The 57,671-nt window shown below is 60.9% G+C and carries 45 protein-coding genes and 2 pseudogenes (1 of these 47 running past the window's edge); 27 read left to right on the plus strand and 20 right to left on the minus strand.

The features are described 5' to 3' along the window. Positions 1 to 140 precede the first annotated feature (140 nt). Positions 141 to 1,973 (plus strand): sigma-54-dependent Fis family transcriptional regulator, encoded by a 1,833-nt coding sequence (locus tag AB4Z35_RS23730; RefSeq protein WP_442099755.1) that lies wholly within the window; start codon positions 141 to 143, stop codon positions 1,971 to 1,973. A gap of 205 nt (positions 1,974 to 2,178) precedes the next feature. Here AB4Z35_RS23730 and cysS read toward each other — a convergent pair whose 3' ends face one another. Both cysS and AB4Z35_RS23740 read right to left on the minus strand, forming a co-directional pair. Beyond that, positions 2,179 to 3,561 carry a cysteine--tRNA ligase gene (cysS, locus tag AB4Z35_RS23735; protein WP_442099756.1) on the minus strand — a complete coding sequence of 461 codons (1,383 nt, stop codon included), beginning with the start codon at positions 3,559 to 3,561 and terminating at the stop codon, positions 2,179 to 2,181. Between the two features lie 15 nt (positions 3,562 to 3,576). Next, a complete protein-coding gene (locus tag AB4Z35_RS23740; protein ID WP_442099757.1) occupies positions 3,577 to 5,274 on the minus strand; it encodes a glutamine--tRNA ligase/YqeY domain fusion protein in 1,698 nt (565 codons plus the stop codon). A gap of 267 nt (positions 5,275 to 5,541) precedes the next feature. Between AB4Z35_RS23740 and AB4Z35_RS23745 the strand changes: the two genes are divergently transcribed. Both AB4Z35_RS23745 and lpxH read left to right on the plus strand, forming a co-directional pair. Beyond that, positions 5,542 to 6,045, plus strand: coding sequence for a peptidylprolyl isomerase (locus AB4Z35_RS23745; RefSeq protein WP_223453921.1), 504 nt, complete (start codon positions 5,542 to 5,544; stop codon positions 6,043 to 6,045). After that, a complete protein-coding gene (gene lpxH / locus AB4Z35_RS23750) occupies positions 6,042 to 6,794 on the plus strand; it encodes a UDP-2,3-diacylglucosamine diphosphatase (protein ID WP_442099759.1) in 753 nt (250 codons plus the stop codon). Before AB4Z35_RS23745 ends, lpxH begins: the two co-directional genes overlap by 4 nt. A 125-nt stretch (positions 6,795 to 6,919) precedes the next feature. Here lpxH and AB4Z35_RS23755 read toward each other — a convergent pair whose 3' ends face one another. From AB4Z35_RS23755 to AB4Z35_RS23785, 7 genes are all read right to left on the minus strand, one after another. Then, the gene (locus AB4Z35_RS23755; RefSeq protein WP_442099760.1) at positions 6,920 to 8,452 is read right to left on the minus strand and encodes a DHA2 family efflux MFS transporter permease subunit; all 1,533 of its coding nucleotides are present in this window, start codon (positions 8,450 to 8,452) and stop codon (positions 6,920 to 6,922) included. 162 nt (positions 8,453 to 8,614) lie between these two features. Next, the gene (locus AB4Z35_RS23760) at positions 8,615 to 9,817 is read right to left on the minus strand and encodes an HlyD family secretion protein (RefSeq protein WP_442099762.1); all 1,203 of its coding nucleotides are present in this window, start codon (positions 9,815 to 9,817) and stop codon (positions 8,615 to 8,617) included. 15 nt (positions 9,818 to 9,832) lie between these two features. Beyond that, the gene (locus AB4Z35_RS23765) at positions 9,833 to 11,302 is read right to left on the minus strand and encodes an efflux transporter outer membrane subunit (RefSeq protein WP_442099763.1); all 1,470 of its coding nucleotides are present in this window, start codon (positions 11,300 to 11,302) and stop codon (positions 9,833 to 9,835) included. Further along, on the minus strand, positions 11,299 to 11,772 hold the full coding sequence (locus AB4Z35_RS23770) for a MarR family winged helix-turn-helix transcriptional regulator (protein ID WP_007999548.1): 474 nt from the start codon (positions 11,770 to 11,772) through the stop codon (positions 11,299 to 11,301). Before AB4Z35_RS23770 ends, AB4Z35_RS23765 begins: the two co-directional genes overlap by 4 nt. A 239-nt stretch (positions 11,773 to 12,011) precedes the next feature. Next, positions 12,012 to 15,683, minus strand: coding sequence for a translocation/assembly module TamB domain-containing protein (locus AB4Z35_RS23775; protein WP_442099766.1), 3,672 nt, complete (start codon positions 15,681 to 15,683; stop codon positions 12,012 to 12,014). Continuing rightward, positions 15,680 to 17,407 (minus strand): autotransporter assembly complex protein TamA, encoded by a 1,728-nt coding sequence (locus AB4Z35_RS23780; protein ID WP_442099767.1) that lies wholly within the window; start codon positions 17,405 to 17,407, stop codon positions 15,680 to 15,682. Before AB4Z35_RS23780 ends, AB4Z35_RS23775 begins: the two co-directional genes overlap by 4 nt. 65 nt (positions 17,408 to 17,472) lie before the next feature. Then, a complete protein-coding gene (locus AB4Z35_RS23785) occupies positions 17,473 to 18,123 on the minus strand; it encodes a GNAT family N-acetyltransferase (RefSeq protein WP_007999542.1) in 651 nt (216 codons plus the stop codon). Positions 18,124 to 18,433: 310 nt separating this feature from the next. Between AB4Z35_RS23785 and xthA the strand changes: the two genes are divergently transcribed. Continuing rightward, a complete protein-coding gene (gene xthA / locus AB4Z35_RS23790) occupies positions 18,434 to 19,246 on the plus strand; it encodes an exodeoxyribonuclease III (protein WP_442099770.1) in 813 nt (270 codons plus the stop codon). 227 nt (positions 19,247 to 19,473) lie between these two features. Continuing rightward, entirely contained in the window at positions 19,474 to 20,814 is a 1,341-nt protein-coding gene (locus AB4Z35_RS23795; protein WP_442099771.1) for a phosphate ABC transporter substrate-binding/OmpA family protein, read from the plus strand. 129 nt (positions 20,815 to 20,943) lie between these two features. Here the strand turns inward: AB4Z35_RS23795 and AB4Z35_RS23800 are convergent, their stop codons facing one another. Next, the gene (locus AB4Z35_RS23800) at positions 20,944 to 22,173 is read right to left on the minus strand and encodes an acyl-CoA dehydrogenase (RefSeq protein ID WP_442099772.1); all 1,230 of its coding nucleotides are present in this window, start codon (positions 22,171 to 22,173) and stop codon (positions 20,944 to 20,946) included. A 165-nt stretch (positions 22,174 to 22,338) separates the two neighbouring features. On the opposite strand from AB4Z35_RS23800, the gene AB4Z35_RS23805 reads away from it, so the two are divergent. The 3 genes from AB4Z35_RS23805 to AB4Z35_RS23815 all read left to right on the plus strand — a co-directional run bounded on the left by AB4Z35_RS23805 (position 22,339) and on the right by AB4Z35_RS23815 (position 24,922). Beyond that, a complete protein-coding gene (locus AB4Z35_RS23805) occupies positions 22,339 to 23,268 on the plus strand; it encodes a LysR family transcriptional regulator (protein WP_007970503.1) in 930 nt (309 codons plus the stop codon). A 207-nt stretch (positions 23,269 to 23,475) separates the two neighbouring features. After that, positions 23,476 to 23,877, plus strand: coding sequence for a MerR family transcriptional regulator (locus tag AB4Z35_RS23810; RefSeq protein WP_103395451.1), 402 nt, complete (start codon positions 23,476 to 23,478; stop codon positions 23,875 to 23,877). A gap of 145 nt (positions 23,878 to 24,022) precedes the next feature. After that, the gene (locus AB4Z35_RS23815) at positions 24,023 to 24,922 is read left to right on the plus strand and encodes a hydroxymethylglutaryl-CoA lyase (protein ID WP_442099773.1); all 900 of its coding nucleotides are present in this window, start codon (positions 24,023 to 24,025) and stop codon (positions 24,920 to 24,922) included. Between the two features lie 682 nt (positions 24,923 to 25,604). On the opposite strand, the gene AB4Z35_RS23820 is transcribed toward AB4Z35_RS23815, so the two are convergent. Further along, positions 25,605 to 27,302: an AMP-binding protein gene (locus AB4Z35_RS23820; RefSeq protein ID WP_442099774.1), complete on the minus strand. Its 1,698-nt coding sequence runs from the start codon at positions 27,300 to 27,302 to the stop codon at positions 25,605 to 25,607. Between the two features lie 247 nt (positions 27,303 to 27,549). Here AB4Z35_RS23820 and AB4Z35_RS23825 point away from each other — a divergent pair, with 247 nt between their 5' ends. The 4 genes and pseudogenes from AB4Z35_RS23825 (at position 27,550) to AB4Z35_RS23840 (ending at position 33,185) form a co-directional block, all read left to right on the plus strand. Then, positions 27,550 to 28,713: an isovaleryl-CoA dehydrogenase gene (locus AB4Z35_RS23825; RefSeq protein WP_008031893.1), complete on the plus strand. Its 1,164-nt coding sequence runs from the start codon at positions 27,550 to 27,552 to the stop codon at positions 28,711 to 28,713. Between the two features lie 12 nt (positions 28,714 to 28,725). Then, complete coding sequence (locus AB4Z35_RS23830) at positions 28,726 to 30,333, plus strand: carboxyl transferase domain-containing protein (RefSeq protein ID WP_108230165.1); 1,608 nt, start codon at positions 28,726 to 28,728, stop codon at positions 30,331 to 30,333. 87 nt (positions 30,334 to 30,420) lie between these two features. Next, positions 30,421 to 31,230, plus strand: a pseudogene (locus AB4Z35_RS23835) (gamma-carboxygeranoyl-CoA hydratase); the annotation flags it as partial. After that, a complete protein-coding gene (locus AB4Z35_RS23840; RefSeq protein WP_442099776.1) occupies positions 31,230 to 33,185 on the plus strand; it encodes an acetyl/propionyl/methylcrotonyl-CoA carboxylase subunit alpha in 1,956 nt (651 codons plus the stop codon). The pseudogene AB4Z35_RS23835 and the gene AB4Z35_RS23840, both read left to right, overlap by 1 nt. A 39-nt stretch (positions 33,186 to 33,224) precedes the next feature. Here the strand turns inward: AB4Z35_RS23840 and AB4Z35_RS23845 are convergent, their stop codons facing one another. Then, positions 33,225 to 33,872, minus strand: coding sequence for an XRE family transcriptional regulator (locus AB4Z35_RS23845; RefSeq protein WP_108230168.1), 648 nt, complete (start codon positions 33,870 to 33,872; stop codon positions 33,225 to 33,227). Positions 33,873 to 34,001: 129 nt separating this feature from the next. Here AB4Z35_RS23845 and AB4Z35_RS23850 point away from each other — a divergent pair, with 129 nt between their 5' ends. Together AB4Z35_RS23850 and AB4Z35_RS23855 are read left to right on the plus strand one after the other, a co-directional pair. Beyond that, complete coding sequence (locus tag AB4Z35_RS23850; RefSeq protein ID WP_007999522.1) at positions 34,002 to 34,343, plus strand: DUF6124 family protein; 342 nt, start codon at positions 34,002 to 34,004, stop codon at positions 34,341 to 34,343. 485 nt (positions 34,344 to 34,828) lie between these two features. Beyond that, positions 34,829 to 35,980: a M14 family metallopeptidase gene (locus tag AB4Z35_RS23855; protein ID WP_442099777.1), complete on the plus strand. Its 1,152-nt coding sequence runs from the start codon at positions 34,829 to 34,831 to the stop codon at positions 35,978 to 35,980. 54 nt (positions 35,981 to 36,034) lie between these two features. Here AB4Z35_RS23855 and AB4Z35_RS23860 read toward each other — a convergent pair whose 3' ends face one another. From AB4Z35_RS23860 to AB4Z35_RS23870, 3 genes are all read right to left on the minus strand, one after another. Next, a complete protein-coding gene (locus AB4Z35_RS23860) occupies positions 36,035 to 37,387 on the minus strand; it encodes a hypothetical protein (RefSeq protein WP_442099779.1) in 1,353 nt (450 codons plus the stop codon). Positions 37,388 to 37,555: 168 nt separating this feature from the next. Continuing rightward, positions 37,556 to 38,101 carry a cytochrome b gene (locus AB4Z35_RS23865; protein ID WP_442099781.1) on the minus strand — a complete coding sequence of 182 codons (546 nt, stop codon included), beginning with the start codon at positions 38,099 to 38,101 and terminating at the stop codon, positions 37,556 to 37,558. Then, positions 38,098 to 39,183 carry a catalase family peroxidase gene (locus AB4Z35_RS23870; protein ID WP_442099783.1) on the minus strand — a complete coding sequence of 362 codons (1,086 nt, stop codon included), beginning with the start codon at positions 39,181 to 39,183 and terminating at the stop codon, positions 38,098 to 38,100. The genes AB4Z35_RS23865 and AB4Z35_RS23870 overlap by 4 nt, the downstream gene beginning before the upstream one ends. 161 nt (positions 39,184 to 39,344) lie before the next feature. Between AB4Z35_RS23870 and AB4Z35_RS23875 the strand changes: the two genes are divergently transcribed. Next, positions 39,345 to 39,851, plus strand: coding sequence for a sigma-70 family RNA polymerase sigma factor (locus AB4Z35_RS23875; protein ID WP_442099824.1), 507 nt, complete (start codon positions 39,345 to 39,347; stop codon positions 39,849 to 39,851). Beyond that, positions 39,848 to 40,600: an anti-sigma factor family protein gene (locus AB4Z35_RS23880; protein WP_007999515.1), complete on the plus strand. Its 753-nt coding sequence runs from the start codon at positions 39,848 to 39,850 to the stop codon at positions 40,598 to 40,600. Before AB4Z35_RS23875 ends, AB4Z35_RS23880 begins: the two co-directional genes overlap by 4 nt. An 86-nt stretch (positions 40,601 to 40,686) precedes the next feature. Here the strand turns inward: AB4Z35_RS23880 and AB4Z35_RS23885 are convergent. Beyond that, a pseudogene (locus AB4Z35_RS23885) lies at positions 40,687 to 41,307 on the minus strand (IclR family transcriptional regulator); the annotation flags it as partial. Positions 41,308 to 41,553: 246 nt separating this feature from the next. Here AB4Z35_RS23885 and AB4Z35_RS23890 point away from each other — a divergent pair. The 9 genes from AB4Z35_RS23890 to AB4Z35_RS23930 all read left to right on the plus strand — a co-directional run bounded on the left by AB4Z35_RS23890 (position 41,554) and on the right by AB4Z35_RS23930 (position 51,019). Beyond that, positions 41,554 to 42,579 carry an ABC transporter ATP-binding protein gene (locus AB4Z35_RS23890; RefSeq protein WP_007999513.1) on the plus strand — a complete coding sequence of 342 codons (1,026 nt, stop codon included), beginning with the start codon at positions 41,554 to 41,556 and terminating at the stop codon, positions 42,577 to 42,579. After that, positions 42,576 to 43,445, plus strand: a complete 870-nt coding sequence (locus tag AB4Z35_RS23895) for an ABC transporter permease (RefSeq protein WP_442099785.1) — start codon at positions 42,576 to 42,578, stop codon at positions 43,443 to 43,445. Before AB4Z35_RS23890 ends, AB4Z35_RS23895 begins: the two co-directional genes overlap by 4 nt. Positions 43,446 to 43,451: 6 nt before the next feature. Then, on the plus strand, positions 43,452 to 44,246 hold the full coding sequence (locus tag AB4Z35_RS23900) for an ABC transporter permease (protein ID WP_095966537.1): 795 nt from the start codon (positions 43,452 to 43,454) through the stop codon (positions 44,244 to 44,246). Positions 44,247 to 44,253: 7 nt separating this feature from the next. Beyond that, complete coding sequence (locus AB4Z35_RS23905; protein WP_095966538.1) at positions 44,254 to 44,544, plus strand: (2Fe-2S)-binding protein; 291 nt, start codon at positions 44,254 to 44,256, stop codon at positions 44,542 to 44,544. Positions 44,545 to 44,704: 160 nt separating this feature from the next. Then, positions 44,705 to 46,060, plus strand: a complete 1,356-nt coding sequence (locus AB4Z35_RS23910) for an FAD-dependent oxidoreductase (RefSeq protein ID WP_442099787.1) — start codon at positions 44,705 to 44,707, stop codon at positions 46,058 to 46,060. Next, the gene (locus tag AB4Z35_RS23915; RefSeq protein ID WP_442099788.1) at positions 46,057 to 47,172 is read left to right on the plus strand and encodes an NAD(P)/FAD-dependent oxidoreductase; all 1,116 of its coding nucleotides are present in this window, start codon (positions 46,057 to 46,059) and stop codon (positions 47,170 to 47,172) included. Before AB4Z35_RS23910 ends, AB4Z35_RS23915 begins: the two co-directional genes overlap by 4 nt. Positions 47,173 to 47,190: 18 nt before the next feature. Beyond that, the gene (locus tag AB4Z35_RS23920) at positions 47,191 to 48,237 is read left to right on the plus strand and encodes an ABC transporter substrate-binding protein (RefSeq protein WP_442099790.1); all 1,047 of its coding nucleotides are present in this window, start codon (positions 47,191 to 47,193) and stop codon (positions 48,235 to 48,237) included. A gap of 262 nt (positions 48,238 to 48,499) precedes the next feature. Then, the gene (gene zapE, locus AB4Z35_RS23925) at positions 48,500 to 49,624 is read left to right on the plus strand and encodes a cell division protein ZapE (protein ID WP_442099792.1); all 1,125 of its coding nucleotides are present in this window, start codon (positions 48,500 to 48,502) and stop codon (positions 49,622 to 49,624) included. Between the two features lie 81 nt (positions 49,625 to 49,705). Further along, complete coding sequence (locus tag AB4Z35_RS23930; protein ID WP_442099794.1) at positions 49,706 to 51,019, plus strand: leucine-rich repeat-containing protein kinase family protein; 1,314 nt, start codon at positions 49,706 to 49,708, stop codon at positions 51,017 to 51,019. A 118-nt stretch (positions 51,020 to 51,137) separates the two neighbouring features. Here AB4Z35_RS23930 and AB4Z35_RS23935 read toward each other — a convergent pair whose 3' ends face one another. Continuing rightward, positions 51,138 to 51,842, minus strand: coding sequence for a YebC/PmpR family DNA-binding transcriptional regulator (locus tag AB4Z35_RS23935; RefSeq protein ID WP_008051121.1), 705 nt, complete (start codon positions 51,840 to 51,842; stop codon positions 51,138 to 51,140). Positions 51,843 to 52,067: 225 nt separating this feature from the next. Between AB4Z35_RS23935 and AB4Z35_RS23940 the strand changes: the two genes are divergently transcribed. Continuing rightward, the gene (locus AB4Z35_RS23940; protein ID WP_442099796.1) at positions 52,068 to 53,489 is read left to right on the plus strand and encodes a type VI secretion system Vgr family protein; all 1,422 of its coding nucleotides are present in this window, start codon (positions 52,068 to 52,070) and stop codon (positions 53,487 to 53,489) included. A gap of 3 nt (positions 53,490 to 53,492) precedes the next feature. On the opposite strand, the gene AB4Z35_RS23945 is transcribed toward AB4Z35_RS23940, so the two are convergent. Next, positions 53,493 to 54,884, minus strand: a complete 1,392-nt coding sequence (locus tag AB4Z35_RS23945) for an FAD-dependent oxidoreductase (RefSeq protein WP_442099798.1) — start codon at positions 54,882 to 54,884, stop codon at positions 53,493 to 53,495. A gap of 69 nt (positions 54,885 to 54,953) precedes the next feature. Then, positions 54,954 to 56,279, minus strand: a complete 1,326-nt coding sequence (locus tag AB4Z35_RS23950) for an MFS transporter (RefSeq protein WP_442099800.1) — start codon at positions 56,277 to 56,279, stop codon at positions 54,954 to 54,956. Positions 56,280 to 56,547: 268 nt separating this feature from the next. Here AB4Z35_RS23950 and AB4Z35_RS23955 point away from each other — a divergent pair, with 268 nt between their 5' ends. After that, positions 56,548 to 57,420, plus strand: a complete 873-nt coding sequence (locus AB4Z35_RS23955) for a LysR family transcriptional regulator (protein ID WP_442099802.1) — start codon at positions 56,548 to 56,550, stop codon at positions 57,418 to 57,420. 118 nt (positions 57,421 to 57,538) lie between these two features. Here the strand turns inward: AB4Z35_RS23955 and AB4Z35_RS23960 are convergent, their stop codons facing one another. Then, positions 57,539 to 57,671, minus strand: partial view of a LysR substrate-binding domain-containing protein gene (locus tag AB4Z35_RS23960; protein ID WP_442099804.1) — the 3' end only. Its footprint extends 731 nt past the window's final position; 133 of the gene's 864 nt are visible here — the last part of the coding sequence; its start codon lies off the right edge, out of view — the gene reads right to left on this strand; it ends in the stop codon at positions 57,539 to 57,541.

The following is a 57,671-nucleotide window of genomic DNA, read 5'->3' on the forward strand; positions in this document are numbered from 1 at the left end:
GTGTGTCAGGGTGTGTCAGGATGACCGCGAATACAGGTTCTACGACGGCTGCGCCGCCGAACGCAGGCTGCGCCAGCTGCTACAGAGATCCTGTGTACCCATAACAAAAACAATAAAAGCTTGTTCAGAGATCGACTGCCATGGCCGCACCCGCATTGCCGCTGTCCCACGACGCCATCATCCAGGATTCCTGGTCCCGTTGCCGCGCGTTCGGCCTCAGTCATCAGAGCACGCCGGCATTCGATCAGTTGCCGGCCGCGGGCATCGCGCAATTGCTGGAGAGCCAGCATTCGCTGGTGCAAACCACCCATCAGGAAGTGCTGCCCTACTACGAGAACATCCTGAGCAATTCCAATTGCCTGATCATGCTCGCCGACCATCAGGGCCAGGTGCTCACGTCATGGGGCACCCAGCGCTTTATCGAACCCAAACTGGCCCGGGGTTTCAGCGCCGGCGCCAGCTGGATGGAACGTTGCACCGGCACCAACGCCATCGGCACCGCCCTGGCCTGCGAGCAAGCGGTGCACATCGAGCACGACGAACATTTCCTCAAGGCCAACCGCTTCATGACCGGTTCCGCCGCGCCGATTTTCGATGCCGAGCGCAAGGTGATCGCGGTACTGGACGTTTCCAGTGACAGTTACCTCCCGCCATCCCACACCCTGGGCATGGTCAAGATGATGAGCCAGACCGTGGAAAACCGGCTGATCCTCAATCTGTTCCATGGTCAGCATTTCCAACTCACATTCAACACCGGGCTGAACAACCTCGACAGCCAATGGGCCGGTTTGTTGATATTCGATGAGAGCGGCCAAGTGCTGTCGGCCAATCGGCGGGCCGACAATCTGCTGGGCATCAGCCTGTCGCGGGTCAGTGTCGATAGCCTGTTCAAGGTCTCGCTGCTGGAATTGCTCAATCAGCCCGAAGGCCTGCCCTTCGCCTTGCAAACCTCCGGGCGCAACCGCTTCCAGTGCCTGTTGAAGCGGCCGAAACAGGCATCAATTCAACCCCGAGTGTTCACCGAGCCGGTTGTAGCTACACCCGCGGCCATCAGCCTCAACTCCCTGCATTTCGGCGACAGCCGCGTGGAAAAAGCTGTGCGTCAGGCCGAGCGATTGCTGGAAAAAGACATTCCACTGCTGATCCACGGTGAAACCGGGGTCGGCAAGGAAGTATTCGTCAAAGCCCTGCATCAGGCCAGTTCGCGCAGCAAACAAGCGTTCATCGCCGTCAACTGTGCAGCGATTCCCGCCGAACTGGTGGAGTCTGAGTTATTCGGTTATGAGAAAGGCGCGTTCACCGGCGCCAACCAGAAAGGCAGCATCGGGCTGATCCGCAAGGCGGACAAAGGCACGCTGTTCCTCGATGAAATCGGCGACATGCCACTGCCAACACAGGCTCGACTGTTGCGGGTGTTGCAGGAGCGTTGCGTTCAGCCAGTGGGCAGCAGCGAGTTGTTCCCTGTGGACCTGCGCATCATTTCAGCGACCAATCGCTCGCTACGGGAACAAGTACAACTGGGGCGGTTTCGTGAAGACCTGTATTACCGCATCGGCGGCCTGACCCTGGAGTTGCCGCCCCTGCGCGAACGCAGCGATAAGGATGCACTGTTCAAACGCCTGTGGGAGCAACACCGCGAACCATCGCAATGGGCCGGTTTAAGCCAGGAAGTGATGGCGTTATTCGGCCGCCACCCGTGGCCGGGCAACCTGCGCCAGGTCAGCAGCGTGATTCAGGTGGCCCTGGCCATGGCCGAGGAACAGCCGGTGCGACCTGAGCATTTGCCGGATGATTTTTTTGTCGATCTGGAGATGGAGCCGGTGGAGACGCCGGAACCATTGGCCGTTGACCTCAATGATGTCGAGGACTTGAACCGGCAGTTGCAGGCAGTCGGGGGGAATATTTCGTATCTGGCCCGGCGGTTGGGGGTTAGTCGCAATACCCTGTACAAGCGGTTGCGTCAGGCCGAATGACAAGTTGGCCGAATGGGCCTCTTCGCGAGCAAGCCCGCTCCCACATTGGATTTGCGTCGTACACAAAGCTCAAACACACTAAAGATCAACTGTGGGAGCGGGCTTGCCCGCGAAGGCGTCAGTCCTGTAGCCAAAGAACGAACAGCCAACCCCGAAAAACAAAAACCCGCACAAGGCGGGTTTTGTTTTACAGCAGATCAGGCAATCAGTCAGCCAGACGCCAGGTCGTGCCGCCCTTGCCGTCTTCCAGCACCACGCCCATGGCGGTGAGCTGGTCGCGGATGCGGTCGGATTCGGCCCAGTCCTTGCCGGCACGTGCCGCCAGGCGCGCTGCAATCAGCGCCTCGACTTCAGCTGCATCCACGCGCCCTTCGGCACCGGCCTGCAGGAAGTCATCGGCTTCGAGCTGCAACACACCCAGCACGCTGGCCAGTTCTTTCAGACGCGCCGCCAGGCCGGCCGCTGCATTGAGATCGCTCTCGCGCAGACGGTTGATCTCGCGGACCATCTCGAACAGCACCGCGCAGGCTTCCGGCGTGCCGAAGTCATCGTTCATCACCTGGGTGAACCGCTCGACGAAGGCTTCGCCACCCGCCGGCGCCACGTTCGGCAGGCCTTTCAACGCGTGGTAGAAACGCTCCAGTGCGCCTTTGGCGTCCTTGAGGTTGTCTTCCGAGTAGTTGATGGCGCTGCGGTAGTGGCTCGACACCAGCAGGTAACGCACGACTTCCGGGTGGTACTTGTCGAGCACGTCGCGAATGGTGAAGAAGTTGTTCAAGGACTTGGACATCTTCTCGCCATTGATACGGATCATGCCGCAATGCATCCACGCGTTGGCGTAGGTCTTGCCGGTGGCCGCTTCGCTCTGGGCGATTTCGTTTTCGTGGTGCGGGAACTCAAGATCGCTGCCGCCGCCATGAATGTCGAAGGTTTCGCCCAGGCAGCAGGTCGACATCACCGAGCATTCGATGTGCCAGCCCGGACGCCCGGCGCCCCACGGCGATTCCCAGCTCGGCTCGCCCGGCTTGGTGGCTTTCCACAGCACGAAGTCCAGCGGGTCCTGCTTGGACTCGTCGACTTCGATGCGCGCGCCGATTCGCAGGTCTTCGATCTTCTTGCGCGACAGCTTGCCGTAGCCCATGAACTTGCCAACGCGGTAGTACACGTCGCCATTGCCCGGAGCGTAGGCGTAGCCCTTGTCGATCAAGGTCTGGATCATCGCGTGCATGCCCGGAATGTGATCCGTGGCGCGCGGTTCCATGTCCGGCTTCTTGATGTTCAGGCGCGCTTCATCTTCGTGCATCGCGGCAATCATGCGCTCGGTCAATGCGTCGAACGACTCGCCGTTCTCGTTGGCCCGGTTGATGATCTTGTCGTCAATGTCGGTGATGTTGCGCACATAAGTCAGATCGTAGCCGCTGAAGCGCAGCCAGCGCGTCACCAGGTCAAAGGCGACCATGCTGCGACCGTGGCCCAGGTGGCAGTAGTCGTACACGGTCATGCCGCACACGTACATGCGCACCTTGTTGCCATCGAGCGGCTTGAAGACTTCTTTGCTCTTGGTGAGCGTGTTGTAAATCGTAAGCACGTTAACTTCCTTGAATCACTGGCCCCACGAATCACGCAGGGTCACGGTACGGTTGAATACCGGCTGACCTGGTTTCGAGTCCTTCAAATCGGCAACGAAGTAACCTTCGCGCTCGAACTGGAAACGGTCTTCCGGCTGTGCATTGCCAAGCGAAGGCTCAGCACGACAACCAGTGAGTACCTGCAGCGAATCAGGGTTGATGTTGTCCAGGAAACTGGCGCTGTCTTCGGCCTTCTCCGGGTTCGGAGAACGGAACAGACGATCGTAYAGGCGCACTTCGCATTCGACGCTGGCAGCGGCCGGCACCCAGTGGATCACGCCTTTGACCTTACGGCCTTCCGGGTTCTTGCCCAGGGTGTCCGGATCGTAGGAGCAGCGCAGTTCGACGATGTTGCCATCGGCGTCCTTGATCGCTTCGTCGGCACGGATCACGTAGCTGCCGCGTAGACGCACTTCACCGGCCGGTTCCAGGCGCTTGTAGCCCTTCGGCGGCTCTTCCATGAAGTCTTCACGGTCGATGTAGATTTCACGGGCGAACGGCAAAGCGCGCACGCCCATGTCTTCCTTCGGATGACGCGGCAGTTCGAGGTTCTCGACCTGGCCTTCCGGGTAGTTGGTGATCACGACTTTCAGCGGACGCAGTACGCACATGGCACGCGGCGCGCTGTGGTCGAGGTCGTCACGGATGCTGAACTCGAGCATGCCGAAGTCGACCACGCCGTCGGAACGGTTGGTGCCGATCATTTCGCAGAAGTTGCGGATCGATTTCGGCGTGTAGCCACGGCGACGGAAACCCGACAGCGTGGACATGCGCGGGTCGTCCCAGCCGTTGACGTGCTTTTCATCGACCAGCTGCTTGAGCTTGCGCTTGCTGGTGATGGTGTAGTTCAGGTTCAGGCGGCTGAACTCGTACTGGCGCGGGTTGGCCGGCACCGGCAGGTTGTCGAGGAACCACTCGTACAGCGGGCGGTGGCTTTCGAACTCCAGGGTGCAGATCGAATGGGTGATGCCTTCGATGGCGTCCGACTGACCGTGGGTGAAGTCGTAGTTCGGGTAGATGCACCACTTGTCGCCGGTCTGGTGGTGGTGAGCGTGACGGATGCGATACATGATCGGATCGCGCAGGTTCATGTTCGGCGAGGCCATGTCGATCTTGGCCCGCAGCACCCGTGCGCCGTCCTTGAACTCGCCGGCTTTCATGCGCGCGAACAGGTCCAGGTTCTCTTCGACGCTGCGGTCGCGGAACGGGCTGTTCTTGCCCGGTTCGGTCAAGGTGCCACGGTATTCCTTGGCCTGCTCGGGGGTCAGGTCATCGACGTAGGCCTTGCCGGACTTGATCAGTTCAACGGCCCAGTCGTGCAACTGGTCGAAATACTGCGAGGCGTAGCGCACTTCACCGGACCACTCGAAGCCCAGCCATTTGACGTCGCTTTCGATCGCGTCGATGTATTCCTGGTCTTCCTTGGCCGGGTTGGTGTCGTCGAAACGCAGGTGCGTGACGCCGCCGAACTCCTGGGCCAGGCCGAAGTTCACGCAGATCGACTTGGCGTGACCGATGTGCAGGTAGCCGTTGGGTTCAGGCGGGAAACGGGTGACGATTTGCGTGTGCTTGCCCGAGTCCAGGTCTGCCTGGATGATCGGCCGCAGGAAGTTGACCGGCACGGCAGGGCCGGTCTTGGCATTCGAGGTAGGGTCGACAGTGGGCTTGCTCATAGGATCCTTGAACGTACAAGTGCGTGGCCGTAATGAAGGCCGGACAAAACAAAGCCGCTATCATAGCCGATGCCGTCAAGTACCTGACAGAGCGCACCCTGTAAACCGTCGTATTTAATAGGCCGCAAATGAAAAAACAGCCTCGAAATTCGCGTCTGGCACGCTAAACTGCGCACCTTGGCCGAGACAGGCTGAACCGGTTGCGGGATGGAGTGTCCCAAAACCACGAATTCCTTAGATATGCTTCATCTCAAAAGAGTACCGATCATGACCCAAGTCAAACTGACGACCAACCATGGCGACATCGTCCTCGAACTGAACGCCGACAAAGCCCCGATCACCGTGGCCAACTTCGTCGAGTACGTTAAAGCCGGTCACTACGAAAACACTGTTTTCCACCGTGTCATCGGTAACTTCATGATCCAGGGCGGCGGTTTCGAGCCAGGCATGAAAGAAAAGAAAGACAAGCGTCCAAGCATCCAGAACGAAGCTGACAACGGTCTTTCCAACGACAAGTACACCGTCGCCATGGCCCGCACCATGGAGCCGCATTCGGCTTCCGCACAGTTCTTCATCAACGTGGCGGACAACAGCTTCCTGAACCACAGCGGCAAGAACGTACAAGGCTGGGGCTACGCGGTATTCGGTAAAGTGACCGCAGGCACCGACGTTGTCGACAAGATCAAAGGCGTGGCCACCACTTCCAAGGCCGGCCACCAGGACGTACCGGCAGACGACGTGATCATCGAGAAAGCCGAGATCATTGAGTGATATTGCTGATTTCAGACTTGCATCTGGAAGAGGAGCGCCCGGACATCACCCGGGCGTTTCTGGATTTGCTCGCCGGACGCGCCCGCTCGGCGAGTGCGTTGTACATTCTGGGCGACTTCTTCGAGGTGTGGATTGGCGACGACGCCATGACGCCCTTCCAGCGTTCCATCTGCCAGGCCCTGCGCGATCTCAGCGACAGCGGCACGGCCATTTTCCTGATGCACGGCAATCGCGACTTCATGCTCGGCCAGGCCTTTTGCAAACAGGCCGGCTGCACCTTGCTTAAAGACCCGAGTGTCGTGCAACTCAACGGCGAGCCGGTGCTGCTGATGCACGGCGACAGCCTGTGTACCCGCGACGAAGCCTATATGAAGCTGCGTCGTTACCTGCGCAACCCGATCACCCTGTTCATCCTGCGGCATCTACCGCTGCGCACCCGGCACAAGCTGGCGCGCAAATTGCGCAGTGAAAGCCGTGCGCAAACGCGGATGAAAGCCAACGACATCGTCGACGTCACGCCCGAAGAGATTCCGCGGATCATGCAGGAGTACGGCGTGAAGACCTTGATTCACGGGCATACCCACCGTCCCGCGATTCACAAGTTGCAGCTTGGCGAGCAAGCAGCCCGGCGCATTGTGCTGGGGGACTGGGATCGTCAAGGGTGGGCATTGCAGGTCGACGAACAAGGGTTTGCGCTGGCGCCCTTTGATTTCACTCCGCCACCGCAACTCGCCGCACCCGCGAACTGAAGGCTGTAGGAGATCCCTGTGGGAGCGAGCTTGCTCGCGATAGCGGATTAACATTCAACATCTCTGTTGACTGATCCACCGCCATCGCGAGCAAGCTCGCTCCCACAGGGGTTCCACGGTGATTGTCAGTGCCCCGCAGAGGCCGCAGGCCCGGCCTTGGCGGTAAACGGTGGCTTCGCCAGCCACACAATCAGGATCAGCCCCATGAACATCCAGCCCAGCAAGGTGAAGTAATCCACCGTGGACATGATGTACGCCTGGCTGATCACCATCTGATCCAGTTGCGTGTAAGCCTTGGCCCCTGCCCCGCCCAGATGGGTAATCGCCTCGCGGGTCGCCGGATCGAACGGCGTAATGCTTTCAGTCAGGTACGCATGATGCTGATCGGCCCGACGAATCCAGATCCAGGTCGTCAGTGACGCCGCAAAACTGCCGCCCAAGGTCCGCAGAAACGTGGCCAGCCCCGAACCGTCGGCGATCTGGCTCGGCGGCAGGTCCGAGAGCAGGATGGTCAGGGTCGGCATGAAGAACAGCGCCACGCCGATCCCCATGAACAACTGCACCATCGCGATGTGCTGGAAGTCCACTTCATTGGTGAACCCGGCGCGCATGAAACAGCTCAGGCCGATGGCCAGGAATGCCCCGCCCGCCAGCACCCGCATGTCGAACCGTGGTGCGTACTTGCCGACGAACGGCGACAGCAGCACCGGCAGGATCCCCAGCGGTGCCACGGCAAAACCGGCCCAGGTCGCGGTGTAGCCCAAGCGCGTCTGCAGCCACTGTGGCAGGATCAGGTTGATCCCGAAGAACCCGGCATACCCCAGAATCAGCACGATGGTGCCGTAACGAAAGTTACGATGGGCAAACAGGCGCAGGTTGACCACCGGGTGCTCGTCGGTCATTTCCCAGATGATGAAAAAGGCCAGGGCTACCACCGAAATCACGCTGCCAATCACGATGAAGCTCGATTCAAACCAGTCGGCATCGTTGCCCTTGTCGAGCACGATCTGCAGGGCCCCGACGCCGATGATCAGCGCGATCAACCCGACGTAATCCATCGGTTGGCGGCTGGTGACCACCGGGCGCTTTTTCATCTGCCGGGTCACCACCCATGCCGCGAACAAGCCGATCGGCACGTTGATGAAGAAAATCCACGGCCAGCTGTAGCTGTCGGTGATCCAGCCGCCTAGGATCGGCCCGGCAATCGGCGCGACCACCGTGACCATCGCCAGCAACGCCAGGGCCATCCCCCGCTTCGCCGGGGGGTAAACCGCAATCAGCAGGGTCTGGGTCATTGGGTACAGCGGACCGGCTACAACCCCTTGCAGCACCCGGAAGCCCACCAGCTCGGGCATGGACGTGGAAATCCCGCACAAAAACGAGGCCAGCACGAACAGCAATGTCGCCCATACAAACAGCTTCACCTCGCCAAAACGCCGACTGAGCCAACCGGTCAGCGGCAAGGCGATGGCATTGCTCACCGCAAACGAGGTGATCACCCAGGTGCCCTGTTCCGAACTCACGCCCAGGTTGCCGGAAATCGTCGGCAACGCCACGTTGGCGATGGTGGTGTCGAGCACTTGCATGAAGGTCGCCAGCGACAGGCCGATGGTGCTGAGCAGCAAGCTGGGCGGTGTGAAAGACGCGTTATTGCTCATCGCGAATCCTTTGAAACTGGTCTGGCGCTGCGCCTCACAGACGCAGCTATCCCGGTGGGAGCGAGCTTGCTCGCGATGGCGTCGGTTCAGTCGACATTGATGTTGAATGTCAGTCCGCTATCGCGAGCAGGCTCGCTCCCACAGGGGCGGTGTAGTGGCGAATCAGCGTTGCACGGTCTTGCTGACCGCTGCGCTGTTGTCGTGGATTAACTGAGTGATCATCGCGTCCGCCTCGGCCAACTGACGGTCGTAGACGTTGGTACTGAACGAGGCCTTTTGCGGCGGCTGTTGTGCCAGCACCGGGCCGCTCTGGTCGCGCAGGTTCACATCAACCATGGTCGACAGGCCGACCCGCAACGGGTGTTTGGCCAGTTCTTCGGCGTTGACGTGGATCCGCACCGGCACGCGCTGCACGATCTTGATCCAGTTACCAGTGGCGTTCTGTGCCGGCAACAAGGCAAAGGCGCTGCCGGTGCCGGCGCCAAGGCTGTCGATGGTGCCGCTGTATTTGACGTCGCTGCCGTAGAGGTCGGTTTCGATCTCGACCGGTTGGCCAATGCGCATGTCACGCAGCTGGGTTTCCTTGAAGTTGGCGTCGATCCACAGCTGATCCAGCGGAATCACCGCCATCAGCGCAGTACCCGGCTGCACACGCTGACCAAGCTGTACAGAACGCTTGGCCACGTAACCGGTGACCGGGGCAATCAGCACGCTGCGCGAGTTGTTCAAGTAAGCCTGACGCAGTTGCGCGGCGGCGGCCATCACGTCCGGGTGCGATGAAACCACGGTGTCATCGACCAGCGCGCTGGTGGTTTTGAGCTTTTGTTCGGCGTTGGCCAAGGCGTTTTGCGCCGAGGTCAGGTCGTCGCGGGCGTGGGACAGTTCTTCCTGGGAAATCGCCCCGCCAGCGGCGAGATTCTTGCGCCGGCTGAAGTTGTCCTGGGCCTTTTGCACTTCGGCTTTCTGGGCGTTGACCTGGGCTTTCATGCCATCCACATCGCTGTACAAGCCGCGCACCTGACGCACGGTACGCGCCAGATTGGCCTGGGCATTTTGCAGGCCAATTTCGGCGTCGTTCGGGTCGAAGTTCACCAGCACCTGGCCTTCATGCACCAGATCGCCATCGTCGGCGCCGATGCTGACCACGGTGCCGGTGACCAGCGGCGTGATTTCCACCACGTTGCCGTTCACATAGGCGTCGTCGGTGCTTTCGCTCCAGCGCCCGTAAAACTCGTGGTAGGCCCAGACGCCCGCGCCACTCAGTACGACAGCGGCAGCCAGGACCAGCAACATGAACTTGCGCTTGCCCGAATTGGGGTTGCCTTGAGTGTTTTCAGGAGGTTGGGTTGTATCGGCAGTGGCCATGACAGGTACCTTGAATTAGTGGGTCAGCGTGGCTGGCGTGGCGTTGGCCGAGGCGATGACCTCAGGCTGGAAACCGCCCCCCAGCGCCTGCATCAGTTGGATCGACAGGTCGATCTGCTCGGCATTCAGGTTGGCCAGCTGACGCTGGGCCTGGAGCAATTGCTGCTCGATGCTGAGCACGTCCAGGTAGTTGCCGATGCCGGAACCGTAACGCTGGACCACGGTGTTGTAGGAATCCTGGGCGATGTCGGTGGCGTGCTGCTGGGCCGCGATCTGCCGGCCGATATCGCGTAACTGGTTGATGCTGTCGCTGACGTCACCCAGCGCCTTCACCAGGCTTTTGTTGTACTGCGCCACCGCGAGGTCGTAGTCGGCGTCGCGCGAATCGAGGTCGGCGCGCAGGCGGCCACCGTCGAAAATCGGCACAGAGATCGTCGGTGCAATGTTGAAGAAGCGACTGGCCGAACCAAACATTGCATCGCCCAACAGGGACTCGGCGCCGGCAGCGGCGCTGAGGTTCAAGTTGGGATAGAACCGGGTCTTGCCGGCGTCGATACTTTTGCTCGCCGCCTCGACCCGCCAGCGCGCGGCCACCAGGTCCGGACGACGCCCGAGCAGTTCGGCCGGCAATACCGAAGGTAGCGCTACCGCGCTCGGCTGAAGAATGTTCGGGCGGGCAATTTCATTGCCGCGGTCCGGACCTTTGCCGAGCAGTACCGCGAGGGCGATTTTCGCGCTGTTCAGGCGCTTTTGCGCATCGATCAGGTTGGCTTGGGATGTGGCTTCCAGGCTTTCGGTCTGCTGGAACTGGTACTGGCTGTCGATCCCGGCGGTCAGGCGCCGCTGGCTCAGGTCGAGCATTTGCCGGGTGCGTTTGAGGTCTTCGCTGGACAGGTCATAGACGATATGCGCCTGCCCCAGATCGCTGTAGGCACGGGCGACGTCGGCGGCCAGTGTCAGCTGCGCGGCCTGCTGGTCGACTTCGGCAGCACGGGCCTGGCCCAGGGCGGCCTCCCAGGCATCGCGCTGACCGCCCCACAGGTCGAAGTTGTAATTGAAGCTGGTGCTGATGTTGCGAATGGTGGCGTAAGCATCGCCCTGCCCGCGCGGGTCCTGGTCCCGGGCCAGGCGCGAGCGGCTGACACCGGCGCTGGCATCCAGGGTCGGCATCCGCTCGGCGTCGGCGGCGTAGGCCGTAGCGCTGGCCTGATGGGCACGGGCGTCGGCGATTTGCATGTCCGGGCTATCACGCAGGGCCTCGCGGATCAGACCGTCGAGTTGCGGGTCGCCGAGGCTTTTCCACCAGTCGCTTTTCGGCCAGGCGGCCGGCGACAACGTCACGCTGCCGAGGGATTGCCCGGCCTTGAGGTTTTTCGCGTCGAGGCTGACACCTTCAGTTTTCAGACCGCTGTAGCTGGCGCAACCGGCCAGGCTCATGGCCAACAGCACCAGGCTCAGGCCGGTACGCAAGGGTTTACTGCTCATTTGTCACCTACCCGCAGCAGGGTGATCGAGTCACCGGCTGCTACCAGAATTTTCTTCAGAATCATCTCCAGGGTTTTCAGCTCATCTGGAGTGATGGCACCGGCCAGTTCATTCATGGCTTCGGCACCGATGTGCGGCAACAGCCCGGCAAGCTTCTGCCCTTCTTCCGTGAGTACCAGCTGCACCTGACGGCGATCCGCCTCGGAGCGCTGGCGGGCGAGGAAACCTTTCTGTTCCAGGCGATCGAGCATGCGGGTCATCGAACCGCTGTCCAGGGACAGGTGGCGGCACAGTTCGCCCGGCGAGTCGACGCCGTACTGGGCCATGATGATCAACACCTTGAACTGCGCGGCGGTGATGCCGTGGGGTTCCATGTGGGTGTCGATGATCCGGTCCTTGAGCAGCGCGGCACGCCCGAGCAACAGGCCGAGATGGCAATTGTGGAAATCGTCTGGAGAGAAATGTTTCAACTGACCACCAATTAGCTGCCTAGGCAGTGAATGTATGTCGAGATGTTACTGCCTAGGCAGCCAATGTCAACGTAATAGTTAGCACGCTTGGTAAATAGTTGATAAATGGTGTCGGGTTTTGTGCTGCCCACACGGACGCCTTCGCGAGCAAGCCCGCTCCCACAGGGATCGCACTGGACCTTGTGGGAGCGGGCTTGCTCGCGAATGGGGCGACTCGGTCTTTTGTAGGAAATGCGGGCCTAGAAATCCCGCTTGTAGAAGATGTCCAGCGAACTGGCCACGCCGCCAGCGGCTTCGAGGTAGACCTTTTTGCTCAGCTTGTAGCGCAGGGCAATGGTGTTGGCCGGTTCGAACACGCCAACGCCATAGCGCAGGCTGAGCTTCTCGGAGAGGTTGCCGCTGGCCACCACACTGGTGGCAGTCCCGCTGCCCTGGGTGTCGAGCTGGAAGTCCTGAATGCCCAGGTTCTTGGCCAGACCGCTGGTGACCCCGGAGCTGCCCATCAAGCCCAGACCGAGGGCCGCCTGGGCGAGCATGTTGTTGTCTTCGCCATTGCTGCTCAACGGACGCCCAAGCACCAGATAGGACAGGGCCTGCTCCTGGCTCATGGCCGGTTCGGAGAAGATCTGCGTGGTCGGCTGCTCGGCGCTGCCACTCAGGCGGATGCCGGCGATGATGTCGTCGGTCTTGCGAATGGCTTCGATGTCCAGGTACGGCTGATCGATGGGGCCGGCAAACAGCAAGCGAGCCCGGCGCACCGAAAGCCGCTGGCCGTAGGCGCGATAACGCCCGTCGTTGAGCCATAGTTCACCACGGGTGTCCATGTTGTCGCCGATGTGCACATGCCCCTGCACATTCGCGGTCAGGCCGAAGCCGGCGAAACTCAGCTTGTCCTCGCCGACCACCACTTCGATGTCCATCTTCATCGCCAGCGGTGGCTTGCCCTCCTCGGTCTGCTGACCGACGATCACCGTGTCATCGGAGACCTTGACCGTCGACGGCGGCAACTCACGAATTGTGATTTCGCCCTTGGGCACCAGCACTTTACCGGCGATGGCCAACTCGTCGCCCTGCACCGAGATCTTCAGGTCCGGTGCCACTTCAAGCTTGGCGTAAGGCTCGACGGTGACCGGCAACTGTGAGCCTTTGAGCGCCAGGTCCACCACCAGCGCCTGGCCCCAGGCGATGTTGCCGTTCAAGCTGCCCTGCCCGGCCTTGCCACTATTCCAGCCGCCGTTCAGTTGTACGCTTTCACCGGCGATGAGCGCCTGTACGTGCAGGTTTTGCAGCTCCATTGGCAATTCAGGTCCGGCCACTATGCCGTCACTCAGTTGCAGACTGCCATTGACCTGCGGCGCCAATAGCCCGCCGGAAATCGTGCCGCTGCCATTCAAGCGCCCGGCCAGCTTCTCGACCATCGGCACGAATGGCCGCGCCACCGACAGGTCCAGCCCGCTCAAACGGAACGAGCCGCTCAACGGTTTGTTCTTCGGCAAGGGATTGAGCTGCGCCTGGACCATCAGTTCGCCGAGTTTGCCACCGACGAAGTTGAGCTCGGTGTCGATGCGTTTGGGCGTGAGTTTGCTGGTGAGTTTCAGGGTCTGGTACGGGAAATCCAGCCACTGGTCCTTTTCCTTGATGCGCAACGTGCCGCCGCCGGCATCGACGCTGATCTGGCCGTTCGGGCCATTGGCCGGCAGGTCCAGTTGCAGGTCGGCATTGAGCCGGCCCTGCCAGGCGAAATCCTTCGGCAACCACTGGGCGAGGCTGTCGATCGGGAATTGCTTGAGGTGATAACGCAGCTTCGGCTCGGGCATCAGGCGCGAGTCCTCACCGCACAGGCTGGCCTGGCCGGAGGCCCAGCAGTGGGCGCCGAAGTTGATTTTGCCGTCCGCCAGGCGTTCGAGTTTCGCCGGCCCTTGCAGTTTCCAGTCCTGGCCACCGGCCTGGATATCACCGCTGGCCAGGCGGCCACGCCAATTGCCTTGGTCCAGCGCACCGTCCAGGCCAAGCGCCAGTTTCAGCTTCGGTCCTTGCAGGTCGAGGCTCAGTTTCTGGTTTTTTATGTCGCCCTGGCCGCTGGCGGTCAGCGCGCCCAGTGAAGTGTCGCCCGCCCGGATGCCGCTGCCCTTGAGGTCGATTTTCGCCCGTTGCGCACTGTCCAGCGTGGCGTCCAGGTTCAGGCTCTGCAGGCGATTGTCCTGGAATGCCAGTTGCGAGCCTTGCAGGTCAAGCTTGCCTTGCGGTGCCTTGAGCGTGCCGGCGACATCCACGCGACCATTGAGTTGGCCGCGTAGTTGTGGCCAGAGCTGGGCCAGGTGCGGCAGCTTGAGATCGATCTGCCCAACGAGTTTCTGTTGCAGGCTGCCTTTGCCGCTGATGCTGTTGTCGCCCAGGCGAACTTGCAGGGCGTTGAGGTTCCATTGCTCGCCACGCCCATCGGCCTTGGCCTGGATCACCGCCGGTTGACCGCGCAGCTTGCCTTTGAGGTCCAGGTCGGCATTGAGGCTGAGCGTTTCATTCTTCATCTCGCCCTGGCTGCGCAACGGCCCGGCCAGCGTGCCCGGCAGCTCCGCGACCCAGTACGCCGGGTTGATCGCCGACAGGCCCAGCGCGGTGTCCCAGGCAATGCCGTCGGCGAATTGCAGGTTCAGGTGCCCTTCGGCCTTGCCTTGCCCGGCCTGGAGTTGAATCTGTTGCAGGTAAATTTTCGTCAGATCGCCCGCGAACGGACTGGCCAGGGTGAAGGCCCCGGCCGGACCATCCAGTGCGGCGTCGAAATGACCTAGGTACTTGCCGTCGGTATAGGACACCTCACCGTTGAAGCGGCGCAACGCCACTTCCGGCTCGTCGATCAATGGATAGAGGCGGTGCCAGGGGAAATCCAGCCAGTCGATTTTCGCCTCGGCGCTCAGGCCTTTGCTCCAGTCCACCTGCCCGGTGAGCTTGAGGCTTTGCTGGTCGTTGGCGGTCAAGTCCAGTGCGGCGATCTGCGCGCCCTTGGCGTCGACCTTGCCTTGCAGCGCCAGTGCGACCGGCCCTTGTTCTGCGGGCAACGTGGCTTTGCCTTGTAGCGCATAGCCGTTTTTCAGGTCACCCGTACCGGTGAGTTCCAGTTGATTGAGTTGCAGGGTGTCCGGCAGATCGGCACCGGGTTTGAAGCCGTCGGCGGTGATCCGCAGCTTGGCCGGCAGGTTTTCCACCAGCGGTTGCAGTTCGCCGGTCAGTTGCCCGTTGAGGTAGCCGCTGCTGTCGGCCTTCAGATTCAGGGTTTTCAGCAGGTCGCCGTCGATCTTCAACGCCAGCGCCAAGGGTTCAGGCGTCGACAATAGAGTCAGCTTACCTTCGGCGTTGAGCGGCCAATTACCGCTTGGTTGCAACAGGCCGGACAGGTTCAGGCTCAGGTCATCGCGCTGTAACGATATCGCGTCGATTTTCAAACCGGCCGCCGTCCAGTGCGCCGCCAGTTGCAGCCCCTTGAGTTCTTCGCTGCCGTTGAACAGCAGGCGGCCGACCTTGATTTCTCCCAGCTCGATGGCCACCGGTAGCTTGAGCTCCGGGAGCGTGATCGGGCCGCTGCCTGGTTCCTCGGCACCCGGCGGGAACGTCAGGCTGACCTGATCGGCCTGCAATTGCTCGATGCACAAGGTCATGCGGGTCAGGCACATCGGCGACCAGGCAAAAATCACCTTGTTCAGTTCAACCCGGCTGGTGTCCTGCTGCCACAGCACCCGATCGGCACTCCACTGCCCGCCCAGCCGGCCCTGGAAGTTTTCCAGGGTCAAACCCGGCACAAACCCCAACGCCCAGCGGCTGCCCGTCGCCGTGCCCAACACTGTGGCCAGCGTCAGGACAACCAGCATCAACAGCGCCAGAATCGCCAACAGCGTTACTTTCAAACCACGCTTCACAGCTCGGGCCCCATGGAAAAGTGCAGTCGAATGCCGCCATCGTCGTCCAGCGCATGGGCCAGGTCGAGGCGGATCGGCCCCACCGGCGACACCCAGCGCACGCCGATACCGACCCCGGTCTTGAGGTTCGGCAGTTCGAGTGTATTGAAAGAGTTGCCCTGATCGACAAAGGTCGCGACCCGCCATTTTTCGGCGATCGAATACTGGTACTCCGCGCTGGCGGCGACCATGTAGCGACCACCGATGCGGTCACCGTCGGAATTTTCCGGGGACAGGCTCTGATAGTCGTAACCGCGCACGCTCTGATCGCCACCGGCGAAGAAGCGCAACGATGGCGGCACCGATTTGAAGCCGTTGGTGGCACTGCCGCCGACCTGCACGCGCCCGAGGAAGCGGTGGTTGTCGAACACCGTGGTCAGGCCTTTGACCAATGCCGTGCCGTAGAGCAGGTTGCTGTCGGACCCCAAACCTTCCTTGGCCACTTTGGATTCGAATTGCAGCCGATAGCCGTTATGCGGGTCGATGCGGTTGTCACTTTTCAGGTACGAGTAGTTCACACCGGGCATCAGCAGATTACTGAGTCCCGAGTCGTCGCCGAGCTGATAATCCTCGCGCTGCCACTTGAGCGACACCACCCGCTGCCAGCCACTGGGCAACTTGCTGTGCCATTCGGGGCCGAGGGTCAGCAACTTGCTGTGGGTGTCGGTGCCGGCGATGTCTTCATTCTGATAGCCGCCGGCAAAACGCAGTTTGTCGGTCAGCGGTGGGTCCAGCGGAATGTCGTAGAACAGCCCGACGTTTTGCCGAGGCGCCGAGACTTCGGTCTCCCAGCCGTAACTGTGCCCCTGCGCGTTGACCCAGTGCCGGGTCCAGTTGGCCTTGGCCCGTGGGCCGACGTCGGTGGAGAAACCCAGGCCCAGGCCCATGGTCCGCGGCTTGCGGGTGTCGAGTTTGACGTCCACCGGAATCGCATCGTCCCTGGATGCCGTCGGTGCCGCGTCCACCCGCACACCTTCGAAGTAGCCGCTCGATTGCAGGTTCTGATTGAGTTCGGCGATCAGTTCCGAGTCATATGGCGCACCGGCCTTGAACGGCACCATGCGTTGCAGCAGCTCATCGTCGAACGGCGTATCGCCCTCGAAACTGACTTTGCCCAAGGTGTAACGCGGACCACTTTCATAGATCAGTTCGATATCGGCGACGCCGGCACGCGGGTCGACCGACAATTTTGAACGAGTGAAGTGGCCGCTGAAAAAGCCATAACGCGAAGCCTGATTCTGGATCAGGCGCTTCGCATCCTCGTAATGCCCATGATTGAGCACCGCGCCGGGCTTGAGCGCGTCGCTTTTGGGAACTCGAAAGGATTTGAGGGAGGCTGCCGGGCCTTCGACACGCACCGTGACGTTGCGTAAATGCACCGGCTCACCGGGGTCGACCGTCAGCACCAGGCGCGGGTCCTTGCCGCCCTTCACCTCGCTATCGATGTGCGGCTGGTAATAACCCAAGGCCTGGGCGGCCTTGCGCGCCTGTTCTTCGGCGCCACGGCTGAAGCGCAGCAAGGCTTCTTCGTCACGATCGCCGAGGCTGCCGATATAGCCTTCTATATTGGCCTTCAGCTCATCATTGGACGGTTTGATCCGTACATCCAATTCACTTTGTGCCAGCGCTGTGCAGCTGGTCATCAGCATCAGCACACCGCTGGTAATTCTTCCTGGAAACTTCATAGGCGCGGATGCTATCACGAGCTTGAGAGCGTGATAGAGCCTGGCACGCAAGGAAAGTTCGCCATTCAGGCCGTTGCGGTGTGCAACACCTGGGGATTGGGGTGAAAAAACACGTGCTCGCGAATCGGTCCTACGGCAACTTCACCGATTTCCTCATAGCCCTGACGCTTATAGAACTCCAGATAGCGAGGATTCCCGGTATCGAGGATCACACCCTGTGAGTTTTCATCCACGGCGCACCAGTTGTGCACGGCTTGCAACAGTTGTTCGCCGAAATGTTTGCCCTGGAACTGCGGATGAACCCCCAGCAACGGCAGGACGTGCACCGAGTCGTTCGGCACGCAGGCCTCCACGGCAGCGTGATATTCAAGGTAGCGACGGGTGCAGCGAAATCCCGTACTGAGCACCATGCGCAGGCGCCAGGCCCAACTTTCGGTGATGCCAAGACGACGTTGCGGCGGCGCGATCAGGGCGATGCCGATCAGGCGGTCGTTGACCAGCAGGCCGATGGCAGGCAGGTCCTGGAGAAAATGCTGGGTCACCAGTTCGCGCACAGTGGCGCGAACCCGTTGTTCGTAACCGGGACGCTCGGCTTCGAACAAATAGCCGAAGGTCGGCTCGTGTCGATAAGCCTGATACAGCAGTGAGCGCGCCTCAAGGGCGTAGCCGCTGTCGAGCATGTGAATATCGGCGATGGCGGTCGAGGTTTCGGGCATGACGGTTGATCTCCCCGGCACAGCTCGGGTGGCTGCGCTCTTGTTGTTGCGAGCTGATCGGCACTGACACAGTTCCTTACAGATTCGCAATCAGTGTAGGCAATGAAATCGCCTTCGCGAGCAAGCTCGCTCCCACAGGTTATGCGCCTGCCTTTGCTTTTGTGGGAGCGAGCTTGCTCCGGGCGGCGTTCCGACGATAAGGCCATCACTGCCCACACAAGACTGACTGGCAAAACCGAATCATCTCACCCCACACTGGCCCGATTCCCACATGTCAGCTAGCATCGCCCTTTTGCCAGGACTGCCGACCATGAAGATCGTCTCCTTCAACATCAACGGGCTGCGCGCCCGTCCCCATCAGCTGGCGGCGCTGATCGAAAAGCACCAACCCGATGTGATCGGCTTGCAGGAAACCAAGGTCCACGACGACCAGTTTCCTCTCGATGAAGTCAGAGCACTGGGCTACCACGTGTATTACCACGGGCAAAAAGGTCACTACGGCGTCGCCCTGCTCTCGCGCCAGGAGCCGCTGGCCCTGCATAAAGGTTTCGCCACCGACGAAGAAGATGCCCAGCGTCGCTTCATCTGGGGCACCTTCGCCGACGCCAACGGCGTGCCGGTGACCATCATGAACGGCTATTTCCCCCAGGGCGAAAGCCGCGACCACCCGACCAAATTCCCGGCCAAGGAACGCTTCTACAGCGATTTGCAGCAACTGCTGGAAAGCCAGTTCAAGAACGACCAGCCACTGGTGGTGATGGGCGATGTGAACATTTCCCCGGAAGACTGCGATATCGGCATCGGTCCGGACAACATGAAGCGCTGGCTGAAAACCGGCAAATGCAGCTTCCTGCCGGAAGAGCGCGAGTGGATGGCCCGCTTGAAGAACTGGGGCCTGGTGGACAGTTTCCGTCACCTGAACCCGGACGTGACCGACACCTTCAGCTGGTTCGACTACCGCAGTCGTGGTTTCGAAGACGAACCCAAACGTGGCCTGCGCATCGACCTGATCCTCGCCTCCCACGGCTTGCTGCCGCGGGTGAAGGCCGCGGGGGTGGACTACGAACTGCGCGGCATGGAAAAACCTTCGGACCATGCGCCGATCTGGCTTGAGTTGAGCTGATCCCTCCCGGCCACCTCAATACCCTGTGGGAGCGAGCTTGCTCCGGGCGGCGTTCCGACGATAGCGGTGGTTCAGTGACAATGATGTCGACTGACACTCCCTCATCGTCGGAACGCCGCCCGGAGCAAGCTCGCTCCCACAGGGGACCACCACTGCAACTTGTCATTTTTCGGAAACCTTACTGACTTAATCTCCCGACACCTCCTTTGGCTATGTAAGGTGCCGGCATGATGCTGCGCGTGCTGTTCCTGTTGATGCTGTGCATGGGCTTGCCGCAGGTGGCTTCTGCCGGTGGATTACCGACACCCGAACACGGCCCGGTGCTGCGCATTCAGGGTTCCAACACCATCGGCGCGGCATTGGGGCCGGCGCTGGTCGAGGGCCTGCTGAGCGAACAGGGCCTGCGCAAGATTCACCGCGAAACACCAGACACTGCCAACGAACTGCGCATTGTCGGCGAAACCGTTCAGGGCCGTCGGGTCGTGGTGGAGGTGACAGCCCATGGTTCCAGCACCGGTTTCAATGCGCTCAAAGCCGCCAGCGCCGATCTTGCCGCCTCGTCGCGCCCGATCAAGGACAGCGAACTGGCCAGCCTCCAATCCCTAGGTGACCTGAAAAGCCCAGGCGCCGAACAGGTCATTGCCATCGATGGCCTGGCGATCATCCTTCATCCGGACAATCCGCTGAACCAACTCGACACCGTGCAACTGGCGCGCATCTTCAGTGGCGAGGTGAAAAACTGGGAAGACGTCGGTGGCCGCGGCGGGCCGATTCATCTGTATGCGCGGGATGATCAGTCCGGGACCTACGATACTTTCAAGGAACTGGTCCTCAGTGGCCGAGGGAAAACCATCGGCAGCGCGGCGAAACGCTTCGAGTCAAGTGAACAACTGTCCGATGCGGTCAGCGCAGACCCGCAAGGCGTCGGTTTTATCGGTTTGCCCTACGTACGCCAGGCCAAGGCCGTGGCCATTGTCGACGGTCAATCGCAAGCCATGCTGCCGCTAAACAGCCTGATTGCCACAGAAGACTATCCGCTGTCCCGTCGATTGTTCTTCTACCTGCCACCCAACGGAAAAAATCCCTGGGCCGATGCGCTGGTAGCCTTTGCCCAAAGCGCTAACGGTCAGGCCATTGTGGCCGCCAATGGTTTTATTGCCCAAACCGTCCAGGCCATGGCCGTTACCCCCAATGCGTTGATGCCCGAGGGTTATCAGGCGCTGAGCCGACATGCTCAACGGCTGTCGGTGAACTTCCGCTTCGAGGAAGGCAGCGCCAGCCTGGACAACAAGGCCCGACAAGACCTGTGGCGGGTGCTCGACTATATAAAGCAGCACGGTAAAACCGAAGGACAGGTCACGCTGGTGGGGTTTGGCGACGACAAGAGCGACCCGGCGCGCGCCGATCTGTTGTCGAAACTGCGGGCCATGGCGGTGCGGCGGGAGTTGGTGAAGAGCGGCGTAGTGTTTCGCGAAATTCGCGGATTCGGTGCCGAAATGCCGGTGGCGGCCAATAGCGCCGATGAAGGGCGGATCAAGAATCGGCGGGTTGAGGTTTGGGTGTATTGAGTCTGAAGTTGACAGGTTGAATCGGCTGACGCCATCGCGAGCAAGCTCGCTCCCACAGGGATCACACTGAGCCTGTGGGAGCGGCGGTGCGGCGATCCGACTTGCTCGCGAATGGCAGGCGCCGCGGTCTTACTGCCCGCTACGCATCATCTCTTTCGGCACATATTTGCCGATCTCGAATTTACCGATCGCCGCGCGGTGCACTTCGTCCGGGCCGTCGGCCAGGCGCAGGGTGCGCTGCATCGCGTACATGTAGGCCAGCGGGAAATCATTGGAAACCCCTGCCCCGCCATGGATCTGGATCGCCCGGTCAATCACCCGCAACGCAACGTTTGGCGCGACGACCTTGATCTGCGCGATCTCGCTGCGGGCCACTTTGTTGCCGACCGTGTCCATCATGTACGCCGCCTTCAGTGTCAGCAGGCGTGCCATGTCGATCTCCATCCGCGAGTCGGCGATCTTGTCGACGTTGCCGCCCAGGCGTGCCAGGGGCTTGCCGAATGCCGTACGGCTCACCGAGCGCTTGCACATCAGTTCCAGCGCACGCTCGGCCATGCCGATCGAACGCATGCAGTGGTGAATCCGGCCCGGGCCAAGGCGACCTTGAGCGATTTCGAAGCCGCGTCCTTCGCCCAGCAGGACGTTTTCGTACGGTACCCGGACGTTTTCGAACAACACTTCGGCGTGACCGTGGGGAGCGTCGTCGTAGCCGAACACCGGCAGCGGACGCAGGATTTTTACCCCGGGGGTGTCCACCGGCACCAGAATCATCGAGTGCTGGGCGTGACGTGGCCCGTCCGGATCGCTCAGCCCCATGAAAACCAGGATTTTGCAGCGCGGGTCACAAGCGCCCGAGGTCCACCACTTCTTGCCGTTGATCACCCACTCATCACCATCGCGCACTGCACGGGCGGCCATGTTGGTGGCGTCGGAGGACGCGACATCCGGTTCGGTCATGGCGAATGCCGAGCGGATCTCACCGCGCAGCAATGGCTCGAGCCAGCGTTGTTTCTGCTCTTCGTTGGCGTAACGCACCAGCACCTCCATGTTGCCGGTGTCCGGTGCCGAGCAGTTGAAAGGTTCCGGCCCCAGCAGCGAGCGGCCCATGATTTCCGCCAGCGGCGCGTATTCGAGGTTGGTCAGACCGGCACCGAGCTCAGACTCAGGCAGAAACAAATTCCACAGACCTTCAGCCTTGGCCTTGAGTTTGAGTTCTTCCATGATCGCGGTCGGCTGCCAGCGGTCGCCCTCGGCGACCTGACGCTCGAACACGGCTTCGGCGGGATAAACGTAAGTATCCATGAACGCTGTTACGCGCTCACGCAGTTCCTGAACCTTGGGCGAATAAGCGAAATCCATGAGCGAGATACCTTCTTGGGGGAGGTTGTTTAGATCATGCAATCGATGCTAGAACAGCCATGAAAATTTACCTAGCCTATTCTCGGCGTGTATAAACATTCATCACCGATATATGATCGGCTGATCATCAGGATCAGCCCGCCCACACAATAAGAGAGCCGCGTAATGAATCTGAGCAAGGTCGATCTCAACCTTTTCATCGTCTTCGACGCGATCTACACCGAAGCCAACCTGACCCGCGCCGGGCAGATTGTCGGCATCACCCAACCGGCGGTGTCGAACGCCCTGGCCCGCCTGCGCGAGACCTTCAACGACCCGCTGTTCGTACGCACCGCCCAGGGCATGGTGCCGACGCCCATGGCGCAGAACATCATCGGCCCGGTGCGCAATGCGCTCTCACTGCTGCGCGTGTCGGTGCAGGAAAGCCGCATTTTCAACCCGCAGCAAGCGGTCAAGACCTATCGCATCAGCATGACCGACCTCACCGAAGCGGTGATCCTGCCGCCGCTGTTCCAGCGCCTGCGCCGCCTGGCGCCGACGGTGATCATCGAGAGTTTTCTGTCCAAACGCCGCGAGACCACCAAGGAACTGGCAGCCGGCCGCCTGGACTTTGCGGTGGATGCGCCGCTCAACACCGACCCGCAGGTGCGTCACGTCAAGTTGATGGAAGACCGCTACGTGTGCGCCATGCGCAAGGGACATCCGCTGGCGGGCAAAGAGAAACTCACACTGGATGATTACCTGAGCCTGACCCACATCCATATTTCCAGCCGCCGCAGCGGCCTCGGCTATGTCGACCTGGCACTGGGCAAGATGGGCATCCAGCGCAAGATCGCCCTGCGTTCCCAGCATTACCTGATGGCCTCGCAGGTGTTGCAGCAGACGGACATGGTCATGACCGTGCCGGAACGTTTCGCCCGCCGTAACGACCTGCACGCCTTTTATCTGCCGGTCAACGATGTTCCGCCGGTGGAAACCCACCTTTACTGGCACGAAAGCACTGACCAGGACCCGGCGAATCGCTGGATGCGCGAGCAGATGATCGAGTTGTGCCAGCAGGTGACGGCGCAGGAGAAAAAGCTCGAGAAGGTGTAAGGCCTTATACCGAGTTATCGTTCATCGCGAGCAGGCTCGCTCCCACATTGGATCTGCCGTGAACACGAAATCTGTGTACTACGAAGATCCCCTGTAGGAGCGAGCCTGCTCGCGATGGGGCCAGCAAGAACAGCAGAAATCGCTGCCCCTTGACGTAAACGTCAACCTGCCATTAGCTTAGCGCCATGACCTTTTGCGAGCGCTTCCATGAGCAGCCAGACCTACAGCATTTCCGATCTCGCCCGCGAGCTCGACATCACCACCCGCGCCATTCGCTTTTATGAGGAGCAAGGCCTGCTCAGCCCCGAGCGCCGTGGCCAGGAACGCATTTACTCGCCCCGCGACAAAGTCAGCCTGAAGCTGATCCTGCGGGGCAAACGCATCGGTTTCTCGCTGGCTGAATGCCGCGAGCTGATCGAGCTCTACGACCCGTCCAGCGGTAACACCAAACAGTTGCACAGCATGCTGGCGAAAATCAGCGAGCGCCGTGAGCAGCTTGAACAGCAGCTGCTGGACATCGAACAGATGAAACTGGAGCTGGATACTGCCGAAGAGCGTTGCGTGCAGGCGCTGGAGCAGACCCTCAAGAGTCAGGAAGTCATTCAGTAAAACCCGCCCCTTGTAGGAGCGAGCCTGCTCGCGATGGTCGTTAACGATAACGCGTGTTTGCCGGATAAACGCGGTGCCTGAGAACCCAWCGCGAGCAGGCTCGCTCCTACAGGGTTCTCCGAACAATCAGCACAGGTCGAAGCCCATGTCCCTCCCCTCTCACGTACGCATTGTCGAAGTCGGCCCACGCGACGGCCTGCAAAACGAAGCCCGACCCATCAGTGTTACCGACAAGGTGCAGCTGGTCGATGCACTGACCGCAGCCGGGCTCGGCTATATAGAAGTCGGCAGCTTCGTGTCACCCAAGTGGGTGCCGCAGATGGCCGGTTCCGCCGAGGTCTTCGCGCAGATACAGCGCAAACCGGGTGTGGTCTATGGCGCGCTCGCTCCCAACCTGCGCGGATTCGAAGATGCCCTCGCCGCCGGGGTCAAGGAAGTGGCCGTGTTCGCGGCGGCGTCCGAAGCATTTTCCCGGCGCAACATCAATTGCTCGATCAGCGAAAGCCTGGACCGTTTCGCGCCGATCATGGAGGCCGCCAGACAACATGGGGTTACCGTGCGCGGTTACGTGTCGTGTGTGCTGGGATGCCCCTATGAAGGTAACGTCGCCCCGGAGCAAGTCGCCATGGTCGCCCGCGAGCTCTACGCCATGGGCTGCTACGAGGTCTCGCTGGGGGACACCATCGGTACCGGCACCGCCGGCGCCACTCGGAAAATGTTCGAAGTGGTATCAAAGGATGTACCCCGTGAAAAACTCGCCGGGCACTTCCACGACACCTACGGTCAGGCTGTGGCCAACATCTACGCCAGCCTGCTGGAAGGTATCTCGGTGTTCGACAGCTCCATCGCAGGTCTCGGCGGCTGCCCCTATGCCAAGGGCGCCAGCGGTAACGTCGCGACCGAAGACGTGGTTTACCTGCTAAACGGCCTGGGCATCGACACCGGAATCGATCTCGACGCCCTGATGCTCGCCGGTCAGCAGATTTGCACCGTATTGGGTCGCCCTACCGGTTCCCGCGTGGCCAAGGCCCGCAGCGCACAGTGAGTGCGCTGAGTGTGTCCGGGTGTTACCGCTGTGTCTGAAACGTGGGCGCAAGCGAGTAACACGGAAACAAAATGTAGGGTTTTGCCTGAGGCGAAAAACCCCTCAAAACTACAAAGCATTGATTTTAAAGGCTTTTAAAAAACTGGCACGGCTCCTGCTATATCTATCGCACAACAAGAATAAAAAAATTGCGGCAAACCTAATAAAAACAAGACGTAACGACTCTGACATAACAAAAACAACACGGCAGAGACGCAGCTAACAGATTTTTTTGGAGAAGATGTGCTTTTCAGGGTGCTTTTCGAAGTGACCCGCAACCGGGCAGAGAACAATAAAACTACCTTCAGGTAGCTCCCGAACTGGTTGGATCGCTCAGCGAGAAAGTAGATCAGCGCTCAAAAAAATACGTTTGCTCTTGATCCCGGATGGGGATCGCCAAAAACAGCGGTAAAGGGCAACGGTTGCCAAAAACAACAACAGACCGACCCTCAATAATAAAAAAAGAGCACGCGCAACGAAAATTAAAGGGGAGCTTCGGCTCCCCTTTGTGCTGTCCGGGATTCTGAAAACTCTGCAAGATACTGTGGGAGCGAGCTTGCTCGCGATGGCGGTGGTTCAGTCGACATATCTTCTGAATGTACTTCCGCTATCGCGAGCAAGCTCGCTCCCACAGGTTTCCTCTTCAATCCTGCTTTTCGCGCAACTCCTCGATACTGATCTCGCGCATCCGGAATTTCTGGATCTTGCCGGTCACGGTCATCGGAAACTCCTCGACGAACTTGAAGTAGCGCGGCGTCTTGAAGTGCGCGATGCGCTCCTTGCACCAGGCTTGCAGCTCCTGCTCAGTGGCGCTATGGCCAGGATGGAACTTGATCCAGGCAACAATCTCTTCGCCGTAGCGCGAGCAGGGAATCCCTATCACCTGCACATCGGCGATGGCTGGATGGGTGAAGAAGAATTCCTCCAGCTCCCGCGGGTAAATATTCTCGCCGCCCCGGATAATCATGTCCTTGTTGCGCCCGGCAATGCACACATAACCCTCGTCATTCATGCTCGCCAGGTCGCCGGTGTGCATCCAGCCTGCCTGATCGATGGCTTCTGCGGTGCCTTCGGGGTTGTTCCAGTAACCCAGCATCACGCTGTAACCACGAGTGCACAGCTCACCGATGGTGCCCCGCGGCACCAGGTTGCCCGCTTCGTCGATGATCTTGCTTTCAAGCTGCGGCTGGGTACGGCCGACGGTGGTCACGCGCAGTTCCAGGTCGTCTGACGGACCGGTCTGCAACGACACCGGACTGGTTTCCGTCATGCCGTAGGCAATCTGCACTTCGCTCATGTGCATTTCGCTGATGACCCGGCGCATCACTTCGATAGGACAGGTCGCGCCCGCCATGATCCCGGTGCGCAGGCTCGACAGATCGAATTCGGCACGTTGTGGTTGATCGAGCATGGCGATGAACATGGTCGGCACGCCGTACAGCGCCGTGGCTTTTTCGTCAGCCACAGTGCTGAGGGTCAGCAACGGATCGAACGCGTCGTTTGGATAAATCATCGTGCTGCCATGGGTGATGCAACCGAGGTTGCCCATGACCATGCCGAAGCAGTGATACAACGGTACCGGGATCACCAGGCGATCGGCAGCCGTCAGCCCCAGGCTTTCGCCGACCATGTATCCGTTGTTGAGAATGTTGTAGTGACTGAGGGTCGCGCCCTTGGGGAACCCGGTGGTGCCGGAGGTGTACTGGATATTCACCGGCTGATCGAAATGCAGGCTGTCCTGGCGCTCATGCAACTGCTCGACCGTGACGCTGCCAGCCAGATCGGCCAGTTGCGACCATGGCAGGAAGCCCGATGGTGGCTGCGCATCCAGGCTGATGACGCCACGCAACTCCGGCAACCGCTCGCTGTGCAACTTGCCGATGGATTGCTCGGCCAACTCCGGCACCAGCCCTTGCAGCATGGAGTGATAGTTCGAGGACTTGAAAGCCCCGGCACACACCAGCCATTGGCAGCCGGACTGCTTCAACACGTATTCAAGTTCGGAACTGCGATACGCGGGATTGATGTTGACCAGGATCACGCCGATTTTCGCGGTGGCAATCTGGCTGATGCACCACTGCGCGCAGTTCGGCGCCCAGATGCCGAGGCGGTCCCCGGCTTGCAGCCCCAGCGCCAGCAGTGCTCTGGCGTGCAGGTCCGCGGCCTCGGCCAACTGCCGCCAGGTGTAACGCAGCTGTTGATGGCGCACCACCAACGCCTCCCCGTCCGGGTATTGCGCGACCGTGTTGTCGAACGCCTGGCCGATGGTCATCGCCAGCAAGGCTTTGTCCTGGGAACCACGGGTGTAACTGCGTTGCGGGCTTGCACTGGGTTGATCCATGACGACCCCTATTGTCTTTATTTATGGGCTACCAGCGGTCTCTTGTGGGAGCGGGCTTGCTCGCGAAAGCGGTGTATCAGTCACATTGATGCTCTACCGCGTTCTATCTTGAACTGGCTCTACTCTCGCTCAAGTTGACGTTAACGTAAAGGGTGATTGACAGCCATTCGTCACAGGCTTACGTTAACGTAAAGGTGAGAACCCATTGACAGTCTCACCAACCGACAAAAAAGCCAAAAGGTGACCCATGAGCTATCCATCCCTGAACTTTGCCCTCGGTGAAACCATCGACATGCTGCGCGATCAGGTCCAGTCCTTCGTCGCCAAGGAGATCGCCCCGCGCGCCGCTCAGATCGACATCGACAACCTGTTCCCCGCCGACCTGTGGCGCAAATTCGGCGACATGGGCCTGCTGGGCATCACCGTACCGGAAGAATACGGCGGCGCTGGCCTGGGTTACCTGGCCCACGTGGTGGCGATGGAAGAAATCAGCCGTGGCTCGGCCTCGGTGGCCCTGTCCTACGGCGCGCACTCCAACCTGTGCGTGAACCAGATCAACCGCAACGGCAACCACGAACAGAAATCCAAATACCTGCCAAAACTGATCAGCGGCGAGCACATCGGCGCGCTGGCCATGAGTGAGCCGAATGCCGGTTCCGACGTCGTCTCGATGAAACTGCGCGCCGACAAGCGCGGCGATCACTACGTGCTCAACGGCAGCAAAACCTGGATCACTAACGGCCCGGACGCCAACACCTACGTGATCTACGCCAAGACCGACCTGGAAAAAGGCCCCCACGGCATCACCGCCTTCATCGTCGAGCGCGACTGGAAAGGCTTCAGCCGCAGCAACAAGTTCGACAAGCTCGGCATGCGTGGTTCGAACACCTGCGAGCTGTTTTTCGATGACGTCGAAGTGCCGGAAGAAAACATCCTCGGCGTGCTCAACGGCGGCGTGAAAGTGCTGATGAGCGGCCTCGACTACGAGCGTGTTGTCCTTTCAGGTGGCCCGACCGGGATCATGCAGGCGTGCATGGACCTGATCGTGCCGTACATCCACGACCGCAAGCAGTTCGGCCAAAGCATCGGCGAATTCCAGCTGATCCAGGGCAAGGTCGCCGACATGTACACCCAACTCAACGCCAGCCGCGCCTACCTGTACGCCGTGGCCCAGGCCTGCGAGCGCGGCGAAACCACACGCAAGGACGCCGCCGGGGTAATCCTCTACAGCGCCGAACGCGCCACGCAAATGGCCCTCGACGCGATCCAGATTCTCGGTGGCAACGGCTACATCAATGAATTCCCGGCCGGTCGCCTGCTGCGTGACGCCAAGCTGTACGAAATCGGCGCGGGCACCAGTGAGATCCGTCGCATGCTGATCGGTCGCGAACTGTTCAACGAAACCCGCTAAACGGAGCTGTCCATGGCTACCCTGCATACCCAGCTCAACCCCCGTTCAGCGGAGTTCGCCACCAACAGCGCGGCGATGCTCAAACAGGTCGACGCCCTGCACACCCTGCTCGCCCAAGTGGCGCAGGGTGGCGGGCCGAAGGCGCAAGAACGCCACACCTCGCGGGGTAAATTGCTGCCTCGCGAGCGCATCAACCGTTTGCTGGATCCGGGCTCACCGTTTCTGGAAATCAGCCAACTGGCGGCTTACGCGGTGTATGGCGAGGATGTTCCGGCGGCGGGCGTGATTGCCGGGATCGGCCGTGTGGAAGGCGTCGAATGCATGATCGTCGCCAACGATGCCACCGTAAAAGGCGGCTCGTACTACCCGCTGACGGTGAAAAAACACCTGCGCGCGCAGACCATCGCCCAGCAGAATCGCCTGCCGTGCATCTATCTGGTGGATTCAGGCGGTGCCAACCTGCCGCGTCAGGATGAAGTGTTTCCGGACCGCGAACACTTCGGCCGGATCTTTTTCAACCAGGCCAACATGAGCGCCCTGGGCATTCCGCAGATTGCCGTGGTCATGGGTTCCTGCACCGCTGGCGGCGCGTATGTACCGGCGATGGCCGACGAAGCGATCATGGTCCGCGAGCAGGCGACGATCTTCCTCGCCGGCCCGCCGCTGGTGAAGGCCGCGACCGGTGAAGTGGTCAGCGCCGAAGACCTCGGCGGGGCCGATGTGCACTGCAAGATTTCCGGTGTAGCTGACCATTACGCCGAGAGCGACGAACACGCCCTGGCCCTGGCACGCCGCAGTGTCGCCAACCTCAACTGGCGCAAGCTGGGTGAGGTTCAGCAACGCGCTCCGGTCGCCCCGCTCTACAGCAGCGACGAGCTGTACGGCGTGGTCCCGGCCGACGCCAAGCAACCGTTTGACGTGCGCGAAGTCATTGCGCGGCTGGTGGACGGTTCGGTGTTCGACGAGTTCAAGGCGCTGTTTGGCACCACACTGGTGTGCGGTTTTGCCCACCTGCACGGTTACCCGATCGCGATCCTTGCCAACAACGGCATCCTCTTCGCTGAAGCGGCGCAGAAAGGCGCGCACTTCATCGAACTGGCTTGCCAGCGCGGCATCCCGCTGCTGTTCCTGCAGAACATCACCGGCTTCATGGTCGGCCAGAAGTACGAGGCTGGCGGCATCGCCAAGCACGGCGCAAAGCTGGTGACCGCCGTGGCCTGCGCCAAGGTGCCGAAATTCACCGTGATCATTGGCGGCAGTTTCGGTGCCGGTAACTACGGCATGTGCGGCCGCGCCTACGATCCGCGATTCCTGTGGATGTGGCCGAACGCACGCATCGGCGTGATGGGCGCCGAACAGGCGGCCGGCGTTCTGGTGCAGGTCAAACGCGAACAGGCCGAACGCAGCGGCCAGGGTTTCAGTGCCGAGCAGGAAGCCGAGATCAAGCAACCGATCCTTGACCAGTACGAGGAACAGGGTCACCCCTACTATTCCAGCGCGCGCCTGTGGGACGACGGTGTCATCGACCCGGCCCAGACCCGCGACGTACTGGCACTGGCCTTGTCCGCGTCGTTGAACGCGCCAATCGAACCGAGCCGCTTCGGCGTGTTCCGGATGTGATTTTCTGTGGGAGCGGGCTTGCTCGCGAAGGATCCGCCGCGGTTCATCTGATGCACCGCGTTATCGTTCTTCGCGAGCAAGCCCGCTAGCGACTTCAACACCCTCGAACTGCTGAGCGATCCAAGGGGTTTTGCGACTCTGTGGCTCAGCCGTGAAGAAAAGAACAACGCCTTCAATGCCGAAATGATCCGCGAGCTGATCCTCGCCCTCGACAAAGTCGCGAGCGATACCAGCCTGCGATTTTTGATCGTGCGCGGCCGCGGCAAGCATTTCAGCGCCGGCGCCGACCTGGCCTGGATGCAGCAATCGGCCGAACTCGATTACGCCACCAACCTCGATGACGCCCGGGAACTGGCGGAGTTGATGTACAACCTGGCCAAACTGAAAATTCCAACCCTGGCAGTGGTGCAAGGCGCAGCCTTTGGTGGCGCATTGGGCCTGATCAGTTGCTGCGACATGGCCATCGGTGCCGATGACGCACAGTTCTGCCTGTCGGAAGTGCGCATCGGCCTGGCGCCGGCGGTGATCAGCCCGTTCGTGGTGCAAGCCATTGGCGAGCGCGCGACACGTCGCTATGCCTTGACCGCTGAGCGCTTCGGCGGGCAACGGGCACGGGAAATCGGCTTGTTGTCGGAGAGCTATGCAAGTGCCGAGCTGGAGCAGAAAGTCGGGCAGTGGATCGACAATCTGCTACTCAATAGTCCGGCAGCGATGCGCGCCAGCAAGGATCTGTTGCGCGAAGTCGGTGACGGCTCACTGACCCCGGCATTGCGCCGCTACACCGAAAACGCCATCGCCCGCATCCGCGTCAGCCCCGAAGGCCAGGAAGGCTTGCGCGCCTTCCTGCAAAAACGTCCACCGAGCTGGCAAGCCGAAACCACCAAGGAGCCCCGCTGATGAGCGCACCTGTCCTCACCACCCTGCTGGTGGCCAACCGTGGCGAAATCGCTTGCCGGGTGATGCGTACCGCCAAGGCGCTGGGCCTGACCACCGTGGCCGTGCACAGCGCCACCGACCGTGACGCCCGGCACAGCCGCGAAGCCGACATTCGCGTTGACCTGGGTGGCAGCAAAGCCGCCGACAGCTACCTGCAGATCGACAAACTGATCGCCGCCGCCAAGGCCAGTGGCGCCCAGGCGATTCACCCCGGCTATGGCTTTCTGTCGGAGAACGCCGGATTCGCCCGCGCCATCGAAAACGCCGGCCTGATATTCCTTGGCCCGCCCGCCTCGGCCATCGACGCCATGGGCAGCAAGTCCGCCGCCAAAGCCTTGATGGAAACCGCTGGCGTGCCGCTGGTGCCCGGTTATCACGGCGAAGCCCAGGACCTCGAAACCTTCCGCGACGCCTGCGAACGCATCGGCTACCCGGTACTGCTCAAGGCCACCGCGGGTGGCGGCGGCAAAGGCATGAAAGTGGTCGAGGACGTCAGCCAACTGGCCGAAGCCCTGGCCTCGGCCCAGCGTGAAGCGCAATCGTCGTTCGGCGATTCGCGGATGCTGGTGGAGAAATACCTGCTCAAGCCACGTCACGTGGAAATCCAGGTGTTCGCCGACCAACACGGCAATTGCCTGTACCTCAACGAACGCGACTGCTCGATTCAGCGGCGGCACCAGAAAGTCGTCGAAGAAGCGCCGGCACCCGGCCTGAGCCCGGAGCTGCGGCGTGCCATGGGTGAGGCCGCCGTGCGTTCGGCGCAGGCCATCGGTTATGTCGGTGCCGGCACCGTGGAGTTTCTGCTGGATGCGCGGGGCGAGTTCTTCTTCATGGAGATGAACACCCGCCTGCAAGTCGAACACCCGGTCACCGAAGCCATTACCGGCCTCGACCTGGTGGCCTGGCAGATTCGCGTGGCCCGCGGCGAAGCATTGCCGATGACGCAGGATCAGGTGCCGCTGGTGGGTCATGCAATCGAAGTGCGGCTGTATGCCGAAGACCCGGGCAATGATTTCCTGCCGGCGACCGGTCGACTGGAGTTGTATCGCGAATCCACGCAGGGGCCAGGGCGTCGGGTGGACAGCGGTGTTGAAGAAGGCGACGAGATCTCGCCGTTCTACGACCCGATGCTCGGCAAGTTGATTGCCTGGGGCGAGGACCGTGAACAGGCGCGTTTGCGCCTGCTGAGCATGCTCGACGAATTCGCCATCGGCGGGTTGAAGACCAACATCAGTTTCCTGCGGCGCATCATCGGTCACCCGGCATTTGCCGCTGCTGAACTGGATACCGGCTTCATTCCGCGTTACCAGGAACAGTTGCTGCCGGCCCCCTCGGAGCTCAGCGATGGTTTCTGGCAAGCCGCCGCCCAGGCGTTTGCCCAGAGCCAGCCGCCTGCAACCCGTGCCGATGACCCGAGTTCGCCGTGGGCGGTGCCTAATGGGCTGCGTGCTGGCTTGCCGAGAGAAATCACCCTTCACCTGAGTTGTGAAGGCCAGGACCGGGCGCTGACGCTGGGTGACAGCAATACCCACAGCGCCCGGCTCAAGGGCGAGCAGCTGCTGACCGAGCAGGCTGGCGTGGCCCGTCAGCACCGCGCAATACGCCGTGGCGAACATGTGTATTTACAGTGGGATGGCGAGTTGCGTCGCATCGAGTCTTACGACCCGATCAGCGCCGTCGAGGCCAGCCACAGCCATCATGGCGGGCTGACCGCCCCCATGAACGGCAGCATCGTCCGCGTGCTGGTGGAGGCCGGGCAATCGGTCGAAGCCGGAGCGCAATTGGTGGTGCTGGAAGCGATGAAGATGGAGCACAGCATTCGCGCGCCCCATGCCGGGGTGATCAAGGCGCTGTATTGCCAGGAAGGCGAGATGGTCAGCGAAGGCAGTGCGCTCGTCGAACTGGAAGAAGCGTGAAATGAAGATCGGTCCTACGCATCGCGAGGACCGATCTGATCAGAACCTGGCTGTTGCCTGAACCACTACGCCGATGATTCGACATTCTTCGGCGTACAAGGCTTTCGGATACGTCGGATTGAGCGGGACCAGATAACGCTGCCCGCCCTCTTCGATGAGCTTGCGGAACGTGGCTTCGGCGCTGTCCGGCCACTGGGCAATGACCAGTTTGCCAGGCACCGCTTCCACTGCCGGGTCCACCAGGATCAACATGCCTTCCGGAATGCTGATGCCATTGGGTGCGGTCATCGCATCGCCTGCCACCCTCAACCAGAATGCCGGCCCCCGGGCGTGGTAATCGGACAGTTCATAGCGCTCCTTGCCATACACCGGGACCTCGCCGTCGCGCACTTCGGCAGGTTCGCGCCAGCCACTGACCGGGTAGCGGAAGTACGGGTTGTACTTCTGTGTCAGAGGGATTTCGTCGTCGGTTGACGCCTGGGGTTCCCGGATCACCAGCGCCACTTCGAGAAACTCAAGGCCCAGTGCCCGCAAGACACGGTTCATGTCTTCGATGCCGGGTTCACGACGTTTGTTGAGCCAGTGGCCAATGCCGCCCTGGGACATCCCGAGGCGCTCGGCGAGTATCTCTTGAGTGATTTTGAGTTCACTCATCTTGGCCTTGACCAATTCAATCCATTTATCCATGTGCGGCACGATACGTGGGCGACTCCGGCCATCAAAACACAAATTGTAGTATTTAAATACTCGTCACAAATACAGTTCGTATTAGGATCAATTCACGGATCTGAATCTAACACGGAGCTTGCTATCGCCATGAGCCAACCCACCAATGACCTGCCGGACATGCACATCGACACCACCCTCACCTCGCCCCTGGACTCAGCGGCGGCACAACGCGCGCTGGACTATTACTTGAAACCAGCTGTTTCAGAGGAAGTGGTCGAGCCGCGTTTTTTTGATGTGAACCGCAATATCAGCGGCGAAGAGGCACTGGTCCATGCCTTGGACCTGTTGCGCTGTGCTGCCGCCACCGCTTACGAGTCAGCCAGTCACCTGCAAGGCGCAAGCCGCGACCTGGCGTTTTCGACGGTGCACATGATCGACATGGCCAAGGCGATGGTCGATCGATCGCTGGAGAAGTATGAAAACGGTTGAGGCGAGAACGCAGATCGAGAAGACAGGAAAGAACTTTCCTGTCGCAAAGGTAAAAACGTTTGACTTGCAAACGAGAATGATTATTATTGCATCAACTGGTCGCGAGATCAGTCGATGGACCAGGTGACCTTAGGTCGGTCTCCTGGACTATCTCCTCATCAGGCTAATCACGGTTTTTGACCCGGCTTTTTGCCGGGTCTTTTTTTTGCCAGTTTTTCTGGCTTTGGCTTCAGGCTAATGAAGTCTTTGGGTGCTGCAAATTCGAAGGCGCGGATGATATCAAAAGAATGTCGGTTGGCAAGAGAAGCCCGGCATCATGGGTTGAAACCAGCGACAGATAGCACTTGAGAATCAATCGCACAGTCTCTAAGCTGCGGCAGCGTCAAGGAGGACGCCCCCACCTCTGCACCCCGCAATTTCCCTCGGTTTCACCCCACTCTTGCGTGTAAAGTAGCCGCCATAAAAATCATATTCAGGACCCGATTATGAGCGTGGCTAAATCCTCTTTCGACATCAGTGCCAACTTCGACAGCGGCAACATCCAGGTCATCGACATCAGCGATCCGCTCAAACCGCTTCTGGCCATTCGCCCGGACACACGCAGCGCCCATTTCCAGTGGTTCCACTTCAAGGCCAGCGGCCTGCACGTCGGCCAGGAGCATTGGTTTCGCCTGAACAATGCAAGCCAATCCTCCTACAACAAGGCCTGGACCGGCTATCAGGCGGTGGCGTCCTACGATCACGTCAACTGGTTCCGCGTACCCACCATTTTCGAAGGCGACTGCCTGCGTTTCAGCCTCGAAGCCGAGCAGACCCATGCCTGGTTCGCCTACTTCGAACCCTACAGCCGTGGCCGTCACGACTGGCTGATCGAGCAGGCGCTGACCAAGACCGGCACCGAACTGCTGGCCACCGGCAAGAGCGCCGAAGGGCGCGACATCCAGTTGTTGCGCAAAGGCACCGGGGCCGAAGGTCGACGCAAGGTGTGGATGATTGCCCAGCAACAYCCSGGCGAGCACATGGCTGARTGGTTCATGGAAGGCGTGATCGAGCGCCTGGAAAAACACGACGACCCTGTGCTGAACAAACTTCTGGCCAGCGCCGACCTGTACCTGGTGCCGAACATGAACCCGGATGGTGCTTTCCACGGCCACCTGCGCACCAACGCCATGGGCCAGGACCTCAATCGCGCCTGGCAGAGCGCCAGCCAGGAAATCAGTCCGGAAGTCCTGTTCGTACAGCAGCAGATGGAAAAGTACGGCGTCGATATGTTCCTCGACGCTCACGGCGATGAGGAAATCCCTCACGTGTTCACCGCCGGTTGCGAAGGCAATCCGGGTTACACGCCACGGATCGAAAAGCTCGAAGAACACTTCCGCAGCCATCTGAAACATACCACCAAAGACTTCCAGACCAAGCACGGCTACACCCGCGACGAACCGGGCCAGGCCAACATGACGCTGGCCTGCAACAGCGTTGGGCAGAAGTACGACTGCCTGTCGCTGACCCTGGAAATGCCGTTCAAGGACCACGACGACCACCCGAACGCGGAAACCGGTTGGTCGGGCAAACGTTCGAAACAGTTGGGCAAGGATGTGCTGACTACGCTTGCCGATATGGTCGACATCTTGCGCTAATTCGACTACATAGTGACGTGGCCTGACAACAGGCCACGTCACTCACTTGAGCATTTATGGCGTTGTAACAACGGATTTGCTCGGCAGTGAAACCAGTTCGGTAAAGCTGACAGCCTTAACGAAGTACAGGGCCTCACCATAGATATTGGTTGCGGTAAAGGTTAACCCCGTACTGTCTCCAATTTTTTCTGGCAAAGGGCCCAGCCCCTCAGAAACTTTCACACCGTATATTTCATATCGAACAGCTTTAGGTGATGCGTTCCAGCTAAAAGTAATTGTGTTAGCGGTTGAACCCGCTTTGGCAAAGTTTCCTGGTGCTGCTGGTGGGGATTGGGGTGGAGCGTAAGAGGATAGCCGCACAGCATTTTCGCGCCATACACGTGCTGTATCGGCGGTTACAACATTCCCTAACGGCAAACCATACTGATCCATGACGGCCGGTGTCGAGTAATAAATTGAATTTGGACCGCTACATAAGATACTTCGCGACTTTCCATTGAAATATCCAAAACGATAGTTATTCACCCCGTTGACATTGCAATGATTACTGCCCGCATTGTGGCCAATCTCGTGAGCGAATGTCGAAGCGCTGTTAGATACGCCTATCGCAGATCCACCTGGCATCCAACCCACGCCGATTGGTCCCCCGGGCACAATATAAGCAAAATTACCGTACGTAACATCTGGCTGGAACCTGGCCATACCCTCGGCAAAAATTGTACGTAATTTCCTAAGTGTTTCACTTGAAATAGGATAGTCGTCTTCAACTACCTCAATACCTACCAGTCTCAATGAAACATTGTCCACCAGCGAATTTCGCAACATCATGTTGACTAACTCTATCTTGGCCAATGCATCGGCATGCGCATCGCCACCCGCTCTAACAACCCCCGCCTTGGAGTATCCCATCAGTACATCTACAACAAAGTGTTCTGCTTGAGTTGAATCCACAGATGCAGTAGCGACCTGTTCACTCGGATTGGGGACAGCGTCTTCAATATCGGTATTAACCTCAGGCTCCGGAATAAAATGACTTACCCCCTTACTATCAACATGTAAAGAACCGAATTGTCCCGGCTTATTGATTAATGCTGTCAAACTTCCGTCAGCCGAACGAACCGTGACCAATGAACCCTCAGACTTATCCGGCATACGCAGCTTGCCACTCTCGACGGTATAACCATCAATAACCTTTGAACTTGAGCGCTCGAAAACCGCCGGCACAATCAAATCCGCATACAACTCAGCTGTCGACTTACTGGCAACATTCTCGACAACCCGGCTTTTCAATTCCCTGGAATCAGTCGTCGGCGGATGCGTACAGGCACCGAGTATCACAGCCAAACACACTAACGACAGCCCGGAAAAGGCGCGTCGTTTGGAACGCATACCTGCAATCTTGAACATGGCTCGTCTCCCTGAATGGCACGATCAGTGCTGTTTGACTGACACCCCTTTGGGACCACTGCCGTCTTCGAGCATTGAACGTGCTTTTTCAGGTCAGCGAAACTGTCAGTGTTGACAGGTAGGCAGACAATCACTGTGTGACAAAAGCCAAATCACAGCCCAGCGAGATCACCCTCGATCCTTACCCCGCAACATGCTGTCCAGCACTTCATCTCGCCGCACCCAGCCATGAAACAGCGCTGCCGCCAAATGCAGCAACACGGTCAGAAACAGCAGATACGCCAGATACCCATGTGCTTTGCGCAAAAACGCAAACACCTGCGCGTTCGCCGGCACAATCGACGGCAATTGCAGCGAACTGCTGAGCATCACCGGTTCACCCGATGCCGAAATCATCGCCCAACCCAGCAGCGGCAAGACCAGCATCAAGGCGTACAGCAACACATGCGACGCCTTGGCCGTCAGCGCTTGCCAACCCGGCAGGTCCGCCGGCAGCGGTGGCTGGGTGGTGGAAAAGCGCACCACCAGCCGCACGATCACCAACAGCAAAATCGCGATGCCCAAGGGTTTGTGCAAATGAATCAGCCATTCATGACGCTCGGACACCGAGGCAACCATGCCGGCGCCGATAAACAGCATGGCGATGATCATCAGCGCCATCAGCCAGTGCAGCAGGCGCGCCAGCGGGGCGAAGTGGTTCGGTTGGGTGCTCATTGCCGGGTCTCCTGTTTGGCGGCGGGCAACTGGCTGACTTCGCTGGTGCGACGCAGGTAGGAATTGGCGTAACCGGCTGAACGAGCGGCGAGCAGCGGGTCGTCGGAACCTTCGATCCCGGCAGGCAACACCAGCGGGTCGTAGTTGATGTCACGGCATTCGCCGTTGAGTTGAGGCTGAGCCTTTTCAAGCACCAGAGTGCCAGCGTTCAACACCTTGCGCCCTTCGGGCCAGGCCTTGCTGGCGTCGTTGACCGGATCGCCAGGGTTGGCCAGGGTGATGTTCAACTGCCAGCGCAACGGGCCTGCGGCGATTCGCTGAACCAGGTCTTTCTCCAGGAAATCACTGCCCTCCGGTGCTGTGGCCCCCGGTGCGTCCTGGTCCAGTGGCACCATGTTCCAGCGCACGGCCTGGCGTTGGCCGGCCGCGTTGACCAGGTAGAACGCATTGACGCTGTTGTAGTTTTCGGTCACGTAACTGGCCGACGGTTTGGCGGTTTTGATCCAGGCCAGGAACGGTGCGGCTTCCGGGTGTGAAGCAAAAAACGCTGGCACGGCCTTTGGGTCCGGTTTGCCGGTGGCCGGATCTGGCGACTGGGCTTTTTGCAGTTGATAGAACGCCTCGGGCGTGCCCACCGGGAACACCGGCATGCTGTTCATTCCCGTGCGCCACTGCTGGCCGTTGGCCTGAGTGAAACGCAAGGCCATGCTGCGGATCGGCACGGCACTGTCCGGTGCGTAGGGATTGCCGGCGGGCAAGGCGAAACGCCCGACCACCGGCGTCCGCGCTTCGTTGAACACCTGAGCGGTAGAATAGCTGCGTGCATCAAAGCTGCTTTCAAAATGCCCGATCACGCACACGCCTTTGGAATGGTTGCGACGGAAACCCGGATGCACGCCGTTGTTGGTTTCCAGCACATTGATGAGTTTCTTCGGGGTCAGGCGCTGTGGGTCGAAGGTGCCGTTGACGTAGGCAAACGCCCCGGCCACTGCGGCAACGACCACGGCAATGCCAGCCAGACGCAACGTCAGGCTCGCCGCACTCAAGGGTGGCCGGGGTGGCGGTGATGATCGATCTACCATGAAAGACTCCAGGGCCATCGGCCACAAGTGAGAAGAATCAAGCAGACGAACCGCACGCAGGTTTATTCCAGCGCGCGGTATTTATTTTTTCAGGCGTGGAATAACCTCGGGTGCCGGGCGTCTTCCTAGTCCCAAGCGTAGTGATGACTAGCCTGAACTTCATGAACGATATCGACGAACAACTGAGAGAAATTATTCCCGGATTGCGGCGATTTGCTGTGTCGTTGACGCGCAACTCCAGCAGCGCCGACGATCTGGTGCAGGCCAGTCTGGAGCGTGCGCTGTCGAGTTGGGGCGACAAACGTGCCGACGGTGATTTGCGCGCCTGGCTGTTCTCGATTCTCTATCGGCAGTTTCTCGATGCGCACCGCCGCACACGGCGCTATGCGCGCATGCTCGAATTCTTCACCGGCCGTGATGATGCACAGCCCTCGGTGGAGCGCTCCGTGATTGCACAATCCACCCTCAACGCCTTCGATCAACTGCCCACCGAACAACGCGCGCTTCTGCTCTGGGTGTCGGTGGAAGGCTTGAGCTACAAAGAGGTCGCCGAGATTCTCGACGTACCCATCGGCACCGTGATGTCCCGCCTGTCCCGGGCCCGCCAGGCCCTGCGCCAACTCAGTGAAGGCGAAATCACCCGCCCTGCCCTGCGGAGACTCAAATGATCAGCATGCCCCCAAGCGAGCGTGACTTGCACGCCTACGTCGACCACCAACTCAGCGAGGACGACCGACGTCTGGTGGAGACTTTTCTCACAAGTAATCCGGAGGTTGCCGACCAAGTGCGGGCCTGGCAGCAAGATGCCCAGCAACTGCGCGCGGCCCTGAGTGGCGTGTTGCAACAACCGGCCAATCCGGAACTCGATCCGGCCATGATTCGCCAACGCCTGAAACGCCAATCGCGGCGACATCTGGCCAGCGCGGCCGTGCTGCTGATCGCGGTCAGCATCGGCGGCTTCAGTGGCTGGCAGGCCCGTGAGATGACTTTCACAGGTGCCCAGCTGCCGATGACCGATGCGCTGCAGGCCTATCGTCTGATTGCCCAGCAAGGGATCCTGCCAGCCGACTACAAGGCCAGCGACGACGGCGACATGCAGGGCTGGCTCGACCGTTATTTCACCCAGGCCAATCGCTTGCCTGACCTGTCGGGGGCAGGCTTCAAACCGGCCAGCGGGCGCTTGCTCAGTACCGAACAAGGGCCGGCGGCAATGGTGGTCTACGAGAATCAGGGCGGGCAGAAAATCAGCTTCTACGTGCGCCCACCGGGACCGAAAAACTTCATGTTGCCAAGAGGCAGTCGCAGTGATGGCGACTTGCAGGCCGAGTATTGGTCGGGGGGCGGTTACAACTATGCGATGGTCAGCCCCGCGGATACGCCGGCGGCGCAGATGCTGAGGCAGACCGTGCAGTTCTAATCACACCCACAGAACATGAATGGAACACTGTTCTATTGTGGGAGCGGGCTTGCTCGCGAAAGCGGAGTGTCAGTCGACATTCATTGCACACCGGTGTTGCGCCCGGCGTAACCGAGCTTGCGCACGTTCTCGACTTCCGAGCGCAGGAACACCTCGTCATACAGATGGAAGTCCTTCAGCCGCGGCAAGTTGTAGTGGATCACCGTGTCGCGCTCTTCCGGCGGCAGAAACGCCAGGATCGCCAGGCTGCCCTGCCCCACGCCCAGAGCCACGCGTCCGCCGATATCGCCGGTGAAGGTACGAATCGGAAACGGCCCTTCGCTGCGGTCCAGGCAGATCGCGTCGAAGCCGCTGCGCGCCAGCAGAAACAAGGAATCGCCCAGCGACGCCGATAGCCGCAGCAGCGCCGGGCGCACCAGTTCGCGCAGGTTGCCGCTGTTGCCCGCGCGGGCGGCCAGGGCGAAAAAGTCCAGGCTCAGGCGGTAGCGCTTGCTACGCGCATCCTGCTCGACCATGCCCTCGTCCATCAGGTTGCGCAGCAAGCGGTGGGTGGTCGGTTGCGACAAACCGATGTGTTGCGCCAGTTGCGTCACGCGCTCCCCGCCCTCGACGGTATCGCCCAACGCACGCAGCACCGCAAACAGTCGTGAGACGGCGCCGACACCGACGTCATTTTTATTTTCATTCCGCTCAGTGGAATCAGACATGGATTTTCTCGACGATTAATTTACTCACCGAATGAAACTGAAAATAGTCATCGCTTCAGTGAAATAGGCCATTGAGCCCATCCTAGTCTTCGTCCTAATCTGCGTCCAGACAGGGGCGATTCGAACAACAGCGGCAGCCGACTCAAGTCGAGCGCCAACGCACCCCGGAAACATTTTTTCGTATCTGCCCATACAAAAAAGCGCGCCTTCGGGCGACGCATAACAATCTCAGGTGGAGGCGCACTCATGGCTTTTGTGCAACTTGAAAAACTCGGCAAACGCTACGGTGAAATCGACGCCGTGGTCGCCACCGACCTCTCGGTGGAGAAAGGCGAATTCGTTTCGCTGCTCGGCCCTTCCGGATGCGGTAAAACCACCACCCTGCAAATGATCGCCGGGTTCGTTGAAGTCACCAGCGGGCGTATCGTCCTGGACGGTCGTGACATCACCCATGCCAAGCCCGCCAGCCGTGGCCTGGGCGTGGTGTTCCAGAGTTACGCGCTGTTTCCGCACATGACCGTCAAGGACAACGTCGCCTTCGGCCTGCGCATGCGCAAGGTACCGAATGCCGAGATCCAGCAGCGGGTTGAGCGGGTACTGAAACTGGTACGCCTGCACCAGCACGCAGAGCGCTACCCACGGGAGCTGTCCGGCGGCCAGCGTCAGCGTGTAGCTCTGGCTCGGGCTTTGGTGATCCAGCCACCGGTGCTGCTGCTCGATGAACCGCTGTCCAACCTCGATGCCAATCTGCGCGAAGAGATGCAGTTCGAGATCCGCCGCATCCAGCGCGAGGTCGGCATCACCACGCTGATGGTCACCCACGACCAGTCCGAAGCCCTGTCGATCAGCGACCGCGTGGTGGTGATGCAGGCCGGACGTATCACCCAGATCGACGCGCCCTACACCCTCTACGAACACCCGCGGACCGAGTTCATTTCCGGGTTCGTCGGCAAAGCCAACCTGCTGCCCGGTGAACGCGACACGGCCGGTGTGGTTCAGGTGTGCGGACGTGGCGATGGCGACCTGACCCTGAGCCTGCGTCCGGAGAAAATCGATCTGCGCGAGGCTGGCGTTGGTCGCCTGCAAGGCAAGGTCAGCAGCCGTTTCTTCCTCGGCAGCCAATGGCTGTACGGCGTGTCGACGACCCTGGGCGAACTCTGCGTGGTGCGCCGCAACGACGGCTCGGCACCATTGAGCGAAGGCACGGCGGTCGGCCTTGACTGGGACGCGGCGCTGTTGCGGGTGCTGAGTGTCGACGAGGTGACGGCATGAGTGCACTCGCCGCCATTCGCCTGGGGCGTCAGGGTTACCTGCTGTCGGCACCTGCCCTGGCGTTGTATGTCAGCCTGCTGGTGATCCCGCTGATGCTGACGCTGCTGCTGTCGTTCAACGTCTTCGACTACGGCTCGGGGATCAAGGGCGACGCCTACACCGTCGAACACTACGGCAGCCTGCTGGGCGATCCGTACTTCTACGAGATCTTTCTGCGCACCCAGTGGATCAGCGCCCTCACCACCTTGCTCTGCGTGCTGATCGGGGTTCCCGAGGCGTACATCCTCAGCCGCATGGGTGCGCCGTGGCGTTCGATTTTTTTGATCCTGATCCTCACTCCGCTGCTGATCTCGGTAGTAGTACGCGCCTTCGGCTGGAGCCTGCTGCTCGGCGCCGATGGCCTGGTCAACCAGACCCTGCAAGCCTTCGGCGGCTCGCCGATGAAGCTGCTCTACACGCCGTTCGCGGTGGTGATTGCGTTGGTTCACGTGATGCTGCCGTTCATGATCATTCCGGTGTGGACCTCACTGCAGAAACTCGACCCGGCCGCCGAACAAGCCGCGCTGTCGCTGGGCGCCGGCCACTTCACGGTGATTCGCCAGGTGGTATTGCCGCAGATCATGCCCGGCATCCTGTCCGGCACCCTGATCGTGTTCGGCCTCGCCGCCAGCTCCTTCGCCATTCCCGGCCTGCTCGGCGGACGTCGCCTGAAGATGGTCGCCACGCTGATCTACGACCAGTACCTGTCGGAACTCAATTGGCCCATGGGCGCGGCCATCGCCGTGGCTCTGCTGCTCATCAACCTGCTGATCATGCTGTCGTGGAACCGCATGATCGAAGGCCGCTACAAGAAGTCATTGGGATAATTCGTCATGTCCAGGAACGGTTCTTTCGCCCTGCTGTTTCACACCCTGGTGGTGCTGTTCATGCTCGCACCGCTGGTGGTGGTGTGCCTGGTGGCCTTCACTCCGGAGAACACCCTGAGCCTGCCAACCACCGAGTTTTCCCTGCGCTGGTTCCGGGCCGTGTTCGAGCGTGCCGACTTTGTCGATGCCTTCTACAACAGCCTGATTCTGGCGTTCAGCGCGGCCAGTCTGGCGACGCTGATTGCCGTACCGGCGGCGCTGGCGATCACCCGCTTCGAATTCCCTGGTCGGGACTTTTTCAACGGGCTGTTTCTGTCGCCAATCATCATTCCGCACCTGGTACTGGGTGTAGCGCTGCTGCGTTTGTTTGCGCTGATAGGGGTCAACGGCAGCTTCGCCTGGCTGATCTTCGCTCACGTGTTGGTGATCACGCCGTATGTGCTGCGCCTGGTGCTGGCGTCGGCCATCGGCCTGGATCGCAGCGCCGAACACGCCGCGCAATCCTTGGGTGCCGGGCGTTTCACGCTGTTCCGGCAGATCACTTTGCCGATGATCCTGCCGGGGGTCGCCGGTGGCTGGCTGCTGGCATTCATCAACAGTTTCGACGAAGTCACCCTGTCGATCTTCGTCACCTCGCCGGCCACGCAAACCCTGCCGGTACGCATGTACGTCTACGCCACCGAATCCATCGATCCGATGATGGCGGCGGTGTCGGCACTGGTCATCGCGCTGACCGCGCTGACCATGATTCTGCTCGACCGGGTCTATGGCCTGGATCGGGTTCTGGTGGGCAAACAATGAGGACGCCATGGCTCTGCTGAAACGACTGGCCGAAGGCGACCGCCCGGTCCTGGACTTTACGCTCGACGGCCAACCGGCCAGCGGCTTGCTCGGCGACACCGTGCTGACAGCGGTGCTGACCTGCAGCGATCACCTGCGCGGCAGCGACTTCAGCGCCGAACCCCGCGCCGGCTTCTGCCTGATGGGCGCCTGCCAGGACTGCTGGGTGCGCCTGGGCGATGGCCGCCGGGTACGTGCGTGCTCGACGTTGCTAGAAGCCGGGCAACACATCAACCGCGAACCGGGGCGATCGATATGAACACCCATTCCAACTGCAGAAACCGAATCCCCTGTGGGAGCGGCGGTGCGACGATTCGACTTGCTCGCGAAAGCGGTCTGTCAGTCAACATCTCAGCTGCATGTGTCGCCGTCTTCGCGAGCAAGCCCGCTCCCACAAAAGCACAGCAGCCGAGGTGCGCATGAGATCCGTCGTCATCATCGGCGCCGGCCCTGCCGGAATTCGCGCGGCGCAAACCCTGGTCGCCCACGGCGTTCCCCCGGTGCTGCTGGACGAAGCTGCACGCGGTGGCGGACAGATTTATCGGCGTCAGCCGGCCAACTTCAAGCGTTCGCCAGTCAAGCTGTATGGCTTCGAAGCGCGCAAGGCCAGTGCGTTGCACCAGACCATCGACAAGTTGCGCGAACAGCTCGATTACCGCCCTGAAACCCTGGTGTGGAATGCCGAGGACGGCGCCCTCGACACCTTGCAGGACGGACGTGCCGCACGACTGGAATTTTCCCGGGTGATCGTCGCCACCGGCGCCACCGACCGGATTTTGCCGGTGCCGGGCTGGACGCTACCCGGGGTCTACAGCCTCGGCGCGGCGCAGATCGCCTTGAAGTTTCAGGGTTGCGCCATCGGCGAGCGCGTGGTGTTCGCCGGCAGCGGCCCGCTGCTGTACCTGGTCGCGTATCAATACGCCAAGGCTGGCGCCAAGGTGGTCGCGGTACTCGACAGCTCACCCTTCAGCGCCCAGGCTCGCGCCCTGCCCGGCCTGCTGTCGCAACCGGCCACTCTGGTCAAAGGCATCTATTACCGTGGCTGGCTGACCGCCCACGGCATCCCGGTGCATCAGGGTGCAACCTTGAAGCACGTCGAGGGCGAACAACGGGTGCAGGCGCTGATCTGGTCCGACGCAAAAGGCGAACATCGACTTAACTGCGATGCCGTCGCCTTCGCCCACGGCCTGCGCAGCGAAACCCAGCTCGCCGACCTGCTCGGCTGCGAATTTGCCTGGAACCCGCTCAATCGCGCCTGGCTCCCACAACGCGATCGCGCCGGGCGCAGCAGCGTCGCCGAGGTGTACCTGGCCGGTGACGGCGCCGGGATCATGGGTGCCGACGCCGCGGAAATGGCCGGCGAACGCGCCGCATTGGCGTTGCTCGAAGACATCGGCTACCTGATCCCGACGCAGCGCACCGCGCAGCTTGAACAGGTGCTGGAACGCATCGGCGATTTTCGTCAGGGCCTGGAACGCGCCTTCGCCTTTCCCGAGAACTGGGCCGCCGGCATCGCCGATGACGTGATGGTCTGCCGCTGCGAAGAAGTCCGCGCCGGCGATATTCGTGAAGTGGTGCGCGAGGGTCACTGGGAAATAAATCGGGTCAAGGCCCATTGCCGGGTCGGCATGGGCCGCTGTCAGGGTCGGATGTGCGGCGCGGCGGCAGCGGAGATCATCGCCTGCGAAAGCCGGCGCGCTGTGTCCGACATTGGCCGGCTGCGCGCCCAGGCCCCCATCAAGCCGCTGCCCTTTGGCCTGGAGATCGACGCATGATCGAAGTCGACGCAGTGATCATCGGCGGCGGTATTGTCGGTGCTTCGGCGGCGCTGTTTCTCGGCAAGGCCGGGCGTCGCGTGGTGCTGCTGGAGCGGGACTTCTGCGGTTCGCATTCCAGCGGCGTCAACTACGGTGGCGTCCGCCGCCAGGGCCGACCGTTGTCGCAACTGCCGCTGTCGCAACGTGCCCACGCCATCTGGGCGCAGCTGCCGCAATTGATTGGCATCGACGGCGAATATCAACGCAGCGGCCACCTGAAACTCGCCCGCAGTACAGACGATTTGCGTGCCCTGCAAGACTACGCTGCCAGCAGCCAGGGCTTCGGCCTCGACTTGCAGGTGCTTGACCGCACCGAGCTGCGCAGCCGTTTTCCATGGGTGGGAGACGTCGCGGTGGGCGCCTCGTATTGCCCGGATGACGGTCACGCCAATCCGCGTCTGGTGTCCCCTGCGTTCGCCCGGGCGGCGCGGCGCCACGGTGTGCAGGTACATGAGCAGTGCACGGTCACCGCCGTGGAACACGACGGCCAGCGCTTTTGCATACGCACACAAAACGGCCTGCAGTTGCACGCACCCTGGCTGCTGAACTGTGCCGGGGCTTGGGCGGGCAGCATCGCCGCGCAATTCGGCGAACCGGTGCCGATGCATTCCGGGCACCCGGCAATGCTGGTCACCGAGCCCCTGCCGTTGGTGATGGATGCCAGCACCGGCGTCGAGGGTGGCGGCATCTACGCGCGACAGGTCGCCCGCGGCAATTGCGTGTTGGGTGGCGGCCAGGGTTTTGCCCTGGACGACGCCCGCGCCCGCCCCGGTCAAGGCGCCGTGCTGGAAATCCTGCGCCAGGCCGTTGAGCTCTATCCGTTTCTTGAAGGTGCCCAGGCGATTCGTACCTGGAGCGGCACCGAGGGTTACCTGCCTGATCGCCAGCCGGTGATCGGCCACAGCCGTACCCAGCCTGGTCTGTTGCATGCGTTCGGCTTTGCCGGCGCCGGTTTCCAGATCGGCCCGGCGGTGGGCCAGGCGCTCACCGAGATCATCTGTAGCGGCGCGTCAAAGACGTCGCTGGATGCGTTTTCCATCACCCGGTTTCACTCCATCTCCGTAGTTTGATAGAGGAAGGTCGCGCCAATGAAAAACCTCAAACGCAACGCACTGCTCGGTTTGTCCTGCATGAGCGCCCTGCTCACCATCACCCAGGCCCACGCCGAACCGACGCTTTACCTGGGCATGAACGGCGGGACCATGGAGCGGCTTTACGCCGACAAGGTACTGCCGGCCTTCGAGAAGGCCAACAACGTCAAAGTGGTGATCGTGCCCGGGACCTCCGCCGATATCCTGGCCAAGGTCCAGGCCAGCAAGGACAATCCGCAGATGCATGTGATGTTCCTCGACGACGGCATCATGTACCGCGCCATCGCCATGGGCCTGTGCGACAAACTCGAAAACAACCCGGCCCTGGCGCAGATTCCCGCCAAGGGGCGGATCAAGGATGAAGCGGTAGCCGTCAGTCTCGGCGTCACCGGATTGGCCTACAACACACGCTTGTTCAAGGAGAAAGGCTGGAGCGCGCCGACCTCGTGGATGGACATGGCTGACCCGCGCTTCAAGGACAAACTGGTGTTCCAGTCGATGGCCTCCTCCACCTTCGGCCTGCACGGTTTCCTAATGTTCAACCGGATTCAGGGCGGCAGCGAAACCAACGTCGATCCGGGGTTCAAGGCTTGGCCGAACACGGTTGGGCGCAACGTACTGGAATACATCCCGAGTTCGGCGAAGATTTCCGAAATGCTCCAGACCGACGAGGCGGCGCTGTTTCCGCTGACACCGACCCAGGTCACCGCCCTGAAGCTCAAGGGCATGCCAGTGGAATACGCACAACCGAAGGAAGGCGCCGTGGTGCTCAACGTCGCTGAATGCGCCATCGCCAACAACACGCAACCGCAACTGGCGCAAAAACTCGCCGCGTTCCTGCTCACCCCCGAAGCCCAGGCCACCGCGCTTGAGGACGGCGACCAGATTCCTTCAAACCCCAATACCCCGACCTCCGAGCGAACCCGTGGGCAGGTCGAAGCGATGAAACAATACCTGGAGACCGCAATCGCGGTGGATTGGGATCAGGTCAACGAACAGCGCCCTGCGTGGAATGCACGGTGGAATCGGAGTATCGAGCGATAGGCGACTGACACGACTGCGCTCCACAAACGACGCCCCCTGTAGGAGCGAGCTTGCTCGCGATGGACGTCAACGATAACGCGTGCTGCCTGAGTGCCCGCGCTATCCTGAGTTTTTCGCGAGCTCGCTCCTACAGGCCCTTCCAAGTGACCGGTCGGAACCGCTCCGACGCGCACTGACACAACTGGAAGCAAATTCCCTGCTCTGGTTACACTATGGCGCCGCAGCTCGGGGAGCCTGCCCGCACACCAGAGGTGACATCTCAGTGGCCGTTCGACCGCCCAATCGTTCGCGAATCAAATCGCGCTGGCAATCGTTGCGTCGCCTTCTCGGCAAGGCACCGGCCGCCGGCAGCGCCGAGGCAGGCGAGGTTATCCACGACTACTTTCGCCACCAGGCCCATTCCCGGGGCTACACCCTCAGCCACAGCCAACAACGCGTGATCGACTGCATGGCCCGGCATGCCTGCATGCTGATGGGTGCTTCGACGAAATCCCTTCCCGGCCTTTACCTGCATGGTGCCGTGGGACGCGGCAAGAGCTGGCTGCTCGACGGTTTTTTCCGGGCCGTTCCCGTGGCGCAAAAACAACGCCTGCACTTCCATCAGTTTTTCGCCCAACTGCACCAGGGCATGTTCAAGCACCGCGAACAGGCCGACGCCCTGGCGGTCACCCTCGATGAACTGCTCAGGGATTGCCGGGTGCTGTGTTTCGATGAGTTCCATGTGCACGACATCGGCGATGCGATGCTCATCACCCGGTTGTTCAAGGCACTGTTCCAGCGCGGCATCCTGTTGCTGGTCACCTCCAACTACCCGCCCGCAGGCCTGTTGCCCAATCCGCTGTACCACGCCCGCTTCAAACCGGCGATCGACTTGATCAATGCGCGCATGCAAGTGATGGAAGTCGGCGGGCCGCACGATTATCGCAACCAGGTCCGCAGCCACGCGCAACAGCTGTTCACCCAAGGCCGGTATGTGTGGCCGGCCAGCGCGCTGCAGCGGCACTCATTGAATCTGCCGGATCGCGGTGCCCCGCCCCTGTCGCTCCCTGTAGGCACCCGACACTTCCAGGCGCGTTTGTGCGATGAGCGCCGCATCGGTTTTACTTTCGCCGACCTGTGCGACCAGCCTGTGGCCGTGATGGATTACCTGGAGCTGTGCCGCCGCTTCGATAGCTGGATCATCGATGACCTGCCGCGGCTCGGTGAATGCTCGATTGCCGCCCAGCAGCGTTTCATCAATCTCATCGACGTGCTCTACGACCAGGACAAGCACCTGACGCTGCTCGGGCAGCACGCCTTGCGAGAAAGCCTGGACGGCGATGCCATTGATCTGGCGCGCACCCGCAGTCGATTGGGGCAACTGGTGGAAGTCAGCGAACCGGCCTGACAGATCACCGGTCTTTCCCGCTATCATGTCGCGCATTTCCGGGGCCACTCGCCCTTTCCTTGATCAATGGCGAATCTGTTCATGCATACCCTTGCTCAATTGCGTGCCGGCGAGTTGTCGGGCATCACGCGGCTGGATCTGGTCGACGGCCTCACCGAATTCCCTCGGGAGATTTTCGATCTGGCGGACTCGCTGGAAGTGCTCAACCTCAGCGGCAACGCCTTGAGCGCCCTGCCCGAGGACTTGCATCGCCTGACCCGTCTGCGCGTGCTGTTCTGTTCCGATAACCGCTTCACCGAGTTGCCGGCCTGCCTGGGCCAATGCGCCGCTCTGACGATGATCGGCTTCAAGGCCAACCGCATCGCCCATGTGCCAGCAGCGGCGCTACCGCTGCTGCTGCGCTGGCTGATCCTGACCGACAACTGCATCGAGACGCTGCCGAGCGAGTTGGGAGAGCGGCCATACCTGCAAAAGCTCATGCTCGCCGGCAACCGTTTGCACGCGCTGCCGGAGTCGTTGCGTCAGTGTCATCGGCTGGAGCTGATSCGCATCGCCGCCAACCAGTTGACCGAGTTGCCGCAATGGTTGCTGGAATTGCCGAGCCTGACCTGGCTGGCCTATGCCGGTAACCCGCTGGAAACCGAAGCCGATGCCGCGGCCCTCGACGCGACACCGCGCATTGACTGGTCGGCATTACGCCTGGAGAAAAAACTCGGCGAAGGTGCGTCCGGGGTGATACATCAGGCTGCTTGGCAACCGGCTGACCAGCCAACCATGGCCGTTGCGGTGAAGCTCTACAAGGGTGAAATGACCAGCGATGGCTCACCGCTGCACGAGATGAACGCCTGCATCACCGCCGGCCTGCACCCGAACCTGATCCGCGTCGAGGGGCGAATTGTCGATCACCCGCAGCAAACCGCCGGGCTGGTGATGCAACTGATCGCACCGAGTTACCGCAACCTCGCCGCGCTGCCGAGCCTGGCGTCGTGCAGCCGCGACATCTACCCCGACGACTTGCGCTTGAGTGCCACGGTGGCGCTACGCATTGCCTCGGGGATTGCCTCGGTGGCCGAGCACTTGCACGGCCATGGCATCACCCACGGCGACCTCTACGGGCACAATATTCTGTGGAATGAACAGGGTGATTGCTTGCTGGGGGACTTTGGCGCGGCGTCGTTCCACGGGATTTCCGACAGCCTTGAAAGCCGTGCCTTGCAGCGGATCGAGGTGCGGGCGTTCGGGGTGCTGTTGGGGGAATTGCTGGCGCGGATCGACTCGGGGTTGAGCGATGAGCTGCATCGGACACTGGAAGATCTGGAGCGGCGTTGCTGTCAGCCGCAAGTGCTGGCGCGGCCGGGGTTTAGCGAAGTCGTGGAGCAACTGAAAAATCTGTGACCGCTGCGCGGTCATTCGCGAGCAAGCCCGCTCCCACATTAGATCGCGCCTGGCCGGGCAACTCGATCAACTGTGGGAGCGGGCTTGCTCGCGAAGACGGTGTCACTGGTGAATCAGATCAACCTGCCAACCCGACAAACATGTCCTGCACGTCGTCATGGTTATCGAGGCCTTCGAGGAACGCTTCGACTTCAGCCATCTGCTCATCGCTCAGGCCGCTGACCGGGTTTTTCGGCTGGTAGCCCAGTTTTGCCGACAGCACGGTGAAGCCTTGTTCCGGCAGGGCTTTCTGTACCGCGTCGAGGTCGGTCGGCTCGGTCAGGAACAGGGTTGCCCCCTCTTCACCCGGTTCGAAATCCTGCGCACCGGCTTCGATGGCGGCCATTTCCGGGTCGGCGTCCGGGGTGTCCGGCGACGCTTCGATCATGCCGACATGGTTGAAGTCCCAGGCCACCGAACCGGAAGCGCCCAGTTGGCCCTTGCGGAACGCCACGCGGATCTCGGCGACGGTGCGGTTGATGTTGTCGGTGACGCATTCAACGATCAACGGCACCTGATGCGGGGCGAACCCTTCATAGGTCACGCGATGGTATTGCACGGTCTCGCCCAACAGGCCCGCACCCTTCTTGATGGCGCGATCCAGTGTTTCCTTGGGCATCGAAGCTTTCTTGGCCTGTTCAACCACCAGGCGCAAATGCGCGTTGGTAGCAATATCGGCACCGTTGCGCGCAGCAATGGTGATTTCCTTCACCAGTTTGCCGAAGATCTTGCCCTTGGCATTGGCTGCCGCTTCTTTGTGTTTAACCTTCCACTGTGCGCCCATTTCTCACTCTCTTATCTGTGGCATCTGTGGCGCCGAGACATCTATTGGCCGACGCATTGCGCAAGTTTATACGGCCTAAAGTTGGCAATCGACCAAAAAATCCCGACTGGCATCGACATCTTCACCAACGGTTGTAGGGCGATTCTGAAATGCCGCTTTAACGTGTCCGCAATGCGCCGGGGTTTCGTACGCTTTGCACCCTATTCAACGGCAGTAGCGTGTTCGATGCACAACGACAAGGAAAGTCCCACCACCCTGACGCTTCTCGATGACGACCTGAGTTTCCAGGTAGTCCGGTTCAGCGGTCATGAAGCACTCAACCAGCCCTATCGATTCGACATCGAGGTTATCGGGCTGGCACCGGCCCTGAACCTCGAACGATTGCTGCACCAGCCGGCGTTCCTCGAATTTGGCCACGACCAAGAAATTCATGGTGTGCTGCACAGCGCAGGCTGTGAACATCGAAGCGCACACCGGGTCGCTTACAAACTGGTGTTGGTGCCCCGTATCCAGTCGCTGGATCAGCAACGCTGCCGACGGGTTTTCCAGCGCGCCAGCGTGCCCATGATCCTGCGCCAGTTGCTGGAGGAACATGCGCTGCCCGCTGGCAGTTATCGCTTTGAACTGGCAACCGGGCACTATCCGCTGCGACCTTTTTGCATTCAGTACGAAGAAACCGACCTGGCGTTGCTGCAACGGTTGTGCGAGGAAGAAGGCATTCATTATCACTTCGAGCATCAACGCGACGGCCACGTGCTGGTGCTGGCCGATGACAGCCTGAGTTTCCCCCAGGAGCCGTTGTGCATGCCGCTGCGCAGCGACGCCCTCGATGAACACCACGAACCGGTGATCAGCGAATTGTTCCAGCGCCATGACGCTCCGCGCTCCCCCGTGCGCCCAAGTGCCAGGAATCCTGGTGCACCGGACATCAGCGACGGCGCAGCCAACCACTTGTTCGCCCCGTCGAAACACTTTCCCGCTCGCGAACAACAGCATCGCGACCAGCTCAGCCGTCGCCAACTGGAACGCCTGCGCTGCCGACACCTGCAGATCCACGGTCAAAGTAACCAGGGTGCATTACGCAGTGGCCGGATCGTTCAGGTGGCCGGGCATCCGCTGACGAATTTCAACGATCAATGGCTGGTCACCGAAATCCGCCATCAGGGGCGTCAGTCATCCATTCTGCTCGACGACGCACCGGGCACGACGCCGGGCTACCGCAATCAATTCAGCGCCATCCCTTGGTCGACGGTGTTCAGGCCTGCGCTCAAACAACCCAGGCCGAGTATCCCCGGGTATCAGCCCGGCCAGGTGTGCGGCCCGATCGGGCAACCGGCGACGGTGGATGAGGATGGCCGGGTTCAGGTGCACCTCTGGCCCGCCACACAATCAGCCGCAGAGGCRTCCGATGGCCTGTGGCTACCGCTGGCGCTGACCACCGCCGAGGACTGGATTGATCCAACCCGCTTGCCCGTGGCTGGCAGCGAAGTACTGGTGATTTTCCTCGACAGTGATCCGGATCGCCCGGTGCTCTGCACGGCCATGGGCCCTCGGCCACAACCTCGCCACCCTCGTCCGCGCGAGCCCCGTGGCGATACCCGCCTGCTGTTCGACTGGCTGCTCAACCGCTCGGACCTTGCGCCCTGATGCTCAACCCTTGTCGGCCTTGCCGGCCGCAGCGGCGAATTTCGCCAGACGCACGTCCAGATGCCGTGGCCGACGCCCGTGATCCTCCGCTCGCTCCTTGCGGCGGATGGCGTTGCGCACCATCAGCGAACCGATGTAGCGAATCGGCTCCGGCGGGAAAAACCCCAGCGGCCCGTTGACCAGCGGCGAGCGGGTCCAGGGGTTGTCCAGGCCCTGGACCATCGACGCCAGAATCTGCCCGCCCATATGGCATGGCCCGACACCGCTGCCGGAGTAGCCGAAACCGTAGAACACATTGCCACTGGCGCTCATCTGCCCGAAAAACGGCAGCCCGGTCACCGAACGATCCGACGGACCATTCCAGGTCGCCTCGACCTTGACGTCGGCAAACGCCGGGAAGAAATCCGTCAGGCTGTTCTGCAACAGACCAGCATAAGGCGAAGGCTGATCGAACACCGGCAGCATGCGTCCGCCATAAGCGAAGGTATTGCCGCCCTTGCCGAGCATGATCCGGCCGTCGGGGGTGTTGTGGTAGTAGTGCACGAAAATCCGCGAATCGAGCACCGTGACACCGCTGATCAAGCCGATTTCATCCAGCAAATCCGGCCGTGGCTCGGTGATCAGCATGTCGCTGGAAACGATCGCCACGCTGCGTTCGAACTGCGGGAACGCCCGGGCCATCCAGGCGTTCATCGCCAGCACCACGCGGTCGGCGCGAATGGTGCCGTTGCGGGTTTGAATGCCTGCCGGCCTGCCCTCTTCCAGCCCGGTCATCGCGGTATTTTCGTGAATCCTCACACCCAATTGCAGGGCGACCCGGCGCAGACCGCGTACCAGTTTGCCCGGCTGCACACTGGCCGCGGCCGGGGAAAACCAGCCTTCCAGGTGTTTGCTGGAACCGGCCATGCGCTGCACATCGGCCACCGGTCGCTGGGTGAACGAGTTGATGCCGTTGCGCTCCAGCGCGGCGATGACCGCATCGGTCGAGCCGCATTGGGCACGATTGGTGGCGGTGTAGAGCGTACCGTCGAGGCGGTAATCGGCGTCCACCGCATATTGTTCGCAGAAGGCACCGATGGCATGGATGCTGCGCTCGGACTCCTTGACCAGGCGCACCGCCTCTTCGACGCCGAACAAACGCTCAAGGGTGAAATACTTGGCCGACCACGACAATGCACAACCGCCATTGCGTCCACTGGCCCCGGCACCGCAGATATCCGCTTCGATCAGCAACACGTCGAGTTCGGGGTTCTGTTCCTTGAGCATGATCGCGGTCCACAACCCGGTGTAACCGCCGCCGACGATGCACACGTCGGCGCGGCTGTCGCCTTCCAGTGGCGGACAGGTTTCGGATGCATCAGCCTTCAAGGCCTGGTCCAGCCAAAAGGGTCTCATGGGTCAATCTCCAGTCAGTGGCCCACACGCCGGCCTGCCGCAGACGCAGCAGGCCGCGAGGGACAGGATTCAGGAACGCAGGGGTTTGACGGTCATCGCTTGATTGGGTACGTAGGCGAAGTGAGTACCCAAACCGCCAGGGCGGCTGTTCCAGTGCGGGATCAACACCAGTGCGGAGAACATTGCGCAGCCGGCGAAGACGATGAACACGGTAACGGTGTCGAAGTAGCCCGGCAGCAGCCCGCCGAGAATCGCCCCGACCGAGCCGCAGCCGTTGACGAACCCGGCCGCCGTCGCACCGGCCTTGGCCGTGCCGAAATCGATGGCGGCAGCGCCGCTGATCATCGAGTCAGGTCCATAAAGGGTCAGGCCCATGACGAACAGCAATGCCACCACCAGGATCACGCTGCCGGTGTGCAGGGCCCCCATGAACAGCGCCAAAGACACGGTCAGTGCCAACAGGCTGAGCACACAAGCGGGCATGCGCCGGGCGCCGAACAGTTTGTCCGAGGCCAGGCCGATCATAATCGGCCCGAGCAACCCGGCCAGCTCGAACGAGGTCGGAATGATCGCCGCACCGACCTTGCCCACCGAAGGCATCTGTTCGAAGACGATCACCGGCCCCCACAGCAGAATCGCGTAACGCGCCGGTTTCAGCATGAAGTACGCCAACCCCAGCACCAGCACCGTGCGGTTGCGCAGGATTTCCTTCAGCGGCTCCCAGATGCTGATTTTGCTTTGGGCAAGGGTTTCTTCAGCCGTCAGTTCGGGCTCCGGCTCCACGGCCGGCAAGCCCACGTCTTCCGGTTTGTTGCGTTGAAAAATAAAAAACAGCACGGCGACCAGCCCAACCACCGCCGCACTGGAAACAAACGCCGCATGCCAGGTGCCGATGAGCGTATACGCCCACCACCCGGCAAACGGCGACGCCACGAGACCGCCAAAGGCGTAGCAGGAACTCCACAGGCCCAATACCCGCCCGCGTTGTTCGGAGGGGAAGAAACTGCCGAGGTTCTTGCACAGCCCCGACCATCCGGTGGACTGCGCCAGGCCTTGTATCAGCATGCAGGTAGCGAAAATCGGTAATGTTGCGAAGTTACCCATCACCAGCGCCGCGCCAGCGGAAATCAGCAACCCGCCGAGCACCACCACGCGCGGCCCGAAGCGGTCGGCCAGCATGCCCCAGGTGAATTGGCCGACGGCATACGCCGTCAGGTAGATGGCGTCGAGGTTGGCCATGGCCATTTTGTCGAGCATGAAGGTCGGGTCTTCGGCGATGCCGAGCTTGGCCACCGAGAAGGCTTTGCGGGTGAAGTAGAAAGCGGCGTAGGCGAGCCAGGTGATCGCGAAGATCTGCACGCGCCAACGCTTGATGGTGCCGATGTGCTTGTTCATTGTGGTTCTGACCTCAGGGTGTGAGTGTGCCGGCAGAATTGGAAGAAAACGCCTGTGTTTTTATTGTTGAGCACTGCGAAATCACCTTGTCCCTGTGGGCGATTCCGGTCAGATGAGTCCTGTAGTTGCACGCACAGGCTCATGGCACCCGCTGCTGTTCGATTGRCCAGTCACCGGGGCTGAGGTGGATAAAAACAATTACTGATTAATAAGTGAAATCGATTTATCGTATTTCAAAAATAAGCTCAGCTTGTTACTGGAGATTCCCATGTCGGTTTCCCACGCCCAGCTCAAAGCGTTCCACGCCGTGGCGGTCCATGGAAGCTTTACCAAAGCCGCCGAGCGGCTTTTTCTGACGCAACCGGCGATTTCCGACCAGGTGCGCAAACTCGAAGAGCGCTACGGGGTTTTGCTGTTTCACCGCAACAAGCGTTCGGTGCGCCTGACCGATCTGGGTGAGCGCCTGCTGAGCGTTACCCAGCGGCTTTTTGTGATCGAGGCGGAAGCCCAGGAACTGCTTCAGGAGTCCCAGGCCTTGCAGACCGGCAGCCTGATTCTGGCGGTGGATGCACCGGTGCACGTGCTGCCGCAGATCGCGCGGTTCTGCGAACGCTACCCCGGCATCAGCGTGAAGATCGAAACCGGCAACACCGATGAGTCGCTGTTTCGACTGTTCAACTATCAGGCCGACCTGGCGTTGCTGGGCCGTGACGTCAGCGATGAACGGCTGATCTCCCTGCCCCTGCGTAACGACCCGATGGTGGCGTTCGTGTCGCGCAATCATCCGTGGGCCGACCGCGAATCCATTACCCTCGCGGACCTCGACGACACGCCACTGGTGTTGCGGGAAATCGGTTCGGTGACGCGCCAGACCCTGGAGGAAGAAATGGCCGGCGCCGGGTTTCGGATTCGTCCGGCGATACAGGTCGAAGGCCGGGAAGCGGCGCGTGAAGCGGTGGTGGTGGGAATTGGAATTGGCGTGGTGTCCGCCGCCGAGTTTGGTGCGGACTCCAGGGTTTGTGCACTGCCGATTACCGACTGCAAACGGCGATTGACCGAGACGCTGGTGTGCTTGCGCGAGCAGAGTTCGCGGCGGCTGGTGGCGACCTTTCTTGAGATGGTGCGCGAGAGTCTTGTGTAGGCAGGTCTGGCCTCTTCGTCGGATCGCCGCCCGGAGCAAGYCCGCTCCCACAGGTGATCTATGAACGACACAAATCAAATGTGGGAGCGGGCTTGCTCGCGAATGCAGACGACTCGGTCTACCTGACAGGCGCCAACCCCAAAAACGCCTGAATCAACCGCAAATCCCGCCGCCGCTCCATGCACCCGATCATGTGCCGATTCACCAACCCCTCGCCAATGATCGGTACTGCCGCCACCCGCGGGTCATGG

It is taken from the genome of Pseudomonas sp. KB_15 (assembly GCF_052114525.1).
Classification (GTDB): domain Bacteria; phylum Pseudomonadota; class Gammaproteobacteria; order Pseudomonadales; family Pseudomonadaceae; genus Aquipseudomonas.

Excerpts from the sequence above, each read along its gene's own strand:
- AB4Z35_RS23730 (WP_442099755.1), top strand. The coding sequence starts at position 141 with ATGGCCGCACCCGCATTGCCGCTGTCCCACGACGCCATCATCCAGGAT.
- AB4Z35_RS23745 (WP_223453921.1), top strand. The coding sequence starts at position 5,542 with ATGACCCAAGTCAAACTGACGACCAACCATGGCGACATCGTCCTCGAA.
- AB4Z35_RS23755 (WP_442099760.1), bottom strand. The coding sequence starts at position 8,452 with ATGAGCAATAACGCGTCTTTCACACCGCCCAGCTTGCTGCTCAGCACC.
- AB4Z35_RS23760 (WP_442099762.1), bottom strand. The coding sequence starts at position 9,817 with ATGGCCACTGCCGATACAACCCAACCTCCTGAAAACACTCAAGGCAAC.
- AB4Z35_RS23765 (WP_442099763.1), bottom strand. The coding sequence starts at position 11,302 with ATGAGCAGTAAACCCTTGCGTACCGGCCTGAGCCTGGTGCTGTTGGCC.
- AB4Z35_RS23780 (WP_442099767.1), bottom strand. The coding sequence starts at position 17,407 with ATGAAGTTTCCAGGAAGAATTACCAGCGGTGTGCTGATGCTGATGACC.
- AB4Z35_RS23785 (WP_007999542.1), bottom strand. The coding sequence starts at position 18,123 with ATGCCCGAAACCTCGACCGCCATCGCCGATATTCACATGCTCGACAGC.
- xthA (WP_442099770.1), top strand. The coding sequence starts at position 18,434 with ATGAAGATCGTCTCCTTCAACATCAACGGGCTGCGCGCCCGTCCCCAT.
- AB4Z35_RS23795 (WP_442099771.1), top strand. The coding sequence starts at position 19,474 with ATGATGCTGCGCGTGCTGTTCCTGTTGATGCTGTGCATGGGCTTGCCG.
- AB4Z35_RS23800 (WP_442099772.1), bottom strand. The coding sequence starts at position 22,173 with ATGGATTTCGCTTATTCGCCCAAGGTTCAGGAACTGCGTGAGCGCGTA.
- AB4Z35_RS23805 (WP_007970503.1), top strand. The coding sequence starts at position 22,339 with ATGAATCTGAGCAAGGTCGATCTCAACCTTTTCATCGTCTTCGACGCG.
- AB4Z35_RS23810 (WP_103395451.1), top strand. The coding sequence starts at position 23,476 with ATGAGCAGCCAGACCTACAGCATTTCCGATCTCGCCCGCGAGCTCGAC.
- AB4Z35_RS23815 (WP_442099773.1), top strand. The coding sequence starts at position 24,023 with ATGTCCCTCCCCTCTCACGTACGCATTGTCGAAGTCGGCCCACGCGAC.
- AB4Z35_RS23820 (WP_442099774.1), bottom strand. The coding sequence starts at position 27,302 with ATGGATCAACCCAGTGCAAGCCCGCAACGCAGTTACACCCGTGGTTCC.
- AB4Z35_RS23825 (WP_008031893.1), top strand. The coding sequence starts at position 27,550 with ATGAGCTATCCATCCCTGAACTTTGCCCTCGGTGAAACCATCGACATG.
- AB4Z35_RS23830 (WP_108230165.1), top strand. The coding sequence starts at position 28,726 with ATGGCTACCCTGCATACCCAGCTCAACCCCCGTTCAGCGGAGTTCGCC.
- AB4Z35_RS23840 (WP_442099776.1), top strand. The coding sequence starts at position 31,230 with ATGAGCGCACCTGTCCTCACCACCCTGCTGGTGGCCAACCGTGGCGAA.
- AB4Z35_RS23845 (WP_108230168.1), bottom strand. The coding sequence starts at position 33,872 with ATGGATAAATGGATTGAATTGGTCAAGGCCAAGATGAGTGAACTCAAA.
- AB4Z35_RS23850 (WP_007999522.1), top strand. The coding sequence starts at position 34,002 with ATGAGCCAACCCACCAATGACCTGCCGGACATGCACATCGACACCACC.
- AB4Z35_RS23860 (WP_442099779.1), bottom strand. The coding sequence starts at position 37,387 with ATGTTCAAGATTGCAGGTATGCGTTCCAAACGACGCGCCTTTTCCGGG.
- AB4Z35_RS23865 (WP_442099781.1), bottom strand. The coding sequence starts at position 38,101 with ATGAGCACCCAACCGAACCACTTCGCCCCGCTGGCGCGCCTGCTGCAC.
- AB4Z35_RS23870 (WP_442099783.1), bottom strand. The coding sequence starts at position 39,183 with ATGGTAGATCGATCATCACCGCCACCCCGGCCACCCTTGAGTGCGGCG.
- AB4Z35_RS23875 (WP_442099824.1), top strand. The coding sequence starts at position 39,345 with ATGAACGATATCGACGAACAACTGAGAGAAATTATTCCCGGATTGCGG.
- AB4Z35_RS23880 (WP_007999515.1), top strand. The coding sequence starts at position 39,848 with ATGATCAGCATGCCCCCAAGCGAGCGTGACTTGCACGCCTACGTCGAC.
- AB4Z35_RS23890 (WP_007999513.1), top strand. The coding sequence starts at position 41,554 with ATGGCTTTTGTGCAACTTGAAAAACTCGGCAAACGCTACGGTGAAATC.
- AB4Z35_RS23895 (WP_442099785.1), top strand. The coding sequence starts at position 42,576 with ATGAGTGCACTCGCCGCCATTCGCCTGGGGCGTCAGGGTTACCTGCTG.
- AB4Z35_RS23900 (WP_095966537.1), top strand. The coding sequence starts at position 43,452 with ATGTCCAGGAACGGTTCTTTCGCCCTGCTGTTTCACACCCTGGTGGTG.
- AB4Z35_RS23905 (WP_095966538.1), top strand. The coding sequence starts at position 44,254 with ATGGCTCTGCTGAAACGACTGGCCGAAGGCGACCGCCCGGTCCTGGAC.
- AB4Z35_RS23910 (WP_442099787.1), top strand. The coding sequence starts at position 44,705 with ATGAGATCCGTCGTCATCATCGGCGCCGGCCCTGCCGGAATTCGCGCG.
- AB4Z35_RS23915 (WP_442099788.1), top strand. The coding sequence starts at position 46,057 with ATGATCGAAGTCGACGCAGTGATCATCGGCGGCGGTATTGTCGGTGCT.
- AB4Z35_RS23920 (WP_442099790.1), top strand. The coding sequence starts at position 47,191 with ATGAAAAACCTCAAACGCAACGCACTGCTCGGTTTGTCCTGCATGAGC.
- AB4Z35_RS23935 (WP_008051121.1), bottom strand. The coding sequence starts at position 51,842 with ATGGGCGCACAGTGGAAGGTTAAACACAAAGAAGCGGCAGCCAATGCC.
- AB4Z35_RS23945 (WP_442099798.1), bottom strand. The coding sequence starts at position 54,884 with ATGAGACCCTTTTGGCTGGACCAGGCCTTGAAGGCTGATGCATCCGAA.
- AB4Z35_RS23950 (WP_442099800.1), bottom strand. The coding sequence starts at position 56,279 with ATGAACAAGCACATCGGCACCATCAAGCGTTGGCGCGTGCAGATCTTC.
- AB4Z35_RS23955 (WP_442099802.1), top strand. The coding sequence starts at position 56,548 with ATGTCGGTTTCCCACGCCCAGCTCAAAGCGTTCCACGCCGTGGCGGTC.